Below are 55,180 nucleotides of genomic sequence, written 5' to 3' on the forward strand. Positions count from 1 at the left end.
ACCTTGGTTTAGACCATGTTGTCCATCGATGCGTTGTAAGAAGACTTGAGCAGTCAAATCAGGATTGCTAAATTGGATATGCAAGGCTCGTTTTTGCGCAGTCAATCCAAGGTGTTGCAGAGCCGAAAATATATTGGCAAAATTCATTTTCTTATCAAACTTAAAATAATATTAATATTTATGAATATTTAATCAAAAAAAACGATTGAATCCTAGTTTATTGATCGGTTAATTTTTTAAAATTTGTAAAAAAACCTCAATATTCACGTTTTAATATTGAGGTTTATGTCTTTAATTCAATCAGTTAAATAAACTTAACTTTATTCGCTATCCATCATCGACTGGCTCATACCGACCGTATTAAAACCAGCATCGACATACAGAATTTCACCAGTGATCCCATTTGCCCAAGGTGAGCATAGGAATAAGGCTGCATTACCAACGTCTTCAATCGTCACATTACGTTTTAACGGTGCAATTTTTTCATTGGCATCTAACATTTTACGGAAAGATTTAATCCCAGATGCCGCTAAAGTACGGATTGGACCTGCTGAAATTGCATTTACACGGATACCCTCAGCACCTAAGCTTGATGCTAAATAACGTACCCCTGCTTCCAAAGATGCTTTCGCCATACCCATAACATTATAGTTTGGCATAACAGACTCTGAACCTTGGTAAGTTAAAGTCAATAAACAGCCTTGGCGAGCCAACAATAAAGGTTTTGCTGCACGAGCCATAGCAACAAAACTATAAGCACTGATGTCATGAGCAATTTTAAAACCTTCACGATCTGTAACGTCCGTGAAATCACCATCAAGTGTATGCGCAGGTGCAAAGCCGATTGAATGTACAACACCATCCAAACCATCCCAATGCTTTGCTAATTCAGCAAATGCGTGGTCAATCTCAGCATCCACAGCAACATCACAAGGGAAAACTAAAGTAGAACCGAATTGTTCTGCAAAATCATCTACACGTTTTTTTAGTTTATCGTTTGGATAAGTAAATGCGAGTTCTGCACCTTCACGATGTAATGCCTGAGCAATACCAAATGCAATGGATAATTTACTTGCAATACCCGCGATTAAAAAGCGTTTACCTGCCAATAGTCCTTGTGCCATGAAATTCTCACCTGATCAATTTTGTAAGCATAATGCCAAGTCTTGACCCATAACTAAATTGCATAATGCATCTTTTTTTAAAAGTTTACTAAAAACATAAAAAAAGGCGCACTCAATCGAGTGCGCCTTTTTAAATCTATCAATCTATATAAAGGGAATAATTAATCATCACCTTGCAACAAGCTCAATAAACGTAAGAATGAATAGTACATCCAGACCAATGTTGCCAATAAAGCGATACCACATAACCATTCATAAGCTTTCGGCGCACGTTGTGCAGCAGCAGATTCAATCAAATCAAAATCAAGAATCAAGTTCAATGATGCGATCACCGCAACAAATGCAGCAAAACCAATACCTAAAATGCTACTTTCAAATAAGAATGGAATGCTTGAACCAAAAGCCAAACGCATAATGAACTGCACCACAAAAACCAATGCAATTGCGATAGATGCTGAAATCACAATAGATTTAAATTTTTCAGTTGCACGAATAATTTGGAATTTATATAAACCAAACATCACTAAAGTTGTGATAAAGGTAGCTAAAAGTGCTTGTAATGGTACGCCCGGAAACTTCAGCTGGAAGATCACTGAAACACCACCCAAAAATGCACCTTCAAAGAATGCATAAGGAATAGCTAAAACACGTGCGGTATTCGGTTTAAATGTAGCAACCAATCCAAGAATCAAACCACCAATTGCACCGACCATTGCGGCAGCATAGGCAATTCCAACATTCATTGTGGTAAAGCTATAGAAAAAAATTCCAACACCGAGTATGGCCGCAATAACAGTCAATAAAACTGATTTTTGAATTGCGCCTTGTACAGTCATTGGCTGTTCATAATCTGCATACGTTTCCGCACGCGTTAAAATTGGGTTATTACTTTGCATAGTCAATCTCTTTGTAATAATTCAAATATATATAAGGATATTAAAACGTTTTTTATGCAAACAATTTGAACTGCTTGCTATTTTTTGTAACGAGTTGTCAGAGGACATCAGCTTTAGTATAGCTTAAAAAACCAAAATGCATAGCAAAAAAAGAGGCTAAAAAGCCTCTTGTTTCAATCTGATATGTAATGAGATTTAACCACTCAGATGATTAATCTTGATTGGCGATAAAGAAATACTGACGATAATATTTAAGTTCAGCAATCGAATCGCGGATATCATCCATTGCCAAATGTGAAGCATTTTTCTTTAAACCGCTCATAATTTCAGGTCTCCAGCGTTTTGCTAACTCTTTCACTGAAGACACGTCCAAATTACGATAATGGAAGAATTGTTCAAGCTCAGGCATTAAACGGTGCATAAAACGGCGATCTTGGCAAATTGAATTACCACACATTGGCGAAGTTTTAGGATTAATCCATTTCTTCAAAAATTCTAAGGTTTGCTGCTCTGCATCTTGCGCTGTGAGTTTACTACGACGTACTCGTTCAATCAGCCCTGACTGACCATGTTGTTTGGTGTTCCACTCATCCATTGCATTGAGGATAACATCTGATTGATGCACTGCGAGTACAGGCCCTTCCGCCAAAATGTTCAAATGATCATCTGTTACAATTGTCGCAATTTCAATGATCTTGTCATTATCTGTATCTAAACCTGTCATCTCTAGGTCGATCCAAATTAAGCGGGTATCCGGAGTGCTGCTCATATAGTGCAATCTTATTAGGCCAATAAAAAATGAATAGTAGCAAATTTCTTACATCTTCGCTGTAATTCATTCGCCTGTCATGGTATTTTTGCCTTCTCATTTTTAAGGTTTTTAGGATATGAATGGCTTTAATTCGTAAACGTCGTTTAACTGAACAGCAGCAACGCCGCATTCAGAAACAACATAAAACACGTCAAGAAGAAATCGACACTTCCAATGACCTTGAAGGTCTTGTTGTTCAGCATTATGGACGACAACTCGAAGTACAAGCCCTTTCTGTTCCTACTCAACATCCGCAAAAACCCATCGTCAATGAAGGTGATCCAGAGCCCTTTTGGAAACCGATTGAATTAGGCAGTGTTTGGCGCTGTCATACACGAACCAATTTAGAGCTGTTAGTGACGGGCGACAAAGTTCAATGGCAAGCAGATCCCAATACAGGTTTAGGCATCATCACCGCCATTCATCCAAGGACTTCATTGTTAACACGTCCCGATCGTTATCATAAAGTTAAACCTGTGGCAGCCAATATCAGTTTAATTGTCATCGTCTTTGCAACTCTGCCTGAGCCAGCACCCACGCTGATTGATCGCTATTTAGTAGCATGTGCGGATGCAGATATTCCAGTCCTTTTGGTATTAAACAAATCAGATTTACTCAAAGAAAATGACCCTATTTTAGATCTGATTAAAGAATATCAAGACTTAGGCTATGAAGTACTGATTACTCAGTCTGAAGGTGATATTAGCGAATTAAAGCAACGACTCGACAACGAAACTGTTGCTTTCGTTGGGCAATCAGGTGTCGGCAAAAGTACCTTGATTAATGTCATCGTTCCTGATGCAGAGCAGAAGACCAATATTATTTCTGAAAACTCGGCGCTCGGACAACATACAACGACCTCTACCCGTTTGATTCGTTTTGGTGAAAATGGTGCCTTGATCGACTCGCCCGGCATCCGTGAATTTGGGCTTTGGCATTTGAGCCTAGAAAAGATTGATGCAGGCTTTCCTGAAATTTCGAACTTGATTGGGCATTGCCAATATCGTAATTGCACGCACACGCATGAGAAACAGTGCGCCATTAAAAAAGCGGTAGAAAATGGTGAAATTCTAGCCAGACGACATGAAAGTTATTTACGCTTAATTGAAGAAATCACTGATGCGCAACAAAAAAATTAAATTTCTTCTTTGAGAACCTTGAAGCGGTGATTTTGATCACCATATATATACGCTATACTCGACGCAATTTTTGATTGTAATTAGGTGACTTGTGGAACGTTGGTTTGAGTTTATGGGGAATCACCCCTTCTTATTTGGTATTTTAGGGGTACTGGCGATCTTGTTCTTTATTTTTGAAGGACAACGCAGTGGTCGTAAAATTTCACCACAATCACTTGGTATTTTAGTAAAAGCTAAAAATGCGATGTTGATTGATTTACGCGATGCTAAAGATTTCCGTGAAGGTCATGTGAGTGGCAGCCGCAACATTCCATACAGTCAAATTGCCAGTCACATTGAAGAGTTAAAAACTGCTGACCGTCCTTTAGTATTTATCTGTAACTTAGGTCAAGTTGCAGGAAGTGCTTTGCAACAAGTCGGCCATGCAGACAGCTATCGTCTTGATGGTGGTATCAGTAACTGGAAAGCCCAAGGCTTGCCATTAGTTAAAGCTAAAAAATAAGCTTAAGGAGCTCAACATGACTGCTGAAGTAAAAGTATATTCAACAACTTTTTGCCCATACTGTGTACGTGCGAAATCTCTACTTGAGCGTAAAGGTGTTGCTTTTACCGAAATCAATCTCGATGAAGAAGCACCTGAAGTTAAGACTGAGCTGATCCAGAAAACTCGACACCGTACAGTGCCACAAATTTTTATTAATAATGAATTTATCGGTGGTTTTGACCAGCTTTATGCTTTAGAAAAAGCCGGCAAACTCGATGAGTTACTTGGTTAATCCACAACTTAATTAATGAATCACTTCTTAAAATTTAAGGAATAAAGAATGAGTGAAGAACAACAAGCTCAACCACAACTTGCTTTAGAACGTATTTATACAAAAGACATTTCTTTTGAAGTACCTGGGGCTCAAGTTTTTACCAAAGAATGGCAACCTGTATTAAACATCAACTTGTCTTCTGCTGCTGAAAAAGTGGATGCAACCCACTTTGAAGTGTCTTTAAAAGTTGTTGTTCAAGCGAACAATGCTGGCGATACAGCATTTATCGTCGATGTAACGCAATCAGGTATTTTCTTGATTGATGGTATTGAAGAAGACCGCCTTCCATACATCTTAGGCGCTTACTGCCCGAACATTTTGTTCCCATTCTTGCGTGAAGCAGTTAATGATCTTGTAACGAAAGGTAGCTTCCCTCAATTACTTCTTACGCCAATCAATTTTGATGCAGAGTTTGAAGCAAATATGGAACGTGCCCAAGGCGCTGCTGCTGAAGGCCAAGCTTAATTTCTCAGTAATTAAGTTTAAAAGACCGCGCTATGCGGTCTTTTTTATGTTTGATCAGATAAAATCACTCAAACTTCACAAACGTGGGTGATGCAATTTTTTATATTTTAAACATCACAATAAGCATGAAAAATAACAATGCCATTTACCCCCTTACATTTGGGCTTAGGCGCAAGTTGTAAAGCCATTGCAAATAAAAAATTTAGCTTGTTAATCTTCTTTGGTGTCCAGGTTTTGATGGATATCGAACCTCTAGTTGGTATTATTCAAGGCTGGACCACACTCCATTTATATACTCATAATTTACTTGGTGCTTTGTTGATTGCTTTGCTTGCAGTCCCCATAGGTAAAGTGATGAGTGAGTTTTGCTTACGCAACTTATTTAAACAAGCAAACTGGCAGATCACATGGCAAGTGGCGACAGTCAGTGCCTTGGTCGGTAGTTTTAGCCATGTTTTTTTAGATGCTTTGATGCATGCAGATATGTATCCCTTTTATCCGCTGAGTTATTCTCAAGTTTTACTCAACATGATTCCCTACAATTTTATTTTTTATGGGAGTTTAATCAATTTTATTTTTGCCACAATTGTTTGGCTTATCCGTGAGGAAAAATCATGATTCATCGATTGTTCTAAAGGTTAGATTAATCCGAGCCGTATGCACTTTCTTTGTTGGGGCTAAGCGGTGTAACCAATATGTTTGAGTGGTGTCTTTCATGACCAGCAAACTGCCATTTTCGAGAAAAATCTCAATCTTTTCTTGGCTATTTTTATGTTTAAAGGCAAATTTTCGAACCGCACCTAGGCTTAAAGATGCAATTGCGCCATTCTTTTTTAGATCTGTTTCACCATCACTGTGCCATGCCATACCCTCTTCACCCGTATGGTAAAGATTCAGTAAACAAGAATTAAATGTTTCACCCGTAATTAATTCAATCTGTTTTTTCAGTTCGAGTAATTCTTCAGTCCATGGCAAGGCATATTTGGAACTATTTGAATAAGTGTATTCAAAAGCGCGACCTCCATACCAAGCCACTTTCCGTTTGGTGATGATCTTTTTGCCAAAAATAATCGCTTGGTCATTTTGCCATTCAATATGTGCGAGCAATTTCTCAAAATAATCATTGGCGATGGCTTCATCCATAATTTTTCCGAAATAATTCACTATTCCATCTTGTGGAAGCAAATTCTCATGGGGATCGGTTAGAAACTTAAGTTGTTGCATTTTTCCATTTCACATAGGCTGATTTCATACAATGTCCACACGGGCGAAATTTCAATGCCAAGGCTTCAGCTTCACTACTAAAGAACACCCGATTGGTTTTTAACATCCGCTTGCCCGAACCACAGTTTAAACGTCCATAAATTTTTAGCTTTTGATTGCCTGCAAATAAAATTTCAGCATTCCTGATTTTTCGATATAACGCCAAGCGCTCAATATCATCATGCTTAATCATCATTTAACTCACAGCATCATGAAAAATAATCCCCAATGTATAACGCTCCCCTGTATGCACCTGACTGACAGCATGCTTCATATTAACTCGATAATAGCCATAAGTGCTTTTCTTGGGTCTAAACTGTGTGGTAAAAATTAACACATCCCCTTGATCAGGTTGTAAAACAATGGCTTTCGACTGTGCTCGTGGTACTTGCTCAGTCAACACCAACTCACCACCGGTAAAATCGGTATTGACTTGACTCAGTACAAATACCATTTGGATCGGAAAATAGACCTCGCCATATAGATCTTGATGTAAGGTATTAAAACCATCTTGCTGATAGTGCAAAATCAAAACAGTGGCTTTATTTTGACCCGCTTGTTGGCATTGTTGTAAAAATTCAAGATATGAATCTGGATAGTGTCGCTCCAACTTTAAAGCATCAGACCAAGCATTGGCGATAGGAACTAGATAGGGATAAAACTGAGTTCGAAGCTGTTGAAGCAAGTTTGGTAATGGATAATTAAAATATTTATACTCGCCATATCCAAAACGATGTTGCTGCATATTGACGGTTTTTCGATACAGTTGTTGATGGTTGTAATGACTTTTAATCAACTCACACAATTCATCAGATAAAAAGTCTTTAAGGATTGAGTAGCCTTGCGTATGCATCTGAGCACGGATTGTCTCCCAATCTAAACCCTCAATTTTATTGAGCAATGCTGTTGCTTGTTGTGGATTAAACACTGTCATGTACTTGTACACCTTCCCAACCAATCATTGCGGCTTTACGTGTTTTACCCCAATGGTATTCACCTAAAACACCTGTCGCTTGGATCACACGATGACAGGGAATTAAAAAAGCCACTGGGTTATTGCCAATCGCAGTACCAACCGCACGGAAAGCTTTGGGATTTCCAATCTGTTCAGCAAGGTTCGCATAGGTCGCCACTTGCCCCATCGGGATTTTAAGCAAACTTTCCCAAACTTTAAGCTGAAAATCAGTACCTTTTAGATGTAGCTTAATTTGGTTCCATGGTTTTTGTTCAGATGAGAAAATGGCCAAAGCATGTTCATGCAACGCATCTGCTTGCTGATAAAATCTTGCTTTAGGAAATTTTTCAACGAGTGCGCTATAAGCATCTTGCTCATGCTCCACAAAAGACATAAAGCAAATCCCTTTGGCTGTTGATGCCACTAAAACGGTTCCAAAACGTGTTTCAGCATACTGGTAGTGGATGGTTAAGTTTTCTCCGCCACTTTTGTATTCAGCAGGTGTCATCCCTTCAATTTGTATAAATAGATCATGCAAACGACTGGTGCTTGATAGTCCTGTGTCATACGTTGCATCAAATACCGAATGCTCTTGTTTTAACAAGTTTTTTGCATGTTCTATGCTGATATATTGCAAGAACTTCTTCGGACTGGTTCCAGCCCATTCAGTGAATAAACGTTGAAAATGTGCAGGGCTTAAATGAATATGCGCAGCCACTTCATCTAAATTCGGTTGTGCTTTAAAATTGTGTTTAATGTATTCAATGGCTTTTGCAATACGTTCAAACTGATTGTGCTGTTGCATCACATTTCTCCTCACTTTTCTACATCTAACTTAACAGTTGTTATGCAATGAGCAAATCCGAATCATGCTGAGTTTTTTGATTCAATATCTTTTAAAAATCTCCTCACAATAAAAAACCGTTAGTCATTAAAACTAACGGTTTTGTGCTTTCAAATGAATCGATTACTGATAGATCTTATGCCCTTGATCACGTATTTCAGCAATTTTCTTGCCTTCCATTTTTGCATGATCTAAATGACCACCTTTGACTAGCGCTTGAGTCTTATCAATTTGCGCAATCAATTGATCATATAACTGAGTCGAAGTTGGTGCACTAGCATCACCACGACCTTTAAGTTTGACTTTTTTAGCGTCCGTTGCAGCAGCACGCATATTATCTAAAGCTTTATTTGCTTCAGCGGCATTATTGGTTTGATTAAATGCTTTATAGTTTTTACCTAATGCCTGCATATTTTGTTGTAGCGTTGCAGCAAAAGTCATTGAGCTGAAACCTAAAGCAGAAATCATCATGACGGTGGCTAAAGTTTTTTTGATCATTATGATCTTCCTTAAAACTGTGGCTATTGTTGGGGGTAAAAAAGCCCATTGTGGCTATTGTCCATTTCCAAGATTAAACATAGTTTAAAAGCACAAAAAATAGCAAATAAAAATGCAACGAATTCGTTGCATTTTTATATTCAAACATAACCTGAAAAACTCTTAAATTGGTTCAATCTCATGGTGTAAAGCATCGTGGATCGCTTCAACCAACTGTTGTGCAATTTCTTGTTTCGAAGCTTTCTCTAAATCACGCTTTTCCATCTGGTACTGTTCTGCAAAAAACACGGTCATCGCATTTTGATCAGAAGCAAAACCAATATCAGCCCGCGAGACATCATTGCAGGCAATCATATCGAGTTTTTTTGCAACGAGTTTTCCTGCTGCATATTCCTCTACATTACGAGTTTCAGCCGCAAAACCCACCATAAATGGGCGCTTTGACTGTTGCGCAATGGTCGCCACAATATCAGGGTTTTTCACCAACGAAACATTCAGCTCATCACCAGCTTTCTTGATCTTATGTTCCGAAACTTCTGCCACACGATAGTCAGCGACAGCCGCGGTTGCAATAAACACGTCACAACCATCCTCAAGCTGATGCATGCTTTCATCAAGCATTTTTATCGCAGAAGAAACATTGATACGACGCACACCATTCGGGGTATCCAAACTGACTGGACCCGCCAGCAACGTCACTTTTGCCCCTGCTGAGTAACAGGCTGCTGCAATAGCAAAGCCCATTTTCCCTGTACTGTGATTGGAAATATAACGTACAGGATCAATCGCTTCACGTGTTGGCCCTGCAGTAATCACCACACGCTTTCCAGCAAGCAAGCCAAACTTTTCAGCAATCGCACGTTGTGCTTGATGGAAGTAATTTTTAACTTGTTCTGCTAAATCTTCAGGTTCAGGCATACGCCCTAAACCGACATCCCCACACGCTTGCGAACCCGCTTCAGGCATAATCACATGTACGCCATCTTCAACTAAAGTATTCAGATTCCGTTGTGTCGGCTTAGCTGCCCACATTTGTTGATTCATTGCAGGTGCAACCCAAACTGGTGCTTTGGTTGCCAAATACAAGGTACTCAGTAAATCATCAGCTAAACCTGCAGCAAATTTCGCAATGCTGTCGCAACTTGCAGGTGCAACTAAAATTAAATCAGCCCAACGTGCCAATTCAATATGCCCCATTCCCGCTTCTGCTTCAGGATCTAATAATTCAGTATGAACTGGATTTCCCGATAGCGCCTGAAAAGTTAAAGGGGCAATAAATGCCTGTGCACCTTTAGTCATTACCACGCGTACATTAAAGCCATAATCCTTTAAACGACGTACCAGGATTGCACTTTTATAGGCGGCTATACCACCTGTTACAGCGAGGATAATATTTTTATTAGAAAATACGCTGAGATCAAAACTCACTATCAAGCTACCTTTCAGTTGCAGTGGCGCTCACAATATCATTAAATAGTCTATCTCCCAAGTTATTCAAGGGAGAAAAACCAGAACTAAAATAAGTTTAAAATGTGAAAAATAATGAATCAGTCAATCAAACAATGGCCTAAACAAGAACGTCCACGTGAAAGATTACTCTTACAAGGGGCGCACAGTTTATCTGATGCAGAACTACTCGCAATCTTTCTCCGCTCAGGCTCAAAACAACACTCTGCTGTTGAATTAGCACGCTTGCTCATTCAACATTTTGGTCATTTAAATGCTGTATTTGATTCGTCTTTAGATGATTTAAAACAATTTCATGGCATTGGCGAAAGCAAGTATTCACAACTGATGGCAGTGAAAGAACTGGGACGGCGTTACTTGAAACATCAACTGAACCAAGGTTTAGACTTGAGTCGTTCTGATTTAATCCGAGATTATTTACGTTATGAATTGATTGGAGAATTTCAAGAAGTCTTTGCTGTACTCTGCTTAGATAGCCAGTTACGTAAATTGAGTTTTAAAAAACTATTTTATGGATCAGTCAATTACTGCAATATTTCCATCAATCAATTATTACGATATGTCATACAAAAACATGCGACTTTTATCGTTGTTGCCCATAATCACCCTAAAGGTTTTGCCAAGCCTTCACGCGAAGATTACGATTTAACTCAAGAAATATTAAAAGCCTGTCAACTACTTGAAATAGAATTATTGGATCATATGATCATTGCTGCTGAGCAAAGCTACTCCTTTGCTGAACACGGACTCATCAAATCCCAAACTTTCCCTACAAATGTGATTGACAAGCACCTTTGAAGCGGTGAAGATCACTAAAAAATATAGATTTAAAAAGTATGATTGTCCGCGATCAAAACGATACCCTTAAAATATTACTCTCTTGGCGTGGTACGATTTTACCTAAAGTGCTACCACCGCTTGGTTTTGTGATGCTCATTTCTGCAATTGTCGGTGGCATTGAGTATACCAATTTATATCGTTTTCCAGAATTACCCTTGGTTGGCTTTACCCTGATTGGTGTGGTGCTCTCTATTTTTCTCGGCTTTAAAAATACTGCCTGTTATGACCGTTGGTGGGAAGCCCGTAAACTTTGGGGGATGCTGATCGCCAACGCACGACACTTTGACCGTGATTGCCGTATTTTTCCTCAAGGGCGCCGTGAACGGATCATCCAACATGTAATTGTATTTGCAAACTTATTAAGAGATCGCCTAAGACATCAAACTGCAAATCCAGATGCGTTGGTGGAAACCAGTGGTATGAGTCAACAGGCACTGACACAATTGTATCAACAAACAAATGCGCCTCAATACACGCTGAGTTTGATCCAATGGGAATTGATGCAAGCGCTCAAAGAAGGCGAAATTTCTGACATTATCTATACCCAATTAAATGAACATGTGAATGAGTTAAGTTTGGTACAAACCGGTTGTGACCGTATTGCAACCACACCTTTACCTTTTGCTTATTCAGTTTTATTGAATCGTACGGTCTATTTTTTCTGCTTTATGTTGCCCTTTAGCTTAGGATCATTACTGGGCTTAGCAACACCTTTGTTGGTGGGTATTTTAGCTTATACTTTTCTAGGGCTAGATGCTTTAAGTACCGAGATAGAAGAACCCTTTGGTACGCAAAGTAATGATTTACCTTTAGATTCGATGGTGCGAATGATTGAAATTGAATTATTGGGAACTCTAGGAAAACCAACTCCCCCACCGATTCAAGCCCATGATCACAATTTGCTTTAACGCATCAGTTTCTGATTTTTATTTTTTATAGAGACATTAAAGGCCGAACACTGAAAATGAAATACGTGGTTATCTTTAAGGCACAGATCAATACGCTTGATCAACGGTATTTTCAAACTGCACAACTTTTACGAGAGAAAGCATTAAGCCAGTTTAACTGTCAAAAATTTGAGTCTCTTTGTGAAAATGACTTTGAAGTTGCGCTTTCTTATTGGAATACTCTTGAAGATATCCATGCTTGGCATAAAGATGCAGAACATCAAGCTGCCCAACGAATTGGCAAACAACAATGGTATAAAAAATTTAGTGTTGAAATTTGTGAAATCACAAGATCATATTAAAGAAAACGACTAAAATTAATCCGCCAAATATAATTATAAAAGGGATTTTGGTATGTCAGAATTATTCCAACTTATTTTGCATGGTGAATGTAAGGCGTTACTAGAAAAAATCACCCCTGATAACATCAATCAACAGCTTGATGGCTCATCTTTACTGATGTACGCCTTGCAACACCAACAAGATGATATCGCACTCAAACTGATTGAACTTGGAATTGATGTCAACTTACAAAATAGCAAAGGACAGACAGCTCTACACTTCATCGCTGTCTATAAAAATAATATTCATGTCGCCCAAGCAATCATTGACCACGGTGGAGATTTAGCATTGCAAGACAGTTCAGGAAATATTTCACTGTGGACTGCGCTTTATAACGCACAACATCATTATGAATTGGTTAAATTATTACTTGAACATGGTGCAAATTTAAACAGTAAAAATCGGACAGCAAAAAGTCCTTATGATTTAGCATTGTTAATGAAGTTTCCTGAAGGCATTGCTTTGGTTGAGCAATATCAAACCCATCATCACTAACCAATATAAAGATCAGTTTTTATTGTTTTTAAAATGAGTCTTTTTAAAAAAAAAGCACAACCATTCATTTCTACACCATTCAATCAGTGGACTTCAAATTCAGATTCAGCTGGGTCAAAACGCCAAGTACGCACAATCCTCAGTTCAGAGATATCTTTCATTTTTGAGTCAAAACGTCCAAAAGGTGCACCTTTACGCACTGAGTTTTTGGCGGCTTCATCGAGGATTGAATGACCTGAGCTTTCAATCAATCGTATAGCACGAATCCCACCTTCATTATTGAGAATGACCATTAAACGGACTTCCCCCGAAAGACGCTGCTGTTTGGCAAGATCTGGGTAATATCGGTTTCCATACATTTCAACTTTTTCACGAAATTTATCTAAATATCCAGCAGATGCATCTTGCTTGGCTTGAATACCATCTAAGGTTTTAATTTTTTGTTGTTTACTAAAATTTTGTTGTTTCTGTAAATATTGAGCTTCTAGACTCGCCACCATTGCCGTTTTAGCTTGCATCTGGCTCTGCAACTCTTCCATGGCCTTTTTGCGATCATTCTGTTCCGCTTGCTTTTGCCAGCTAAGAACCGTCATTAATACTTTTTCTTCGAATTTCAATTCTCTTTTTTGCTGAATTTGTTCTAAAGCTTCGAGTTGCTGATCACCCGCACTCTTATCTTCTGCTTGCGCTGGCATATCACTTGAAATACGATGCTCTTTACGGAATGTTCCTGAACCCTGCTGATTTGATTGCGCTAAAAAGTCTGCATCTTTAACTTCGTCTTCACTTGGACGAATACTGATTGCGATTTCTTTTGTGCTGGTATTATTTTCTTGGGGCATTCCAAATTGAACAGATAAAAAAAGTACATGTGCAATGACAGCTGCAGAAACAGCTCCAACAAATAATGAGTCTTGCCACCAATACTCAGAATGCTCTGTATTGGCAAATAATTTTTTTATCATGACATTAATCCGACAAAATTCCCCAATCGCCAAATTTAAAATTTATTAAAATAAGTTTGACTTTACATTATTCACAAACTTTGTGACTTATTTAGTAAAAGTAAAAACGTAATTTTAAAACACTCAAAATGGTGCAATGTTTTTTGTTAAACTGCAATCGTTAGACTTGTATTTTTTTAATAATCGACAAGTTTATCGCCTTAAAAAATGATGAAGATTTGGGACAATACTTATGCCGACGCTACTTTCTAACATCGTTAAACGTATTCGACAAGTATACCAAAAAGCAGAAGGTTTTATAGAAGAAGAACGCGAGTTTCCGGTATCACAAGTATTTTTAAATGCAACGTTTAAACGTTTTGTCACAGACAATGTCAAAATTTTAGAAGATTTACATGCTGACCTGCATGATGACTGGCTAAAGCTTTATGCCACACTCAATGTTAATGGTATGCATTTGGTTCTTTCGGTGGATCTTAAATTAGTTCAAATGGAACTCAACAAAGATATGCAGTTGATTGTTTTTGAACAAATCAGTAACACACAAGTGATCGAAGCCAGTTATCCCAATGTTTGGTACAAAATGGGCGTAAACGCTGCTTTATTCTTTTACCAAAAAGTATTGAAAAAAGATCCTTTAGGCATGATCTTAGAAAAATTTGAAGTCATTACAGTAAAAGATGAATTACTTCACTTAGATCTCAATCGCTGGTTAGGGAAAAATCGTTCGATTATGGATACACTAAATAAAGTCCATGTGAATCATGCTGAACTACGTGAGACCGAGTTGGTTGTAATTGGCAATGTGAATCTAACAGCTTTATTTAGTAAATTTAGAGAAGATAAAGACCCAGACTGGGACGAAGATGATGATCTAGAAACAGAAGTAACCCCGATTGAGCAAAAGAATTAAATCTCTAATTGGTAAGATAGATTTCAAGTCACAGCAATCAAAATGTATACATAAATTCACAGGATTAGAAATAAAGTGAATATTTTATCTTTAATTACACCGCATAATAGGTGTCATATCCAAAAATACTTTTAAATGTATAGGACATTTAATGATGGCAAAAACGTTATTTAAAACATTAAGTATAGCAACTGGTATTTCAACTGCAGTGTTATTGGTTGGATTTTCTAGCAATGCGCTTGCCATGAGTCCGTTCCAAGCAAGTTACCAGTTTGCCTATAATGGTAAAAACTTAGGTACTGCGACTCGTACACTGAGTCAAAATGGCAATAACTGGACTTATGTATTTGCTGCAAAAGCAGCGGCAATTGCATCTGCAAGCGAAACAAGCCGTTTTACCTTTAGTAATGGTCAAATTAATTCCAGTAGTTTTAGTCGCACCAGTAAAGTGTTGGTACATAATGACACCATGACCATTAACTTTAATCCAAACAACAAAACCATTAATACCAAGAAAAAAGATCAGGCACGTTCTTTCCCATGGAAAGCAGGTGCTTTAGATGAATTAAATGCTGAGTTACAAGTACGTGAAGATTTAAAAGGTGCTGGTCTAAAATCAAGTTATTTGATTGCAGATGCAAAAGGTTTAGATGCGCGCCGCTTTGTTAAACAAGGGACTGAGTCAATTAAAACCCCTGCGGGAACCTATAACACGGTCAAAGTTGTACTCACCCATGACAATGGTGAAAAAAGTTCAATTTTCTGGTTAGCACCTCAATTAGACTATTTACCCGTGAAAATGTCACATGTTGATGGTAAAACGTCTTATAACCTAACCTTGACCAGTTACAAAAAGTAAGACATTTTTCACCTTTTGATCAATTTCAGCTTGCATTTTTTTTAGTGCTTTTTAAAATACGCCTTTGCTTTAAAAAGCACCTTGCCTCTAGAGGATTCTCCCTGTGCACGCACTAGAACAGAAAATCTTAGCTGAAGGTATCGTTCTATCTGATCAAGTTCTGAAAGTCGATTCTTTCTTAAATCACCAAATTGACCCTGTGATGATGCAGCTCATCGGTCAAGAGTTTGCTCGTCTTTTTAAAGATGCAGGCATTACCAAAATCATCACAATTGAAGCATCAGGCATTGCGCCTGCTGTGATGGCTGGTTTGGAACTTGGTGTACCCGTTATTTTTGCACGTAAATATCAGTCTTTAACCCTTAAAGATGATTTATATCGTTCAAAAGTATTTTCTTTTACCAAGCAAATTGAAAGCACCATTGCGATTTCTAAGAAACATATTAGCAAAGACGATAAAGCTTTGGTTATTGATGATTTCTTAGCGAATGGTCAAGCCGCTTTAGGTCTTGCTGACTTGATTCATCAAGCAGACGCAGAAGTTGTGGGTATTGGGATTGTGATTGAAAAATCTTTCCAACCAGGCCGTCAATTGTTATTAGATAAAGGCTACCGTGTTGAATCTTTGGCACGTGTTGAATCTTTGGCAAACGGTACGGTAAGCTTTGTAGAAGAATAAGCTGGTCTTACTTCAAAATTTTTCATTAAAAAAGAGTGCTTTAAGCGCTCTTTTTTATGCTTTTTGATCAGTAGCGTCTTTGTTTTGCCTTTTATTTTGATCAAACCCTCAGCTATATTGTGCAAATAAAGATATCACTCAGGTAAATAATAAATGAGATCAATCACTCAAAAATTAGTTGATCTACTCGACGTACAACAATTGGATGATGGTCTATTTCAAGGGCAAAACACACGATTATTTGGATCACACCTTGTGGGTGGGCAATTGGTGGCACAAGCATTAATTGCCGCATCAAAAACCACCAATCGCCCTGCACATTCATTACATGCTTATTTTATTCGCAGTGGTCGCACAGATATTCCAATTTTGTTTAAAGTTGAAAATTTAAGAGATGGCAAAAGTTTTGCCACTCGCCAAGTCTATGCTTGGCAAAATGGCCATATTATATTTTCAGCCATGGTTTCATTTGCCAATATTGAAGCAGGTTTAGAAAATCAGATTGAACCGCCTCACTACCCTTCGCCAGATGAACTGATCCCAGAACAACAACTGAAACAAATGATTTATGAGGATGTTCCTGAACCTGCACGCGCAATATTTATGCGTCAATTTTTTATCAATATCCATCCAGTGCAGCCATTCAACCCATTTAAACCGATAAAATTAGACACAAATTATGCTGAATATTTTCAAACCTTTGAAACTATTCCTACTCAACAAGATACACTCATGATGCACCAAGCCATTGCTGCATATTATTCTGACTATAACCTGCTGACGGTTTCACTTAGACCACATGGTGTCAGTTATGCGAACGGCAGTGTACGTAGTGCAAGTTTAGACCATAGCATTTATTTTCATACAGATTTTAGAGTAGATGAGTGGCTACTTTATGATATGAATGCAACACTATCTAGCCAAGCTAGAGGGCTTAATTTCGGGCGGATATGGCAAGATGGTAGATTGGTGTGTAGCGTTAATCAGGAAAGCTTAATGCGGCTGAAGCAATAACAAGATGTTTCTATAAGCTTGTATCAATCATTCTACCTATTACATTCACACAAAATATAAAGACTGATCACGGTATTCAGTTACAATCAAAATCATGTCATATCCCTGACATGATTGTAACGATAGCGATAAGCATGACAAAAATGCCAGTAGTGAACGTGAATATAAAGCTTAACCATAACTTAATGAAGACAAATGGACTTTGTTGAGTGAGTAAAAATCAATGACTGATGAACAAACAGTAAAGTGCCCAAAGTGTGGCTCTACAGACTTAGAACGCCGTGACCATGAACAACTTTTAGGCAAAGCAGGCAGTGTATTATTGACTTCTGCGGGTGCAGCAGCAGGAACTGTAGGCGGCGCTGCCTCTGGTGCGTCAATTGGTGCAGCTATTGGAACTGTTGCAGGTCCATTAGGTGTTATTGTCGGTGGAACTGTAGGAACCTTCGTAGGTGCAATCAGTGTTGGAATTACTGGTGGATTTCTAGGAAATCGCTTCGGTAAACGAGCAGGTGTGATTGTTGACCAAAATATCTTTTTTGATTACCAATGTAAAAAATGTAACCATCGCTTTAATTTAAAATAATAAAATTCAAAATATCACTCGCCAAAGAACTTCTCTTCTAATCCGTTAAAAGCGTGATAAAAGAGAAGTCTTTCAATTTTTATGCAGCTACCCACAAAATATCAAAAATTATGGGTTTAACTTTTTAACCGTTTCGCCTAGACGTTTGCCCTGTTCTGCACATAAAGCTTTTTCATCGGAACTTAAGTTTTGGTCATGACGTGGTCCACTGACATGACTAACCCCATACGGCGTACCGCCTGATTTGGTATTGGATAAGGCTGGATTGGCATTGGTCAAACCCATGATCATCATGCCATGATGAAACAATGGCGGTAGCATCGTTAACAAGGTACTTTCCTGCCCACCATGCATTGAACCTGACGCGGTAAATACACAAGCGGGTTTATCGTGTAATGCACCATTTAACCAAAGACTTGTGGTTTGATCCCAAAAGTATTTCATTTCAGATGCCATATTGCCAAAACGTGTTGGTGAACCTAAAGCTAATCCTGAACAATTTTGTAAATCATCCAATGTACAATAAATATCGCCATGTTCTGGAATGCTGGCTTCTGCTTCTTTTACAACAGTGGAAAGGTTAGGCACCGTCCGAATTTTTACTGCCACACCCGCCGCTTCTACACCGTTGGCAATCAAGTGTGCCATCTCTTTGGTAGATCCATATTTACTGTAATAGAGTACGAGAACATAAGCTTGCATAGAGATTTCTTGATTTCAACATAAGAAAATAAAACTATACGGTATTTTTCTGCTTTTTTGGGTAAGCTAGACAATGAAAATGTAAGACATACTGAAAAATAATTGAGATCAAAGATATATATGCTTGAATTACTTAAAAAACTACCCTTCTATGAAAAAACTTGGTTTCAATTCATTCTTTTTGTAATTGGTCGTTTTGAAGCAGATCGTTGTCGTGAACAGGCGGGTTCACTCACTTATACGACATTATTTGCTGTTGTTCCAATGTTGACTGTTTTCTTGGTTATTATCTCATCAATCAAAGCCTTAGAGCCTGCTAGACAACAACTCCAGCAGATGATTTACAGTAATTTCTTGCCGAAAACCAGCATTGCTTTCGATAAGGCTTTTAATGTCTTTACTGAGAATTCAAGTAATTTAACTGTTATTGGTGTGTTGTTTTTATTCATTACCACAGTACTGATGCTTACCAGTATCGAAACGGTTTTTAATCGGATTTGGCGTGTTCAAGAAACGCGTAATGGCATCATTGGCTTTATGCGTTATTGGACCATTATTTCTTTAGGTCCGATTTTATTGGGAAGTGCCTTTGTCATTTCATCAACATTGGCCTCTATGAATGTTTTAAGTAATAACTTTGCTGGTTATGAAGTTGATGGTACGGCGTTACTTGGAGTCATTTCTTTTGCACTGACCACTTTAGGCTTTTTCATTTTATATTGGACCATTCCAAATCGTAGTATTCCTGTTCGAGCGGCTGCGATTGCAGGTCTTTTCGGTGCGATTGCATTTGAGCTACTTAAAAACCTATTTGGTTTTGTTATGGCAAATTTCACCAGCTATACCCTTGTCTATGGTGCTTTTGCTGCTGTACCAATTTTCCTATTATGGATCTTTTTATCGTGGAATATCGTCTTATTGGGTGTGGAAATCAGCTATGCCCTTACTGCATTTCATACAGGTAAAATCCAGACCCGCCATCCTGTGTTGATGATGCTCGATATTCTAGAATTATTTTATAAAAAACAAAAAACGGGCGAAGTGGTAACTGATGCAGAAGCACTCAATATTTTAGGTCGCGGTGAAATTGGACGCTGGCCAGTTTATATCCAACTTCTAGAAAAACAGAATTTGGTTAAATGTACTGACAATAATGAATATGTGCTGGTCAGAAATTTAGATGAAATTGATTTCTGGTCATTCTATACATCATTACCTTATACCCTCCCTCGTCGTCATGATGTTGAACATGTACATGATGATGATGTTTGGATGAAACATATCGGTCCAACCTTAATCGAATCCGATGAATATTTGGCAGCCAAATTATCGATTCCGCTTTCAACCATTTTGGATGATAAGTAATTTTAATCAAGATAGATAAACAACTTCCCTTTCCAAGCAATGCCCATTGGAAATGGGAAGTTATATAACTTTTTGATGAATCATTATAATTTCGCAATAGCCAAATCCACTGCATAAAGCGGATAAAAGACACCACAATGGTATGAACCTGTCTTTTTTATAGGATATAATTCAAAGTGGACAACAGATCTTTTTTATTCAGGCAATCTTTGCATGACAATAACAAAAACAAGCGAGAAAAATATACTGACTCAACTCAGTACCAATGATGAGATTATTGCACCATTATGGCTTATTTTTCGACATGATCCCGCACTGTCTGTTTATCCTAAACATGGGCATGCTTGGGGCGAATTTATTTATGCCTTTAATGGGGTAATGGAAGTCAATATTGGTCAAATTAATTATATTACGCCCCCTCCATATGGAGTTTGGTTACCACCAAATACGCAACACAGTGGTTTAAATCGGACTCCTGTTTCCCATGCAACTTTGTATGTTCATCAGTCCTTATGTAGAGCCTTACCCCAACAAGCAGGAATTCTTTTAACCTCACCCTTGGTTTCAGCAATTTTACAGCACATCAAACAGCACCCAATGCAAGCATCTGAGCCTGAATATTTGCGGCTATTACAGGTGTTACTTGATCAATTACAACATGCTGAGTTAATCGGTAGTTATTTACCCCATACCAATCATGCTGCCTTAAAACAAGTTTTGGATTTTTTACATGCCCACCCTGCTGATCACAGTACGCTAGAGGCTTTAGCCCAACGGATTAATATGACTGAACGTACCTTGGCAAGACTGAGTCAAAAAGAGTTGGCAATGTCACTCAATGAATGGCGACAACGCCTTAAAGTCATGAAAGCGATGTCTATGCTCAATGAGGGAAAAACGGTTGAAAGCATTGCACTGGATTTAGGTTATGCCAATGCTTCTGCTTTTATCAATATGTTTAAACGTTGGATGATGTGTACCCCAGATCAGTTTAGAAAATTGTTGCATCGCTAAATCAACTTTTTAAATTTTGAGTAGATGAAGTGGAGTGATCTAAATACAGATAATCAATAATCTTCGCGACCAATCTATACGCCGATCTAAAAATGCGTGGGCTGCCTTTAACTTTGGGTTATGTAGTAATTTACCAAAGTCATCCAGCTTTTCTGCTTCTTCGCTATCAAAGCGTTTCGTCCAAGCTTCTGCACGATAGCTAAAAAATAGCGATGCTGTAAATTTCAACTGATAAATAAAGCGGGATATATCCCAAAAGTTAGTGATGAATTATTGTTTTATAAAACTGTAGAGAATAAAAAACCCAATGCGTATTGATTATAAATAAACACTGGGTTACTTGAATTTTAAATGCTTATTTTACAAAAGTTTTCCAAACAAAATCTTGGCTTTGACCATGTAAAGTCATACTCAATTGATCACCAGAAGCCAATGCTGCAACACCTGCAGGTGTCCCTGTCATCACCACATCCCCTGGTTCTAAAGAGAATACTTGGCAGATGTCTGCGAGTAAGCAAGCAATATCAAAAATCAATAAAGCCGTATCGCCTTTTTGTCGAACTTCATCATTGACTGCAAATTCAAATGTAACAGCCGACCAATCTTTAATTTCATCCACACTGACCCAATCTGCCAGTACACATGAGCCATCAAAAGCTTTTGAACGCTCCCAAGGCTGGCCTTTGCCCTTTAAGTCATCTTGGAGATCACGTAAAGTTAAATCTAAGCCTAAAGTCACCGCACCAATCGCATCCAATACTTTATCTAAATTGGTTTCGCCCTTAAGTGGCTTGTCGATACGTAACGTCAGTTCACACTCATGGTGGCAATTTCCCCACGCCTCATTCCAAGAGATACCGTCTTGCAATGAAATCAAACTACTGGGCGGCTTGATAAATAAGACTGGACGATCTGGAATTGCGTTACCTAATTCTGCTGCATGCGCTGCATAACTACGACCGACACATACAATTTTAGATGGACGTGTACTCATATTGTTCCCTTCTTATTGCTCAGCGTTAAAAACTTTATAATTCCAAATTACTTTTTAAAAGTATTGATAAAAATCGTTTGATCTGCGGGTGTAGCAAATGCTCGTTTAGGCACAATCACCACAGTACGATTTTTTAATTCGATCATATAGGTAAGCTTGCCTTCTGCAAATTTATCTACATCTGAATAATGATGAACTTGTTTTGGACGGCCACTACTGAATAATTCCATATAGTCTTGAAATAATTCAATACCTTGTTCGCTTTTACCAAATTGATATTTAACGAATTGGCGTTTAAACATCATCGGTAAAAACCAATACCGCATCAGCATTTGCAGAATTAAGAAAAAAGCACCTAAGCAAACATAATATTTACCCACACCCTCTAAACCGAGGTAAATCCCCCAAACCATGATTCCGATGCTGACCAAAGGCGTGAGAAATTGGCTAATTTGCTTTTTACCAAAAGTTGCTAGTTTAAAACCATCTTGAGATTCTTCTAAATTAAGATAATAACGTGCAGATAATGCAGGCTGGGTGTCTGACATAGTTGCTTCAATACAAATGTTTTACGATACCAAGATATTACACTAGATTTTTCCAGCGAGATGCGGATTTTCATCTTGTTTTACAGAACACCTCTATTTTTTAAAAGTGAATCCTTTTAGGGTCTTTCATACAAATGATTTTTATAAAAACAAAAGATTGCCGCTTATCAAGGTACAAAAGGAATTGAGATGAAAGCTTTTTATTTAAATATCGGTCTCGTGCTCTTAATCGGTATCAGTCAAATCAGTTTCGCGAAATTGGTCACTTGGACCGATAATATTCCCAGCGCGTTAAAGCCATTTGACAATAATGCTCAGCAAATCGCAGCAATTGCACAAGACAATATTTTAATTTATGCCCATCCAGCGACCAAGACGTCGCTACCGACATTCAGCAAACAGCCTCAACCTATCGCTAAATTTTCAACAGCAGCCATTGTTGTGCCTGTAAGTAGCCAAGAAGTGGCTAAAACCTTAAGCCATTACACCCAATATGTTGGGTTATTCCCGACTTTAAAATCAGCAAAAGTCATAGAAACAGCAGGACCTGTCAGTCAATTGAAATATCGTATTTCCATCCCGACACCAATACCAGTATTGAATTTTAATGAAGATGTGGTGATGCAGCATCAAATTGGACAAAATAGCATTTCAACCATGGTGATTGATGGCCCAATTCCTTATGCATTAGGGAAATTTGAATGGTTCAATTTAGCTGACAACAAAACCTTAGTGACCCTGACGCAATGGGGCGATTCAAACCAACCGCAGGGTTTCCTATTTAAGAAAATTTTAAATGCTTTCCCTGAAGTAAAACTGGCGATTCCAAATGGTTCGAGCGCCTTTGTTTTAGAAGCACTCAAAAATAAATATACGGCTAAAAAAGTGACGGCATTAAATGCAGGGCAACTGCCTAGCCCACAATTAAATACAGCTCAAATCAATAAAATTGTTCAGGTCAGTGCCAACGCGTAACAGCCCGTCAGTATTGTACTTAATCCTGTCACTGTACCTTATACCCATGGTCGAGAGGTTTTACGCTTTACCACAAGCTATCAATACTTAAATGCCACCCCGCAACAATTACAACGTTGGACACAACCCTTATCCTATAAAGAGATTTTTCCAAAACAAATCAAAAGTATTAAAACCACAGTGCTCAACACACAAGCACAAGATGCAGACTTTAAAGTCAGTGTTGGATTAGGGGTTATTAGTATTCCTTTTGATTTTAAAATGCATTTTAGCTATCCCAAAGCCACCGAAAATAACTTCTATGCCAATGGCGGTGATCTACGTTATCTCAAAGGTCAAATTCAATTTTTACCCCAAGGCAATAACACCTTACTCAAAATGACCACTACCATCAAAATTGATGAAAAAGCACCATTCTTACTCAAAGCAGCACGTAGTTTACCCTACCATGAAATGTTACCGGCACTGGGTGCAAACGCAATTTTTGCTCAAAAAGTAAAATAGTGCAGATTGAACTTTTAAACTCAATTAATCAGCAAGATGTTTGATTGTTGTGCCAATATTAAACAGAAAATATAACGGGATTGCGATCAGATCACCGACTAAAGTGACGGGGGTTAAGGCTATTTTCTGCAACAGTGTTTTAGAATGTAATGAGTATTTGGTTTTTCCTTGTGTATACATCGCAATTGTATAGTTCTGACTAAAGTTCTGAAATTTCATATTTTTAATTTCAGCGTTTAACCCCACTACACGTCCAACCAATCCAATTTTTCTTTGATAAAATTCAGAGTTTTCCCGGCCATATTCGTATTGACTCAGTCCAAGTCGAGATAACTTATTTTCTTCCTGTCCAGTTAAATTCTTTTTTGCATAATACAGTTCAATATCACTACTAAATTGAGCTGCTTGTGGATTTTTTTGATCATCGCTTTCCGGCATTAAAGACAAGCTAAAATAATTGTCACTCGGACGGACTGGTTTGATTCGCCAATACTTGGCGTCTAAATCAGATCGAATGGTTTCTAAAATTTCCTTATTTCCAATATCAATCATATACGCATATTTTTGCCCAACCACGATTAAGGAGATATCTACATTGTTTATATCATGGCTATTTTTTGAGGAAGCATTTTCTTTTAAATAGGCAAAACCGACAATTTGATCCTGATCTACAATTACTCGATCTGCATGGGTTGAAACCACTTTACCCGTCGCCAACCTACCAGAATCACTGTTATTCCACAGAATGGCGGTACATCCAGTCATTTGACTGATGACCAACACGATAAAGAATGAGAGATATTTATTCATTAATGATTGGCCTTATTTTTATTATCTTGCTCATTGTGCCATCATTTAGGCACAAAAAAACCGCAATAAAGCGGTTTTTTTAATATTTTATCAAGTTGGTGCGCTCAGAGAGATTCGAACTCCCGACCCCTTAGTTCGTAGCCAAGTGCTCTATCCAGCTGAGCTATGAGCGCGACGTCTTGATGGGACGCATTATACGCCTTTTCATTTTTTTGTTAAGGATTATTTCAATACTTAAGCACCAAGTGTTTAGTATTTGGGCTATTTATCTTTAAATCGACAAAAACCTAGAATCTACGTATTTATACACTGCTTGCATGCTGTTTCATTTGAAATTGAATTAAATATTTTTCAGTAAACAACCAAAATAAATAGCCAACTATACTCAATAGGATTCCAGCAGCACACACGGCATACCATCCCCAATGACCATAGAGTGTTGTTGCCAGTAATGAGCCCACTGCACTACCCAATGCATAAAATAACATATAAGCACCCACCAATCGCCCATGTAGTCGAATATCCGCTTGGAAGATCAGACTTTGATTAATCACATGGATTGATTGAATAGCTACATCTAATAAAATAATCGCTAAAATAAAAATCCAAATTGAAAAATATAAGCAGTTTAAAATAACCCAAGCTCCGATCAGTAGTAGAAACGCATATTGTGTAACACGCTGCGCATAGCCTCGATCAGCTAACCCACCAACACGGATTGCCATAACTGCACCGATGGCACCAATGATGCCTAAAAAACCAATCAAGCTATGTGAATATTCAAAAGGCTGAACAGATAAAGGAAACACCAGAGCATTCCAAAACAGATTTAAATTGACGAAAATGATGAAAGCAAGTACACCTCTAATCTGTAACACTCTATTTTTAAACAATTGTTCAAACAATGAAAAGATTATCTGGGAATAAGTGAATTGCTGAGTAGGATCTTTTTCGATGCAGATAACAGCTAAGTATTTCCATAAAAACACACTGATCATACTCATACATAATACTGAGAATATATATACCCCTTGCCATCCAAACCAATCGGCTAAACTACCAGACAGTACCCGAGATAAAAGTATACCAATCAACACACCTGCTTGGACTGTACCCACGATTTTGCCGCGTTCATCAGCAGCCGCCAAAACTGATGCATAAACAATTAAGCCTTGGGTCATCGCTGTGCCCAACATGCCCACAATCAGCATACTCAATAACAACGTGAAAATATGATCTGAAAAAACCAACAAGATTAAAGCTAGGCATAAAATGATGGACTGAAACAACATCAAAGATTTTCGTGGTATAAAATCGCCTAAAGGCACAATAAAAATTAATGCAATGATTGATCCCACTTGAGTTAATGAAACAACTAACCCCACCCACGAATAATCTAATTTAAAATCTTGAGCAATAAGATCCAGCAATGGCTGTGCATAATAAACATTTGCAACACTCAATCCAGCAGCACACGCCAACAACATGACCAAGATTGGAGAAAGATGGGATTGTTGTTGCTCTCTTGTTTTATTGCGCTGATGATGATCTGTTTTGTTCATTTTGCACCAATCTGGTTTTAATTTGCAACCAGATTAAATTACGCAATCTTGTTTTAAATTGCAACTAGATTTATAGTCTATTTTTAAGATGAAATATGGACAACTGATGAATCAAGATAAATATGAAGCTTGCCCAGTTGCGCGGTCAGTGCAATTGATTGGAGATCGTTGGGCTTTATTGATCATTCGCGAAGCTTTTGATGGGGTAAAACGATTTAGTGATTTTCAGAAAAATTTACATGTCGCCAAAAATATTTTGTCTGATCGATTGGCAAAACTTGTTGATGCTCAAATTCTAAAGAACCAACCGGCATCTAATGGTTCAGCCTATTTGGAATATGTGCTCACTGCACAAGGTTATGCACTGTTTCCAATCATCGTGGCATTACGTCAATGGGGTGAGCAATTTTTATTTGCTGAGGATCAACCACATTCTATTTTGCTTGAGAAAAATACAGGTGATGAATTGGCACTTATGCAGCCAATGACAAAAAAAGGAAAACATCTACTTGCACAAGAGACCTTTGTGAAAAAGATCAATTAAATGCAAATCATGTTTTCCCAGTTAAAGTGGATACTCGTTTTAAAGAGCAAACTTAAGTTTTAATGGTTTTACTCAACCAATAAATCTTTTGGATTAATGCTATCACCGTAGACAGGTTTTAACGTCTTTTCATATGCTTGCTGGATAACCCCTGCTTTAGATAATTTTTCTAAGTCTTGATTCAACCAATCCAATAATTCTTTATCACCCTTCTTGACTGCAGGTGCAATCAAATCATGCTGACCCAAGCTGGTAATACCCACTGTATAATTTGGGTTCTCTTTTGCCCAAGCAAGTACCAATAAATTATCATGTGCCAAAGCCACACCACGTCCATCTTTCAAAGCATCAAAGGTCTCTGTATTCTGCTCGTACTTTTGTAATTTAATTTCAGGATGTGATTTGCTAAAGAATGAGTCTGCTGTCGTGCCTTTATTGACCAATAAAGTCTGGTCTTTAAGTTGTGCAATATCTGTAATTGGCTTGGCTTTAGGCGATACAACACCCAAAGAAACTTTTAAATAAGGCTGAGCAAAATCTACAACTTCCTTGCGTTCAGGTGTCACGGTGAAATTAGCAAAAATAATATCGACCTTATTGGCTTTAAGGTACTCCACACGATTGGCAGCCTCCGTTAAAACAAATTGAACTTTGTTTTCATCTCCTAATAGGTCTTTGGCAACATGCTTAGCAATTTCCACATCAAATCCTTGGTTTTTACCTTGTGAATCCAAGTAACCAAAAGGTGGCTTATCACTAAACACCCCGATACGAACCACACCATTTTTCTTAATTTGTTCAATACTTGAGCTTGTTTTTTCAGTTTCAGCAGTTTTTTCAGTTGTTGAAGCATTTTTATTACACGCCGCCAACCCTAAGCTAAGCACAGAGGCTGCAAGTAGATGAGTCAGCTGTTTTATTGATATGTTCATTTAATTTTCCTCTAATCTATTTTCATACTTAAACGATGATTTCTTTTCGTATTTAAACGCTTTGATGCAATTTTTATTTCGGTTTCACATCCAAAAAGACTTGAGCGTCCACAGTTCCACCGTAAACTGGCTTTAAGGTCTGATCATAAATCTTCTGAATTTCACCTGTTCTTTGTAAGCTTGAAATTTCAGTATTGAGCCAATTTAGAAGTTGGGTATTGCCCTTTTTCACTGCAGGTGCAATAAAGTCTTGATTACCAATTTGCTGAATTCCCGCCGTAAATGTTGGATTCTCAGCTGCCCATGCCAAGGCATAAGTACTGTCTTGAGAAATTGCATCACCACGACCATCTTTCAGTGCATTAAAAGCATCAGTATTTTGTTCAAACTTTAATAAATTAATTTTTGGGTAATTCTTAGTGAAATAAATATCTGATGTCGAGCCTTTATTGACGATCAAGGTTTTGCCTTCGAGCTGCTGAATATTGGTAATCGTCTTGGCTTTAGGCGATACAATGCCTAAAGCAGCCTTTAAATACGGTTGGGCAAAATCAACCACTTGTTTACGTTCAGGAGTGACTGAAAAACTGGCAAATACCGCATCTGCTTTACCCGATTTTAAAAACTCCACACGGTTAGCAGCCTCAGTCACCACAAATTCAACTTTATTTTCATCCCCAAGCAAATCTTTGGTCACTCTTTTTGCTAAAGCGATATCAAAACCTTGTGGTTTACCTGCACTGTCCACATAACCAAATGGTGGATTATCTGCAAAAACAGCCACACGAAACACGCCCTGCTTTTTAATCTGATCTAATGATTGATCATTCTGGGTATTTTGCTCCGCTGATGCAATTGGTTCAGTTGGCTGACTACATGCGCTCAACATTCCCATACATAAGGCCACACTCAATGTTCGAACAACGTTGGAAATATTAAAAAAATTCGATGGTTGAGTTAAATAAGATAAAGCCATACATCCTCATTTTTATAGATCATTATGTGTTGCTATTAGGGTGAATATTGATGTCTAAATTACTGTTAATAATTCAACATATTTAAAAAGGCTTTTGCCCGTTCAGTCTGTGGATGCTCAAAAAATTGTTCAGGTGTGGCTTGCTCAATAATTTTGCCTTTATCCATAAAAATAATTCTGTCGGCGACTTTTCTGGCAAAAGACATTTCATGAGTCACGATCAACATGGTCATTCCTTCATGTGCAAGTTTTAAAACCACATCTAATACTTCACGGACCATTTCAGGGTCTAAAGCAGCGGTGATTTCATCTAGCAGAATCACTTGAGGCTGCATCACCAATGAACGCACAATTGCGATACGTTGCTTTTGCCCACCCGATAACTGTCGCGGATAATCTCGCTTACGATCGTATAAACCGACACGTTTCAATAATTCGTCTGCAACTTTCTCAGCTTCAGCTCTTGTTCGTTTTTGAACTTTTAAAGGGCCTAATAAAATGTTATCAATCACATTCATATGCCCAAAAAGTTCATAGTTTTGAAACACCATGCCAATTTTTTGACGTACATCCACCCACGCTAAATCTTTGCCCAATACACCTGAGCCAGCTAAATTGATTGTGCCCCCCTGTATTTTTTCCAAGCCATTGATACAACGCAACAATGTGCTTTTTCCACATCCCGATGGACCAAGGATCACCACGACTTCACCCTGTTTTACGTCCAAATCTATGCCTTGTAAAATATGACTTTCTGCAAATGATTTCTGTAAATGTTGTATAGATAACAAAGTCATGATTACTCCCAAACTTTTTCTAAATGCGTCGCTAAACGGGATAAGGGATAGCAAATGATAAAATATAAAATAAAGATCAAACCATAAATCCAAAGAGATGCATTCGGAACAATTAACAGCGAATTTTCAATAATTTGCTGTCCAACTTTAATTACTTCGACCACGCCAATCAGCACTGCCAAAGAGCTGGTTTTAATCATACGCGTGAATAAATTGATTGCGCCTGGTGTGACTCTTTTTAAACTCTGTGGGAAAATCACATAGCTCAAAGTTTGCATAGGACTCAGGCCAAGTGCATGTGCAGAATCGTGTTGATGTTGATCTATCGATGTGATGGCAGCACGAACTAGATCGCCCATTTCAGCTGTGCCCCATAATACAAAGACCACAATACATACCAGTACCGCTGAGAGCTGCCAGTTAAACCATGTTGCAAAGCCAAAATAGAAAACAAACAATAAAACCAGAATTGGAATAATCCGAATCGCTTCTAAATACAATCGACACAAACTTTTAATCAGTAAATTTTTTGACGTCATTATGACACCGAAAATCGTGCCAAAAATTGCTGAAAAAAATACTGATATAAAGGCAATTTTTGCAGTAACCCACAGCCCTTCCAGTAATCGTGCAAGATGACTGGGTTGAAACAGATAATCAAATTCCATGGCTCACCTTCCGACTGCGGTATTCCAGATAACTGGTGAGAATAGACACAGGCAATAAAATAATCAGATAAGACATGATCAAGAGAAATAATGCTTCTGTGGTTTTATAATCCATACCAATTAAGTCTTTGGTGACAAACAATAGTTCCACCACTGCAATGGCACTCACCACAGAACTTTCTTTAATCAGAAATAAACAATTTGCACCAATTGCAGGAATTGAAATTGCTAGAGCTTGAGGGAAGATCACATATTGAAAAACTTGCAGTGGATTCAGTCCTATACTTTCACCTGAATCAATTTGCCCTTTGGCCACAGCTTGTAAACCTGCACGAAAGGCTTCAGCCATATAGCTTCCACCTAGAAAAGTTAGACCAATGACCCCACAGCTAAATCCATCAATTTTAATCCCCAGTTTTGGTAAACCGTAATAGAGAAAAAATAACTGAATCAATAAGGGCGTATTGCGTGATAATTCAATGTAAATTTTGACAATTTTGTCAAAGACCCGTACCCGATAGGTAATGAGAATACTGCAAATTAAACCAACCAATATTGCGAGAATAATACTGATGATTGAGATTTTGAGTGTGGTCACCATTGCTGAAGCAAACTGTGGCATCACACTGTAGATATATTGCCAATTCAAAGAAATCGTCCAAAATAATTATTTTATTGTTACGCTCTAAAGCAGAAAAAATGATTTGGAACCATCTTACAGTGAGAATTTTTTCTAAATAAATATGATTATCAGATAAGCTTTTCTATAAAAATAATGCTGGATAATGCTTACTTTTTTGTGAGAAAAAATCAGCGAAGTTAAAATTGAATATTCATCAACCCCAAGCAATTATTCGACATTCACTACGTCTAACAATTCCATACATTCAGCACAGAAGATGACAGATTCATTCTCTAAACTTTGGATTTGCAGTTCATAAACAAACCCTGTCAACGTGCGATTACAGCCATCACACTGTTGCAGGTTGAAATGACAAATAAAATCAACATGCTGGTAAATATAATATCCATCTGTATATTTCTTCATGTTCTTCTTTCTAAAGCTTCGGTTATTTTAATTATTTTAATGTTTTTAGCCCTAGAATAGATGTTCTAATCCTTGCGCTGCGACAAGAATAGACGTGTAAAAAAGGATAAAACTCATTTTATTTAAATTCCAACTCAATCAATCGTGTACTATTATTTCATCAATATTTCTATAAAAATTCAGATAATAAAAGGAAAAAAAATGGGACATTACTCAACACTTTTGATTTCATCCGATCTCGATAGAACTATTGGGCAAATGGATGAAAATGAAACCTATCAAGAAGTTAAATACTCTATTCCGTTATTTTGGTTGGCCTTATTTAAAGTTGAAGACATTACCGCTATTCAAGATGAAGATGACTTAACCTATTACGTCTTTCGTGCAACGATCTTAAAAAGCTGTGAAACGTTTAAATCCAGACTCAACATATGGTCAGCACTCTATAATGATGAAAAAGTAGCAATTTTAGCTCAATCATTTTTACAATATTTACAACGTACTCCAACATTTTCAGTCGAGTTAAACATTACTGATATTATGGGAATGATGATTGATCCATTTAGCATAGAAACTAGAAATGAAATGGTGGATATGATCCATTTCATCGAACAAAAACATCGAGATCCCAAAAGTCCATCACCTTCAAAATATTGGCTGCCAAAATCTTTCGAACTTAATACACCCCAAAATCGATATTTAGATATCGATGGTTTTGGAGAGTCTTTACTCCCCTGTTTTGAGGTCGATAAATGGTTAAGTAACAATGAAAAGACACAACAGCCTGTTAAAAACAAATTCAATGCGTCTTTTGATGAGGTCCATTTTTATCGAATGCTGCTATCCAAAGCTGAAATCTCACCAAACAGTTCATTCGGTTTTAAACATCGGTTTTTAATTCTGATGCGAATTAAAAATAAGGAATTACGCAAAAGGCTCTTTCAAATATTTTTCTTTAATGAAATCCTATTTTTCTGTTTATTATGGCTTAGTCTAAGTTTAATTAGCATCTTTTTTCTTTTTAAAATTAGCACTTTTTCCTATTTAGAGATAACTGGCATTATTATTGGGCTTATTGCATTTAGCTATTTTATTTTTCGTAAAATAGCCAAGAGAATCAATATATTCAACCAACTAAAATCATCAATCTAAATTTCAGGTACAAAAAAACCGCAACGTATGCGGTTAATTCTTCAAGTTGGTGCGCTCAGAGAGATTCGAACTCCCGACCCCTTAGTTCGTAGCCAAGTGCTCTATCCAGCTGAGCTATGAGCGCAATACTTGTGTTGCCAAAAGGCATTCGTTACATCATGATTAACTTATTGGTGCGCTCAGAGAGATTCGAACTCCCGACCCCTTAGTTCGTAGCCAAGTGCTCTATCCAGCTGAGCTATGAGCGCGTCATAAGTAATCGTTGGCGGTGAGAGAGGGATTCGAACCCTCGATACAGTTACCCGTATGCATCCTTAGCAGGGATGTGGTTTCAGCCACTCACCCATCTCACCGTAACGAGCCGCCATAATACAAACTAAAACCCGATTCGGCAAGTGATGACATTAAAAAAAATAGAGAAATTTACTCAATTAAATACTTTTTAAGCGATTTTCATCATTTTGTTGTTTTTTTATGCTGCAAAACAATCACAATCTACAAATACAAAGAAAATTTCTCTAAAAATTAAATTAAAAACACAATATTGCAATCAATTACGTGCAGTATTCCACTGTATGTCTTATGCTAATCCTATCTTCTGACTAGAAACCAAATACATCATGAAAAATTGGGTCGATCCTGAAGCCAAAGCTGAAGCTGAGCGTTACGACAATCCCATTCCAAGTCGTACCCTTATCCTAGAAATCATTGAACGAAAACAAGAAGCATTGTCACATGCAGATCTTGTTGAACTGCTTGAAATTGTCGATCAAAAAAGTATAGATGCGCTCAGCCATCGTTTAAGTGCAATGGTCCGTGATGGTCAATTGATGAAAGATGGTTTTAAATATCAGCTGATGGCCGATCAACCTACCCTAGACGCTACTGTTTATGTCAACGCTAAAGGTTTAGGCGTTGCAAGCTTAGATGGGAAGAAAGATGAGTTCCTTCTGCCTGAGCGCGAATTACGTCAAGTCTTCCATGGTGACCGCGTTAAAGTCCAACAAACTTCTGTAGACCGTAAAGGTAAAGCTTGGGGCTATATTACTGAAGTGACTCAACGTCGAGTTAAACAACTGATCGGTAAAGTTGCAGAATTTGAAGGTGAATACTTTATTCAACCTGCACCGCCCAATGCGCATCAACCCATAACTTTAGAAAAAGAACTGATTGAACATGCCAAAGCCAAAGTCGGCGATGCATTACGTGTTGAAATTGATGACTATCCAACACGAGATGAATTTGCGACAGGTCATGTGATTCAATCAATGGCGGATAAAGCCGATACCGAAATCATTATCCCGCAAACCATTTTAGAATATGGTTTACCTTATGAGTTCCCAGAAGAAGTCATCAAAGAAGCTGAAGCATTTAAAGAACCCTCTGCAAAGGATCGTCAAGGTCGTATAGATTTACGAGATTTGCCTTTAGTTACCATTGATGGTGAAGACGCACGTGACTTCGATGATGCAGTCTATGCTGAAAAACGCCCTGGTGGTGGCTATCGTGTCGTTGTCGCAATTGCAGATGTCAGTCATTACGTCCGTGTTGGTAAACCTTTAGATGATGAAGCGCAAGAACGTGGTACATCCGTGTATTTCCCACACTATGTATTACCCATGTTGCCTGAAGCACTTTCAAATGGCTTATGTTCTTTAAATCCACATGTTGACCGTTTATGTATGGTGTGTGATTTGAATTTAAGTCGCGCGGGTAAAGTGACTAAATTTGAATTTTATCCGTCAGTGATGCATTCAAAAGCACGTTTAACCTATACCCAAGTTGCACAATATTTAGATGGCGACAGCAATGCGATTCCTGAAGATCGTGATGTCCGTAAATCGGTCAATACGCTCTACCAATTGTATGAAACCTTAAAAGGTTTACGTGCACAACGTCATGCAATGGAATTTGAAACCGTTGAAACCTACATGACTTTTGATGAATTGGGTGGAATTAAAGAAATTTTACCGCGTTCACGTAATGTTGCACATAAGCTTATTGAAGAATGCATGTTGCTTGCTAACGTTGCAGCAGCGGAATATTGCTTAAAAAATGAAGTTCCAATGTTGTACCGTGTGCATGAAGCACCAGAGTTTTCACGCATTCAAAAAGTAAAAGACTTTGTGAAATTATTGGGCTTTAAATTCCCTGACCAACCAACACAAGCCGATTATCAAGCGGTGATTGAAGCAACCAAAGATCGTATTGATGCACCAAGTATTCATGCAGTGTTATTACGTTCAATGATGCAAGCCTACTATGGTCCAAAAAATGTGGGGCACTATGGCTTGGCTTATGAAGCATATACCCATTTCACTTCACCAATTCGTCGCTACCCTGACCTGCTATTACATCGTGCGATTAAAGCCAGTTTAACCAACAAAAAGTATCCTCTTTCAGGTGCGGCTTTAGAAGATGCGGGTGAACATTTCTCTGCAACTGAACGTCGTGCAGATGAAGCTTCGCGTTCGGTTACTTCATGGTTGAAATGTCACTATATGCAGCAACATTTAGGCGAAGAATTTGTTGGTGTGATCAGTGCAACCGCTGAATTTGGCTTATTCGTAACCCTAAAAGATTTATATGTGGATGGTATGATTCACGTGAGTCAATTGGGCGATGACTACTTTGTTTATGACCAAGTTAGTCAAAATTTAGTTGGTCAAAATCGTGGTCAAGCCTTTGGCTTGGGTGACGAAGTCAAGATCAAAGTTGCTGGGGTTAACCTAGAAGAACGTAAGATTGATTTTGAATTGTTACAACAACTGTCGCATGCGGGCCGTGTCATCCGTAGTCGTGCACCACGTGTTGCAAAACCCGTTGCCAAAGAAGAAGTTTTTTCTGAACGTCCTGTCAAAGTTAAATCTGAATCTGACAGTGGGAACGCCAGCGAAGATGGGGAACGTCCCATTCGAAAGAAAAAGCCCAAAGGAAAACCCAGCTCTTACAATAAAAAACCTGGAAAAAGTACTGCAACTCAGCCTGAAACAAAGGCTAAAGATAAAGTGAAGAAAAAGGCTAAAGCAAAAAAGAAGAAGTCGAACGCAAAAGCAAAGACTGAGTAATTTTACTTAGTACAAAATCAGAGAGCTTCGGCTCTCTTTTTTATCATTAAAATTTTAAATTTGAATATTTAAAATGGCATCCTCTTTGAGTAGCTCAACCAAATAATTTAAATCATCAAGGCAATTAAAATTCAGCTCGGAACTTTTAAAATTCTTCCAAGTAATATTTAATGGCCTACAAATGGGTCTTAAATTTTCTTCTGTTAAACAATTGCTTAAAGCTGAGGTGTTATATCCCATATAACCCAAAATGCCACAAACTTGTTCCCCAATATAACAATAAAGATCACTTTCCGAATGTATGTAGTTTCCATCTAAAATAATATGGCTAACTTTTGAGATACTTTCATTTATGTGTTGATTGAAATTAACCTTATAAGCAACATTTAACCAACATTCCTTTTCAAACTCATTTAACTCAAACCATTGTTTTAGAGAAATTTTATTTTCAGAATATTTTTTTAAAAATTGATTTTGTTTTAAGAAAAATGTAGTTTTTTCACTTAATGATGGCTCCTGGTATTCTTCATCTCCATCATAAGTAAAGTCATAAACGATCAGATCAGCATTCTTATAATTAAACTCATAAGAAAAATCTAAATCGTTAGAAAATTCTTTGTCCCCCACCCTCAATTCATACGTCAAAACAAAGTAGAGATGGTCTATTTTTCTACGTCTTTTCAGTAAATGCAGCTTATCCATTTCATCTAAAATTTTAGAATTTATGCAATTTTTAAAATTAATTTGATTTGCCGTTAATTCAAAGTCATAAACCTCTATCAAATAAATATGTTGCTCTTCTGGTTCTTGTTCAGGATCAAAACTTACTACTTTTAATAAATACTTTTCTTGTACCCTCATAGAGTCTTCCTTGTTTTATAATGCATGCATAGCGACTCTAATAACTCTAGAAATAACAGCATGAAAATTAAAAATATACTATCACTCTCAATACTGCTACTCAGCTGTGTAGCTTCTGCTGAAACCATCACCTTTAAAACCCAAACTATTCCCCCCCAATATACGAATTTTTCAGGAAATATTCCCTTTATCCAAGGCAAAGGTTTTGAAAAAATCAACCAACAGATCACACACGAACTTTTGGCAGATGATGCTACACGTATCGACTTTAGTTCAGGAAAGATCTATCAGGATCAAAACTTTTTAAGTGTTTATACTCATTTAGAAATTGAAGGCGGACGCAGCTATTATCGTGAAAAGTATTATGTGATCGATTTAAAAAATAAACAGTTCGCAACATTGTCACAAATACTGCAAAAATATCAATTGTCCGCAGCGCAAATCTCAAATGAAATTGCTCAGCAACTTGACCCGTGTATTGAAAATAAAACCGCAACGCTTTCTAAAACGGCTAATGACTGCGATAGCGCAGATCTGCAATACCTATACCGATACTATGCTGAAGATCGAAATTTTATTGCGCTAAAAAATACAAATGGCTTTTATCTTAAAAAAGATATTTTAGGCATCAGTTTTGATGCGGGCGCATACTCTATCCCTTTTGAATACAATTTGAAAACCAAACAAGTCCATTAACATCTGTGTTAATTTTATTGTCACACCTTGATTTCCCCTGCCAGAAGCCCTACATCTATCTATAACTTAAGAAATGATTTGGCATAAAGCTCATGACACTAGAACAGGCAACGTTGCCAGTACCGCAATTTGATCAAATTAGTTTAGATCAACTCAAACAAAATATTGAAAAAGCCATCCAAGACGGTCAAAACTTTTTAAATGACTTGGTACAAGTCCCTGAAAGTATTCAACAACAACTTGCAGTGATCGAAAATGTAGATTCACTTGAAAATAACATGAGTGAATCTTGGGGAATTTTGTCACACCTCAACGCAGTGATGAATAACACTGAAACGCGTGAAGTCTATCAAGACTTATTACCAAGTTTAAGTGAATACTACACTCAGATCGGTCAACACGTTGCTTTGTTCCAAACTTATCAAAATGTTTATGATCATGCGATTTTTAGCGACTTGCCAACGGCGCAACAAAGTGCAATTAAACTGGCTTTACGTGATTTTAAACTTTCAGGTGTTGCCCTTGAAGGTGAAGCTAAAAAACGCTATGCAGAAATTTCAGCACGATTATCACAACTGTCTTCTGATTTTTCTAATCATGTTTTGGATTCAACCCAAGCCTATAGCAAAACTTTAACCACGGATCAGCTTAAAGGTCTACCGCAAGGCAGTATTGAATTACTCAAACAATACGGTCAACAACGCGAACTAGATCAGCCTGTTGCTACCTTAGATATTCCATCTTATTTGGCCATCATGACCTATGCAGAAGATCGTGCGCTCCGTGAAGAAATCTATCACGCTTATGTTACACGCGCCTCAGATCAAGCCAGCGATACGCAATTTGACAATGCACCCGTAATGGTTGAAATCCTCAGCTTACGTCAGGAAATGGCCAAGCTTTTAGGTTTTGACAATTTTGCAGAATATTCGCTTGCTTCAAAAATGGCACCCGATGTGGCCACTGTTGATCAATTTCTGGTTGATTTAGCAGAACATGCACGTACACCTGCATTAAATGAAATCGAAGAACTCAAAACTATTGCCAAACAAGATGGCATAGATGAGCTAAAACCTTGGGACAGCAGTTATTATTCTGAAAAACTAAAAGTTCAACAGTTCAACCTTTCTCAGGAAGATTTAAAACCATACTTCCCTGCACCTAAAGTGATTCAAGGCTTATTTAATGTGGTCAATCGTTTATATGGAATTCAAGTTATTGAACGCCAAGCACCACTTTGGCATACAGATGCCCATTATTATGAACTAGAAGATCAAGGTACTGTGATTGGTGGCTTTTACTTTGATCTCTATGCGCGTAACGGTAAACGTGGTGGTGCATGGATGAGTGGTTTCCGCTCGCGTATGCAAACCGAAAAGGGGTTACAAAAACCAATCTGTTATATGGTTGGGAACTTTACCCCACCTGTCGGTGATCAGCCTGCCCTATTAACGCATGATGAAGTGAATACCTTATTCCATGAGTTTGGTCATGGCTTACACCATATGTTGACAGAAGTGGACAATATTGCAGTTGCTGGAACACATGGTGTTGCATGGGATGCAGTAGAGTTACCTAGCCAGTTTATGGAATTTTGGACATGGGATACTGAAAGCTTGGCTTTAATCAGTGAACATATTGAATCTAAAAACACACTTCCTGAGCATCTTTTAAAAGCATTACTCGATGCTCGTTTCTTCCAGTCAGGTATGCAAACTTTACGACAAATTGAATTTGCACTGTTCGATTTAACCATTCATAAACTTACACCTGCCCTAAATGCTGAACAAATCCAAGCAACTTTAGATGATATTCGCCAGAAGTATGCGGTTTTAGCAACAGCACCTTATAACCGCTTCCAGAATGGCTTTAGCCATATTTTTGCGGGCGGTTATGCTGCCGGTTATTATTCTTATAAATGGGCAGAAGTTTTAGCAAGCGATGCTTTTGACCGCTTTGAACATGAGGGTGTGTTTAATACCCAAACTGGACAAGAGTTCCGTAAGGCAATCCTTGCAGTTGGCGGAAAAGATACAGCACTTGATGCATTTATCAATTTCCGTGGTCGTGAACCTAAAATAGATGCATTATTACGTCATCAAGGTTGGACGAATAGCTAAAAAAACGCTTAAACTAACGGCCAAAATTGTTTAAAGTGTGGTGGGTGTATGAATATTAGACGTCGTTTCATTGCTGGTGCAAAATGTCCAAAATGTGAAGCGATGGATCGTATTGTTATGCTCACCCAAGACGATGCGGAATGGATTGAATGCATCGAGTGTGGATATTCTGAAAATCGCCCTACTCATGTAGATGCGCCTGAAGAACCTGCTATACCTGATGAAATTGGGGTCATTCAATTCAAGCCTCGCTCTTCAAAATAGATCGGACCGAATAAAATGCATATAGAACAAAGAAACAATTCAAAATTAATGTGGATTATTGCTGGTGGTTTGGGGGCAGTTATCGTTTTAATTGCTATTTTTTTCTGGTTAAATAACACCTCTGAAAGCACCCAAATCAATGAGCAATTGAATCAACCAACACCTACTACGAAGAAAGTGGAAGCAACGGCTCCGCCTGTGGCAACGCCTGTTGAACAAAGTGCTGCTTCAGAGACTGCCAATGTAGAATTGGTCAAAGAATCCATTTTAAAAGATAAAATCCCTGAAAATACCAGTTTAGCTAAAGAAGAAGTGGCTAAACTAGAAGATATCCAAAAACAACTCGATGATCAGCAACAAAACCTCAAGTCTCAACATGCCGATGCAGATCAATTGATTAAACTTAAGGAAGAGCAAATCAAGCTACTTCAACAACAAATAGCTGCACAAAATCAATAATTTTTGCCCATACGCAAAAATGACGATCTGATACCAGAAAAGCCTTAACCTATTTATAAGTTAAGGCTTTTTTCAATTTCAACTATAGATCCTCCAATATTTTAAAGTGAGTCAAATGATTGCTGTGTTGATTTTTTCCATTGGATTGGCTTTTGGATAATTTGCGCCAATAAAATTCCACAGAGTGTTAAACCACCACCAACCAAATGAAAAACTTGTAAATGTTCACCCAATAGCACAACGGCAATTAAAGCTGTAAACACTGGCAATAAATTCATAAAAATACTATTTTTATTGGGTCCCAAATGTCTTACACCTTCAATCCATAAATAAGACAATAAAATCGATGAGAAAATACTGGCATACAAAATCAAAGGAACGGTCTGTTGATTCAGTTGCATTTGTGATGCGGGTAAAAAGATAAAAAACGGCAAAACATATAAGATGGCAAAGGTCGACATGACAAAATTCGATTGCCATGCTGGGATCGGCATTTTCCAACGTTTTAACAGCACACCATATAAAGCGTAGCCGATTGCGGCAAGCAACATCAAGCCATCTCCAAGATGCATACCTTGGCTAAAAACTTGGGCAATATGCCCATGACTCAATAAATACAAAATGCCATAGAATGATAAGAAGCCTCCGATTACTAAGCCGTAGCTAATCTGATCTTTTAAAATCCATGTACTTAAAATAATCGTCAATAATGGAATCAATGCCGTCACAATCGCCATATTGGTTGCTGTCGTGGTTGTCGCTGCTTGATAAGACAAAAATTGGAATAAGGATACAGAAAGAAATCCACCTAAAGCCAAATGTTTCCAATACTGGCGAATAATATGGCGATTTTTCCAACTGGGAATCAATACAAAAGTACTCATCACCGCAAGCGCAAAAACCAAACGATAAAATGTAATCGCTATAGGTGAAATTGCATGGCTTGCCATTTTAGATACAATTACATTTCCAGCCCAAAATAAAATGGCGAACAATGGGTAGAAATAAGCTTTTTGAAACATGCTGCTCTGCCTATACAGAAAGATTCAACCATGTTAAAAAATAATCATTTTGAACTTGTACGATAAAATGACAATAACTATCGCATAAAGGACATTATGATTGAGAACTAAGCAATTCCACGAAGGTGTGATTGGCAGTGCCATATTGATTGAGGACTAAATCATGGGAAATAATTATGATCATGGATTTTTAGATTATCCAATTTATGCTTTTACTGAAAATTATTCCCATGGACATATCGAAGATTGGCATAGCCATGAACGTATCCAACTGATTCATACGCTTTCTGGTGTTCTCCGTATTCAAACGGCAGAAGGAACATGGGTCACGCCACCGGGACGCGGTGTATGGATTCCAGCATATAAGGCCCATGCTCTTCTGATCAGTGGTGATGTACAAGCTTATGGTGTATTTATTGAGCCAGACGCACGTTCAAAATTAGTCAATGAGTGCCGTGTCGTCACGATCTCTCCCCTTTTAAAAGAACTTATCCGCTCAGCAATGCAGATACAATCGACGATTCACCCACAAAGCCGTGAAGCACGATTGCTTGAATTGATTTTAGATGAGATGGAACTTCTTCCTGTTCTACCATTTAGCTTACCTGAGCCACAAAATATTAAATTGCAAAAGCTTTGTGCTGAAATCAAACTTGATCTCAGCCATACATGGACACTCGAACATGCCGCCCAATTTTTACATGTTAGTTCGAAAACCCTCACTCGGCATTTTCAGAAAGAAACCAATATGCATTTTAGTCATTGGGTACGGCAGGCAAGGCTAATGCAGGCCATGACTGATTTGGCAATGAATAAATCTATTTTCAATGTTGCACTTGATTTGGGCTATGACAGTGCCAGTGCATTTAGTGCCATGTTTAAACGTGAAACCAGTTTAACGCCGAGTGAGTACATTCAGCAGTTTCAATTTAAAGATCACTAAATCTATTCAAAGCCACAGACAGAAAAAAAGCGCCCGAAGGCGCTTTTTAGACATTCAATTATTTACTGGCATACCAGTCAAACAAGTTAAACATGTACGGCGCATAGGTCACAATCACCAATGCGGAGAACAGCACCACGATTGGCAAGATCCAACGCTCATAACGATAGTAGAAGCTTGTATATTTGGCTTTTGCCTCAGCATCGGCGGCGGCAACTTCTGCATCACCGACCGAGAGCCTGGTCAGTAAATGGTTGAGCGCAACTGGTGGCGTAACATAACCAAACTCAAATGCAACCAGTACAATCATCCAGAAGTGAATCGGATGGATACCATTTTCAAATGCAACTGGCGCAATCGTCGCAGCAACAAGAATCACCGCACCAAATGGATCTGTTGTCATACCAATTAATGCAAGTAACAATGCCATAAAGCCAAGTGTCACCAAGATACTACCCAAATGCGTTGGCACCATGGTCACGATCTCACTGCGTTCAATCAGACCACCAACACTTGCAGACAATGCCATTAGAATAATTAACGCACCAATATGACCAACACTTTCAGATGTTGCAAAACGAATTGCGCTACGGAAGCCACGTTTCGTTTCAGCGGTATCACCATGCTCACGTAAGTATTCAGAATTTTTTTCATGCTCTAGAGCAAGTGCTTTATTTGGGTTTTCTGGTATCGGTAATTTATTACCAAATAACTTATCAAATAAAATAAATGCCAATAACATGATTGGAAGAATTACAGGGGCGGTAAATTCATCCATTTTCGTGTCCAGACCAAACTGATAGAAGCCAATTACGACAGCAACAATCAAGATATATGGAAGCACAGGAACGAAAGCACGCAACATACCAGGGACAGCAGTTTTCGGTGAGTTAATACGGAACTTATTCTCAGCAAGGAATAACGACACCCCTAAGAAAATAAATGCGGTTAACCAGAATACATAAATACCATGATCAAATAGCTCGTCTGAAGTTACATGACGGCTATCCAACATGGAAATTAAGATCACCAATAGACACGGACGTAATACAACACCCAGTGAACCTGACATTGCCGAAACAGCAAGTGCATATTGACGACGAGCACCTGAATTCCACACTTCTTTGTAGATAATTGCACCAGCAGCAACAACGAAGATTCCCGAAGCGCCTGTATATGCTGTTGGAATTGCAGCACCGATCAAAATGATCCACGTCAATGTTTCAGGCGCTAAGTTCCAAGGACGAAGAATCGCCAAGAAAAGATCCATCACACGTGTTTGGGTCAATAACATACCCGCCCAAATAAACAGTGCTAAATTAAGGAAGATATTTGAAAATTCAGTCAACAAGCCAAGGTAAATACCTTGCCCCATTGGGTAGTCCATAAAGAAAGTAAATGCAATACCTGTCACAATTGCCATAAAGGCATATAAAGGTATGCTCAGCAGCGCAAGGCCAAATTTACCGCCTTCTTCAGCATTTTCTGGGGTACGGAATAATTTAAACAGGCTGATGACTGTCAAGACAACGAACAGGATCATCCATAACCAATAGACCCCAATCGTTTCAAGGGTAGATTCAACACCAGAATTGAGTACTGAACGATATTGGCTAATGACCGAGAAGCTCAGTAAGGCATTCCCCAGTACCATCGCAATATTATAAACTTTAAAATCAAGCTTAGTACGCGCTGGACGTAGCCCAATATGATGCATCTTCAATGATGCTGTAATTGCAGCAATCACCACCATCAAAATCAGAATGAGTACACGATGTTCAGAGCCCCATTTTAATATCCAGAAGAAACCCGTTTCCATCGAACGATATGAACGAAGGGATGGATGATCTTCCATATGTTTGATCGATTTATCATAGAACGCATATTTCTGTTCACAATCCGTTTGAGCTGAAACGAATGAAGCGCGAACATCTGCTTCTGGCGTTAAACCAAAAAATGCCGCATCAGGATCACTGGCTTCCTGTTGCATTTTTTCTTTGACAAGCTTATCGATATCTACATTGCGGTCACATGAAGGTTTGTTGGGCTCAGCACGTAAAAAGGAATATTGCATTCCTATTTTTTCGTCTCCATATAGGCGTTCACCTAAACGAAGCATTTGCCCATGAATCATATCCCCTGTCCCAATGATCAAGGTCAGGAGAAGCAGAATAAGGATGGAAAAGGTTGAGAACCACTCATTCCAGAGATAACTGAGTAGACCTAATCCCGATCTATTATTTACAGGTTCTTGCATTGTTATTCCAGTTTTTATAACCAGTGTACAATCGCTTGCACAGCTTATCTTTTATTATTAGGTGAGAGGTAAAATCCTTTACCAATACCCATTCCTATCATCACCACTCAAATTTGCCCTAATTTTCCTAAGAAAAACATGACAAAGATTAATTTTTTTGGCGAGCTTTTTGTCAACTCATCTATAGTCTTATCATTAAATGTGAAAAAACAACTAAGTACTTATATTTTTTACAACTAAAATTGATGTAACATTCACATAATTAACCACAAATGAGAATCAGCATCCATTCATTACAAAGCATTCATTCAAATTTTTTTTAAATATATTTACGCTTCTATGTGCTTAACCTCATCAAAATAATAAAATTTTATAAAATAATACTTCATGCAAATAATATTCTTGATTCATTTTCTATTTCATAACATTAAGTCGAAAAATTAAGCTCAAGATGGCACAAATACTTCCAAAAATCACCCCAAGCAAATGCGCTTGTATTAAAACAGGATGACCAATCAATTGTTCAGTTTGTAGTGCACCAAAAAAATGTTCCCATGCGATTTTGCCTAAGATGCATAACAATACGATGAAGGCAAAATTTCGTTCTGGCTTTTCTTTTAAACTGACGATTGCACAAAATACAAACAGACCATGAAGAATGCCAGACAAACCTGCATAAGCAAAAATATGAGGATAAATCAGATAAAAACAGAGACTGAGTAAAGGCGGTAAAATAAGCAATAAAGCAATAAAAACTTTCTTTTTAATGTTTGGAAATAAAAAGGGTAAACAAGCCAAAGCCAAAACATTTAAAACATAATGAATCCATCCCACATGAACCCAATGCCCTGTCCACCAGCGCCAAGGCTGGCTTAAAAAAACATCGTGCTGATAAATGAAATGAGTTTGAAAAAGCTGAAGAATTGCAAAGAAAATGATACTGGTTGCAATAAACAATATATTTTTATCTAACTTGTGTTGTTCCATGCTACACCATAAAAAAAGAAGAGCTGTCGCTCTTCCTCAATTCTAACCAATTCATGCAATTGAATACTATGGATTTGCTGCAGGTTCGTCAGCTGAAGCACTTGGCTCTTCAGTCGGTGCAGGTAAATCATTAAATAATTCATCATCACCCGTAGATGCTTGTTCATCCCAGAATGTGGTCATTCCATCATCTGCTGCACGAACACCGGTATGTTCAGTCCAATAACGATCTGCAATGCCTTGAACCATTTGACCCGCCATACCATCTAACAATCTAAATTCAGGGTTTACTGGCTTATCATCTGCTCGCGATGCGGCATAAGCTTTTAACGCCGCTCTTAATTTAGCATCATCACCACTAGCTTGTGCTGCAACAGCATTCATTGCAAATGCTAAACGAACACCTTTCTGTTCTGCGATTTGCATTGATTGTTGTAAGGTCTGTGTTGGATCAGGCTTACCATCTCCTGCACCTGGTAACAATATCCAAATCACTGCACGGGTCGCCATTGGGGCACCCCAGAATTTGTTATTGTCTAAACATGTCATACCACGTTCAACAATCGCAGCAATATCTTTCGGTACATTGACTGCACCACCAGAGTTAATGTCATTGGTCATCGATTGCAAACCACTGAGCATACCGATTAAATAGATGGTTTGATCCAAGTCCTTACGCATGGTTGGACAAGAATCACCTAAAGTATATTTATATTTTGCCTGCCAACGTTCTGCAAATAGTTGATAGCCCGTGTATTGACGTTCTGCGGCAAGAGCTGCCCAACGTTTTTGTTCTATACGAGCATCTTGAGCTTCAGTCACTTTACCGTCTTTTGAAGCCCGTAAATATCTGAGTTCTGCATCCAAAGCACGATTTTCTGCACACATTCCCGCAGCTGAATATAATAATACTGCCATACGGGTTGGGTCAGCCCCCATATCTTTTGTTGCCATAATTGCTGGTGTTAAGGCGTTGCCTGAGTTGCACGCCATATCTGTATCATTACCTGCCAAAATGGGTGGGACGATATGTTTCTCACTAAATCCAAGCGCAACATTGGCACCTGATTTTACAACATATGAACAACCTGATAACACAGATGAGGCAACGACAGCGGTCAGCATCAATTGACCAAGCTTGTGGACCTTAGACATACTTCCTGTCCTCTATATAATTGTGTTTATATCCCTTTTAAAATAACAATATCAGATGCAATCTCTGAATAACAGAGTAATAGCTCTAATTTCATCTGAAGAATTTGCCACAATATAGAAAGTATTCAATTGACCTGATCTAGTTTTTATACAAATTTTAAGCAAAAAAAAGTAGCATTGCGACGGTTCAGCACATGCTACTTGTTAAAAGGTAAACTCTTTAAGAGAGTTTATTCGTTTTAAGTCTTTTAAATTTGCTACCGTTAACACTGTTAGCGTTAGCTTTCTCGATCTGTTCCCTCAGCATAGTTCCTAGTCTTCCAAATATAATTGCAAAAACAATTGCAACCACTAAGAACCAAAACGTATGAATTTCACCCATTTGGAAATTCCTCCTCGCTGTTGGTGATTTTAATTTACATGCAAAATCAGATTTTCACAGATAGAATTGTCGGACAATCTCATAATTGCGCTATTTTCTATATATTTGGTCTAACAATGAATATTCAATAAGAAAAAATACAAATAAACTACTGTTTTATTTAAATTAAATTAAAATTATATTTTTTATATTTGTCAGACAATTAACTTAGCGTGACCCGAGATTTCAAAGATTTCCACTGTATTGTGCTTAGTTGATCTTGCCAAATAATTAGACTTTTATTGCTTTCCTCACAAAAATACACCGCAATATAAAATTGATGATCAATCATTTTCTGAATTTGTATATGATGAATTTGATTGGAATCCTCATATTGTAAGCTCCAATGCTCTAAATCAAAATGTTCCAAACTTCGGACTTCTGGACGCATTCTAAATATTTTTAGACTAAAGCATGCCAGCAACAGCAATAATACACTTGTCCATACAGTTATAATGGAGCACAGCACAATAAAAATAACTGTTAAACACAAAAGCTGAAAACCCAGTGCAATACGACTGGGTTTGAATTGATATCGTTGGTGAGTTTTTACCTCATCCGTGGACATAATCTTTAAGTTTATTAATCAAACCTCTAAGTTCAGGTCGAGGCGGTTCTGAAACTTCCATAAACCAATCCAATAAATCTGGGTCTTCCTGATCAACTAACTCTTTAAACAAGGCTTTTTCTTGCGCACTTGCTTCTAAGTAATATTGTTTTACATATGGGTCAAAATATACATCAATTTCTTTTAAACCGCGACGAGCACGATAAATCACTTTACGTTCTTCTAAAGTAAGTTCTTCTGACATCATTTTCCCCCAATGGTTAATTCTGACTTAGTTTACCTGATTCCCGATCAATTTCTCGCTAAATTCTTTTAAATGACCAAATTCATCATTTAAAAGTGAGTTTTGAGCATTCATCTCATTGCGACAAATAAGCAATTCACATAATTTCAACTCACTAAAACTCATATGGATATTATAAAAATGCAATCAGGTGCTATCCGACCTTTAACCAATATGTTGCCTCGTAAATTGTTTGATTCCGATCACGAAGCTTTTCGTGAAACAGTACGTAAATTTTATGAAAAAGAAGTTGTCCCAAATATTGCTAAATATGAAGAACAACAACATGTAGATCGGGATTTATGGAACAAAGCAGGTGAAATGGGTCTGCTCTGTGCAACCATGCCTGAAGAATATGGTGGTTATGGGGTAGATCGCCTCTACAGTATGATTCTGATTGAAGAGCAAGCTTATGCAATGGATTCTTCTACAGGTTTTTCTTTGCACTCGGATATTGTTGCCAACTACATCAACAACTTTGGTAATGAAGAACAGAAAAAACATTGGATTCCTAAAATGGCTTCTGGAGAAACAGTCACAGCCATCGCGATGACAGAACCAGGAACAGGCTCAGACCTACAAGGCGTTCGCACTACTGCTGTTTTAGACGGGGATGAATATGTAATCAATGGTTCTAAAATTTTTATTACCAATGGTTATCTGTGCGATATGGCAATTGTCGTATGTAAAACAGGCAGTTCAGAGAAAGGTTCTGCCAACCTATCTTTGATTATCGTTGAAGCTGACCGTGCTGGCTTTAGCAAAGGAAAACCACTCAATAAAATTGGTATGAAAGGACAAGATACTTGCGAATTGTTCTTTGAAGATGTTCGTGTACCAAAAGAAAATTTATTAGGAATGGAAGGCATGGGGTTTATCATGCTGATGAAAGAGTTGGCGTGGGAACGTATGCTGGTTGCGATTATCTGCCAAGCAGGCGCAGAAGCAGCGCTAGCACATACGGTTCAATATACCAAAGACCGTAAAGCGTTTGGTAAACCAATCAGTGCTTTTCAAAATACACGCTTTAAGCTTGCTGAAATGCGCACAGAAATTGATTTCTGTCGTGCTTATCTCGATCGTTGTATGGAATTACAACTTGAAGGCACTTTAGGTGTTGATGCCGCAGCTGCCGCAAAATACAAAATTTCAGAAGTATTCTCCAATGTCGTTGATGAATGCCTCCAATTACATGGCGGGTATGGTTATATGCTGGAATATCCAATTGCGCGCGCTTATATTGATAATCGGGCAAATCGTATTTATGCAGGTACAAACGAGATTATGAAAGAACTGATTTCCCGTTCTTTATAATTTATTTGAACACGGTTAAAGGAGCTTTGGCTCCTTTTTCTATCACTAACCATTCTTTTAAATCAATTTCCATGTCGCAATAAAATAAGGAGCTTTCGCTCCTTATTTATTTCATAGTTTCTTTATTTTGCTATTGCTTAGTTTAGTGATTTCTAGGCTTGATTAAGAAACCAGTTTAGGCTTTTTTTCAAGTTGTGCTTCACGCTTATGAAATTTTAAAACTCCATCTTCAAACTTAGCATTTTTGAGTTCTTTGCGATCTGCTAAATAGTTATTCGACACTTTCCAAGGTGCATGCTTACCTTGTTTAGGCATCACATCTGCCGCACGGGCAATATAACCTGAGCTTAAACTGCCCATCACCGTATCTTCCATCAATTCAGTTGCATCACCTTGAGGAATAACTTCATCATAGCCTTTCTTGTCCATATAGTTTACAAGACGGCAAATATACTCACCTGCGATATCAACTTTTAATGTCCATGATGCGTTGATATAACCAATGATCATTGCCATATTTGGCACATCGCTAACCATCACACCTTGATACAACATATGCTGTGAAGTATTCATTGGCTTATTATCAATTGTAGCTTTGATACCACCCAAGATTTGGATTTCTAACCCTGTTGCTGAAACGATGATATCCGCATCTAAATGTTTACCAGATTTTAATTGAATACCCGTGGCAGTAATTTTCTCAATTTGATCTGTTTCAACACTGGCTTTACCAGAACGTAAAATTTTAAATAAGTCACCATCTGGCACAACACATAAACGCTGATCCCACGGATTATATGTTGGGGTAAAGTGTTTCATATCCACTTTACCTTTTAATTGCATTTCAATCGATTTGAGTAAGAACTTACGTAGTAACTTCGGTTGTTTTTGTGCAAGCGCATAAATCCCGCGTTGCATGCCAATATTACGTGCGCGGGTTAACTTATATGCCACATCTTCAGGTAAAACCTTACGCATTTTGTCATAAACAAAATCAATAGATGGAATTGAAGCAATATATGTTGGTGAACGTTGCAACATGGTCACATGCCCTGCCCCTCCTTTTGACATAGCAGGAACCAAGGTAATAGCTGTTGCACCACTACCAATAATCACCACTTTTTTACCCGAATAATCTAAGTTTTCAGGCCAAAATTGTGGATTAATAAATTCGCCTTTAAAATCATTTTTACCAGGGTAGTCAGGCTGATAACCTTGATCATAATTATAATAACCAGTACATCCAATGACAAAATTTGCAACCCACGTATTGAGTTTTTTATTTTCATCTTCAATTTGTACCACCCATTTTTTAATTGAAGAATCATAATTTGCAGTACGTACACGCTGATTAAAATGAATTTTATTTTTTAATTTAAATTCGTCGACAACTTCAGCAACGTAGCCTTTGATTGAAGCACCATCTGCTAATACATTGGCTTTTTGCCATGGTTTAAAATTAAACCCAAAAGTAGACATATCTGAATCGGAACGAATATCCGGATATTTAAATAGATCCCAAGTACCACCAAAGCTCTCGCGACGCTCAATAATTTCAAATGAACGTTGTGGTGAGTGTTTTGAAAGATGTGCAGCTACACCAATACCAGAGATACCTGCGCCAACGATAAGAATATCAACTTGCTTTTCCATGTTGTTTTTATAACCTTTTTAAGAGTACTTTTTTATTAAAGCACAAATCTGACAATACGCAATGTCAAGTTTGCATTTTTCTGACGAAATTTAAGTCAATTTGGGACAAAACCATAAATTGTCCAACAAAAAGGCACAAAAAAAGGCCGGTGAAACACCGACCTTTTTCGAACAACCGATTGTTCTGTGACGTGAGTAATTAGTTTACTTCACGATCCACAAGTTCTACATAAGCCATCGGTGCAGCATCACCTGCACGGAAACCAGCTTTAAGAACACGTAGATAACCGCCGTTACGTTCTTTGTAACGAGGGCCAAGAACGGTAAATAATTTACCAACTGTTGCTGCTGAACGAGTACGAGCAAACGCCAAACGACGGTTTGCTACAGTATCGTTTTTAGCTAAAGTGATTAAAGGCTCAGCTACACGACGTAACTCTTTTGCTTTAGGCACAGTTGTTTTAATTAACTCATGCTCAAACAAAGAATTAGCCATGTTTTGGAACATCGCTTTACGATGGCTGCTGGTACGGCCTAATTTCACACCACTATTACGATGACGCATGGTGATAGTCCTACTTAATTAACGGCTACGATAGGCGAAACGATCGTCCATACGGAGACTAGCTGGTGGCCAGTTCTCTAAACGCATGCCGAGCTGTAAGCCCTTAGAAGCCAGAACATCTTTGATCTCAGTAAGCGATTTTTTACCAAGGTTAGGAGTTTTAAGTAACTCAACCTCAGTACGCTGTACTAGATCACCAATGTAGTAAATATTTTCTGCTTTCAAACAGTTAGCAGAACGAACAGTAAGCTCTAGATCATCAACTGGACGAAGCAAGATTGGATCAACTTCTTCACGTGGCTCTTGAGCAACTGGAGCTTGATCTTTCTGAAGATCAACAAAAATTGCAATTTGTTGTTGCAAGATTGTTGCCGCTTTACGGATAGCTTCTTCAGGATCTACAGTTCCATTCGTTTCAAGATCAATGACGAGCTTATCAAGGTCAGTACGTTGTTCTACACGAGCATTTTCAACTGTGTAAGAAACACGTTTAATCGGGCTATAAGAAGCATCTAACTGTAGACGACCTACAGGACGCGTTTCGCCTTCAGGGAAACGTGAGTCAGAAGTTTCATAACCACGACCTTGAGAAACTTTCAAGCGCATTTTTAATGAGCCTGAAGCACTTAAAGTACCAATCAAATGTTCAGGGTTAACCACTTCAACATTATGTGGTAAACGAAGGTCAGCAGCAGTAATATCGCCAGGACCTTGTTTTTCCAATGTCAAATATGCTTCGTTTTGATCGAACAGCTTAATAGACAATCCTTTTAGGTTCAGCAAGAGCTCGACGATGTCCTGCTGCAAGCCTTCTAAAGTACTGTACTCGTGCTCGACACCCTCTATCTCTACTTCAACCACGGCTGCGCCAGGCAAAGAAGATAATAGGATGCGACGTAAAGCATTACCAAGAGTATGACCAAAGCCACGCTCTAATGGTTCAAGAATCACTTTTGCCGAGGTCCCGCTTGCCGCTTCGACTTTGATCGCTTGCGGGGTTAGAAACTCGTTTGCAGTACGCGTCATTATTGCTACCTCAAGGATTATTTAGAATACAATTCTACAATCAAGCTTTCGTTGATTTCAGCAGGTAAATCAGAACGATCTGGTGCAGCTTTAAATGTACCTTCAAGTTTTGAATGATCTACTTCAATCCAAGCAGCTGTGCCACGTTGAGCAGCTAATTCAATCGCGTTTTTGATACGTAATTGTTGTTTAGCGCTTTCGTGAACTGCAATCACGTCGCCCGCTTTAACTTGGATAGACGCGATGTTAACACGACGACCATTTAAAGTGATTGAACGATGAGATACTAGCTGACGAGCTTCTGCACGTGTAGAACCAAAACCCATGCGATAAACAACGTTATCGAGGCGGCTTTCAAGCAATTTCAACAAGTTTTCACCTGTTGCGCCTTTAACACGAGCAGCTTCTTTGTAGTAATTACTAAATTGACGCTCTAAAACACCGTACATACGACGTACTTTTTGTTTTTCACGTAATTGTAGTGAATACTCTGATTGTTTAGCACGGCTTTGGCCATGTTGACCAGGAGCTTTAGCAGATTTTTTTGTTTTGACGTCAAATGGTTTAACGCCAGATTTTAATTGCAGGTCTGTCCCTTCGCGGCGAGAGAGTTTGCATTTTGGACCAATATAACGAGCCATGAATGTTTCTCCTTACACGCGACGTTTTTTAGGTGGACGGCAACCGTTGTGCGGAATCGGTGTCACGTCGGTAATGCTGTTAATTTTATAACCCACTGCACCTAATGCACGAACCGCAGATTCACGACCTGGACCAGGACCTTTAACAAGGACGTCCAAGTTTTTCAAACCGTAATCTAAAGCAGCTTTACCAGCAACTTCAGCAGCTACCTGAGCAGCAAACGGAGTTGATTTACGTGATCCACGGAAGCCTTGTCCACCTGAAGTAGCCCAAGCCAATGCATTACCTTGACGATCAGTAATCGTAACAATGGTGTTATTAAAAGAAGCGTGAATGTGTGCAACACCTTCAGAGACGGTACGAGTGACCTTCTTGCGTGCGCGAGTATCTTTAGCCATCTTTTAGCTTCCAGAAATCTTATTTCTTAATAGGTTTGCGCGGACCTTTACGGGTACGTGCGTTAGTTTTGGTGCGTTGTCCGCGAACAGGCAAGCTGCGACGATGACGAAGACCGCGGTAGCAGCCTAAATCCATTAAACGTTTAATGTTCATGGAAATTTCGCGACGTAAATCACCTTCGGTCGGAACCTTAGCAATTTCTGCACGAATCGCATCAAGCTGAGCATCATCTAATTCACGAATTTTCGTAGTAGTCGTAATACCTGCAGCAGCTAAAATGTTCTTAGCTGTGTGGCGACCAATACCAAAAATATACGTAAGAGAGATAACAGCATGCTTGTTATCCGGAATGTTTACACCGGCAATACGAGCCATTCAAATTTCTCCAAAAAGGCAGTAGAGATAATCAACCGCCCCACAAAAATCTTGAGGGGCGGATAATAACCTAATTAGCCTACTGAAATCAACAGGTCTTAATTAAATTAACCTTGACGCTGCTTATGACGAGGTTCTGCGCTGCAAATTACGCGAATAACCCCATTACGACGGATAACTTTACAGCTACCACAAATTTTCTTTACAGAAGCTTGTACTTTCATGATGAAACCTTCTAAGTGCGCTTATCCCTTAGGATGAGCAGTCGTTTTTCTCATTAACGATTGATCGTCATATTGATGTGATGTTAAGTGGGCTTGAAGCTGAGCCATAAAGTCCATAACAACTACAACTACGATGAGTAATGATGTACCACCCAAATGGAATGGAATACCAAAAGAACTCTGTAAAATCATCGGCATTAAACAGATGACTGTAATGTAGATTGCACCAATAAACGTCAAACGATTAAGAATATGATCTAAGTAACGAGCAGTTTGCTCACCTGGGCGAATACCAGGTACATAAGCTCCACTGCGTTTCAAGTTCTCTGATACTTCTTTCGGGCTAAAAACTAGCGCCGTATAGAAATAACAGAAAAAGATAATTAACGCACCGAAGAGCACTAAATATAACGGTTGTCCAGGCGATAATACCAATGCCAAATCTTGTAGGCTACGTTTTACAATTCCTGCATTTGGATCAGCACTGCCTAACCATTGACCTAAACTTGCAGGGAACAACAATAACGAACTAGCGAAAATTGCTGGAATAACCCCTGCCATGTTGATTTTCAATGGCAAATGCGTTTGCTGTGCAGTGAATACACGACGACCTTGCTGTTTTTGAGCATAGTTCACAGGTATACGACGTTGAGCTTTTTCAATAAACACAATTGCTGCTAAAACAGCAACTGATAGCAATCCAAAGATAGCCAAACCAATTAAACTTGATTGACCATTATCTACCGAAGTAAATGCCTGAATCACTAAATTTGGTAAACCAGCAACAATACCTGCAAAGATAATCATTGAGATACCATTACCAACACCACGTTCAGTAATTTGCTCGCCTAACCACATTAAGAACATGGTACCTGCAACTAATGATGTTAGCGCAGGAATGTAAAAAGCTAATCCTGAAGTCAAAGTAATACCTTGACTGATTAGACCAGCACACATTCCAATACCTTGGACTAATGCAAGTAATAGGGTGCCATAACGCGTATATTGATTAATCTTACGCTTACCTTGCTCGCCTTCTTTCTTCAATGCTTCTAACGAAGGAACCACTGTCGACATCAACTGCACAATAATTGATGCAGAAATATACGGCATGATCCCTAACGCAAGAATGGACATTCGTTCTAATGCTCCACCCGAGAACATATTAAACAAACCTAAAAAAGTACCTTCATTAGCTTTGAAAAAACGTTCTAGAGCAACATTATCAATACCCGGCAGCGGAATATGCGCTCCTAGTCGAAAGACTACCAATGCACCAATCAAGAACATTAATCGGCGAATAATTTCACGATATTTCACGTGAAATGGTTGACCTTTCATCATGTTGACATGACCTGAAGAACTAG

The 55,180-nt window shown here is 38.2% G+C and carries 61 protein-coding genes, 4 tRNA genes and 1 pseudogene; 26 read left to right on the forward strand and 40 right to left on the reverse strand.

Translation table 11 applies throughout. The features are described from left to right. The 4 genes from AC4CVF_RS21705 to orn form a co-directional block, all read right to left on the reverse strand. The coding region (locus tag AC4CVF_RS21705; RefSeq protein ID WP_490789978.1) for a hypothetical protein at positions 1-147 on the reverse strand (147 nt) is incomplete at its 3' end. Between the two features lie 173 nt (positions 148-320). After that, positions 321-1,124 carry an enoyl-ACP reductase FabI gene (locus AC4CVF_RS21710; protein ID WP_004725837.1) on the reverse strand — a complete coding sequence of 268 codons (804 nt, stop codon included), beginning with the start codon at positions 1,122-1,124 and terminating at the stop codon, positions 321-323. Between the two features lie 161 nt (positions 1,125-1,285). Then, entirely contained in the window at positions 1,286-2,020 is a 735-nt protein-coding gene (locus tag AC4CVF_RS21715; protein ID WP_004816949.1) for a Bax inhibitor-1/YccA family protein, read from the reverse strand. A 211-nt stretch (positions 2,021-2,231) separates the two neighbouring features. Further along, positions 2,232-2,789 (reverse strand): oligoribonuclease, encoded by a 558-nt coding sequence (gene orn, locus AC4CVF_RS21720; protein WP_004725833.1) that lies wholly within the window; start codon positions 2,787-2,789, stop codon positions 2,232-2,234. 122 nt (positions 2,790-2,911) lie between these two features. Between orn and rsgA the strand changes: the two genes are divergently transcribed. The 5 genes from rsgA to AC4CVF_RS21745 all read left to right on the forward strand — a co-directional run bounded on the left by rsgA (position 2,912) and on the right by AC4CVF_RS21745 (position 5,871). Next, positions 2,912-3,970 carry a small ribosomal subunit biogenesis GTPase RsgA gene (gene rsgA / locus AC4CVF_RS21725; RefSeq protein WP_004725830.1) on the forward strand — a complete coding sequence of 353 codons (1,059 nt, stop codon included), beginning with the start codon at positions 2,912-2,914 and terminating at the stop codon, positions 3,968-3,970. 91 nt (positions 3,971-4,061) lie between these two features. Continuing rightward, a complete protein-coding gene (locus AC4CVF_RS21730) occupies positions 4,062-4,472 on the forward strand; it encodes a rhodanese-like domain-containing protein (RefSeq protein ID WP_004725828.1) in 411 nt (136 codons plus the stop codon). A gap of 16 nt (positions 4,473-4,488) precedes the next feature. Next, entirely contained in the window at positions 4,489-4,746 is a 258-nt protein-coding gene (grxC, locus tag AC4CVF_RS21735; protein ID WP_004725827.1) for a glutaredoxin 3, read from the forward strand. 48 nt (positions 4,747-4,794) lie between these two features. Next, the gene (gene secB / locus AC4CVF_RS21740) at positions 4,795-5,253 is read left to right on the forward strand and encodes a protein-export chaperone SecB (RefSeq protein WP_490789969.1); all 459 of its coding nucleotides are present in this window, start codon (positions 4,795-4,797) and stop codon (positions 5,251-5,253) included. A 138-nt stretch (positions 5,254-5,391) separates the two neighbouring features. Then, entirely contained in the window at positions 5,392-5,871 is a 480-nt protein-coding gene (locus tag AC4CVF_RS21745; protein WP_419358810.1) for a DUF4184 family protein, read from the forward strand. Here the strand turns inward: AC4CVF_RS21745 and AC4CVF_RS21750 are convergent. From AC4CVF_RS21750 to coaBC, 6 genes are all read right to left on the reverse strand, one after another. Beyond that, complete coding sequence (locus AC4CVF_RS21750) at positions 5,866-6,477, reverse strand: alpha-ketoglutarate-dependent dioxygenase AlkB family protein (RefSeq protein WP_490789970.1); 612 nt, start codon at positions 6,475-6,477, stop codon at positions 5,866-5,868. The two genes, AC4CVF_RS21745 and AC4CVF_RS21750, sit on opposite strands and share 6 nt — an antisense overlap. Beyond that, the gene (locus AC4CVF_RS21755; protein WP_490789979.1) at positions 6,464-6,709 is read right to left on the reverse strand and encodes an Ada metal-binding domain-containing protein; all 246 of its coding nucleotides are present in this window, start codon (positions 6,707-6,709) and stop codon (positions 6,464-6,466) included. The genes AC4CVF_RS21750 and AC4CVF_RS21755 overlap by 14 nt, the downstream gene beginning before the upstream one ends. A 3-nt stretch (positions 6,710-6,712) precedes the next feature. Continuing rightward, complete coding sequence (locus AC4CVF_RS21760) at positions 6,713-7,450, reverse strand: 2OG-Fe(II) oxygenase (RefSeq protein WP_419358806.1); 738 nt, start codon at positions 7,448-7,450, stop codon at positions 6,713-6,715. Continuing rightward, a complete protein-coding gene (locus tag AC4CVF_RS21765; RefSeq protein ID WP_419358805.1) occupies positions 7,437-8,276 on the reverse strand; it encodes a methylated-DNA--[protein]-cysteine S-methyltransferase in 840 nt (279 codons plus the stop codon). Before AC4CVF_RS21765 ends, AC4CVF_RS21760 begins: the two co-directional genes overlap by 14 nt. A 162-nt stretch (positions 8,277-8,438) precedes the next feature. Continuing rightward, positions 8,439-8,813, reverse strand: coding sequence for a cytochrome b562 (locus AC4CVF_RS21770; RefSeq protein ID WP_004725812.1), 375 nt, complete (start codon positions 8,811-8,813; stop codon positions 8,439-8,441). 162 nt (positions 8,814-8,975) lie between these two features. Continuing rightward, entirely contained in the window at positions 8,976-10,241 is a 1,266-nt protein-coding gene (coaBC, locus tag AC4CVF_RS21775) for a bifunctional phosphopantothenoylcysteine decarboxylase/phosphopantothenate--cysteine ligase CoaBC (protein ID WP_336953532.1), read from the reverse strand. A 114-nt stretch (positions 10,242-10,355) separates the two neighbouring features. On the opposite strand from coaBC, the gene radC reads away from it, so the two are divergent. From radC to AC4CVF_RS21795, 4 genes are read left to right on the forward strand one after another with little or no spacing between them, the layout of a single operon-like run. Further along, positions 10,356-11,078: a RadC family protein gene (gene radC, locus AC4CVF_RS21780; RefSeq protein WP_336953531.1), complete on the forward strand. Its 723-nt coding sequence runs from the start codon at positions 10,356-10,358 to the stop codon at positions 11,076-11,078. Positions 11,079-11,116: 38 nt separating this feature from the next. Further along, positions 11,117-12,028, forward strand: a complete 912-nt coding sequence (locus AC4CVF_RS21785) for a bestrophin family protein (RefSeq protein ID WP_004725806.1) — start codon at positions 11,117-11,119, stop codon at positions 12,026-12,028. A gap of 56 nt (positions 12,029-12,084) precedes the next feature. Next, positions 12,085-12,369 carry an antibiotic biosynthesis monooxygenase family protein gene (locus AC4CVF_RS21790; protein WP_336953530.1) on the forward strand — a complete coding sequence of 95 codons (285 nt, stop codon included), beginning with the start codon at positions 12,085-12,087 and terminating at the stop codon, positions 12,367-12,369. A gap of 52 nt (positions 12,370-12,421) precedes the next feature. Further along, entirely contained in the window at positions 12,422-12,904 is a 483-nt protein-coding gene (locus tag AC4CVF_RS21795) for an ankyrin repeat domain-containing protein (protein ID WP_490789971.1), read from the forward strand. 83 nt (positions 12,905-12,987) lie between these two features. Here AC4CVF_RS21795 and AC4CVF_RS21800 read toward each other — a convergent pair whose 3' ends face one another. Continuing rightward, complete coding sequence (locus AC4CVF_RS21800; protein WP_336953528.1) at positions 12,988-13,869, reverse strand: energy transducer TonB; 882 nt, start codon at positions 13,867-13,869, stop codon at positions 12,988-12,990. Positions 13,870-14,101: 232 nt separating this feature from the next. Between AC4CVF_RS21800 and AC4CVF_RS21805 the strand changes: the two genes are divergently transcribed. From AC4CVF_RS21805 to AC4CVF_RS21825, 5 genes are all read left to right on the forward strand, one after another. Further along, positions 14,102-14,782, forward strand: a complete 681-nt coding sequence (locus tag AC4CVF_RS21805) for a hypothetical protein (RefSeq protein WP_336953527.1) — start codon at positions 14,102-14,104, stop codon at positions 14,780-14,782. A 154-nt stretch (positions 14,783-14,936) separates the two neighbouring features. After that, positions 14,937-15,641 (forward strand): DUF3108 domain-containing protein, encoded by a 705-nt coding sequence (locus AC4CVF_RS21810; protein WP_336953526.1) that lies wholly within the window; start codon positions 14,937-14,939, stop codon positions 15,639-15,641. Between the two features lie 103 nt (positions 15,642-15,744). After that, positions 15,745-16,320: a xanthine phosphoribosyltransferase gene (locus tag AC4CVF_RS21815; protein ID WP_336953525.1), complete on the forward strand. Its 576-nt coding sequence runs from the start codon at positions 15,745-15,747 to the stop codon at positions 16,318-16,320. 153 nt (positions 16,321-16,473) lie between these two features. Beyond that, positions 16,474-17,334 (forward strand): acyl-CoA thioesterase, encoded by an 861-nt coding sequence (locus tag AC4CVF_RS21820; RefSeq protein ID WP_419327690.1) that lies wholly within the window; start codon positions 16,474-16,476, stop codon positions 17,332-17,334. 223 nt (positions 17,335-17,557) lie between these two features. After that, positions 17,558-17,920, forward strand: coding sequence for an FmdB family zinc ribbon protein (locus AC4CVF_RS21825; protein WP_209827964.1), 363 nt, complete (start codon positions 17,558-17,560; stop codon positions 17,918-17,920). A 108-nt stretch (positions 17,921-18,028) separates the two neighbouring features. Here the strand turns inward: AC4CVF_RS21825 and wrbA are convergent, their stop codons facing one another. Beyond that, the gene (gene wrbA / locus AC4CVF_RS21830) at positions 18,029-18,622 is read right to left on the reverse strand and encodes an NAD(P)H:quinone oxidoreductase (RefSeq protein WP_336953523.1); all 594 of its coding nucleotides are present in this window, start codon (positions 18,620-18,622) and stop codon (positions 18,029-18,031) included. Between the two features lie 120 nt (positions 18,623-18,742). Here wrbA and AC4CVF_RS21835 point away from each other — a divergent pair, with 120 nt between their 5' ends. Both AC4CVF_RS21835 and AC4CVF_RS21840 read left to right on the forward strand, forming a co-directional pair. Continuing rightward, positions 18,743-19,987 (forward strand): YihY family inner membrane protein, encoded by a 1,245-nt coding sequence (locus tag AC4CVF_RS21835; protein ID WP_336953522.1) that lies wholly within the window; start codon positions 18,743-18,745, stop codon positions 19,985-19,987. Between the two features lie 213 nt (positions 19,988-20,200). Next, a complete protein-coding gene (locus AC4CVF_RS21840; protein WP_490789972.1) occupies positions 20,201-21,001 on the forward strand; it encodes an AraC family transcriptional regulator in 801 nt (266 codons plus the stop codon). Between the two features lie 355 nt (positions 21,002-21,356). Here the strand turns inward: AC4CVF_RS21840 and AC4CVF_RS21845 are convergent, their stop codons facing one another. Further along, complete coding sequence (locus AC4CVF_RS21845; protein ID WP_234624066.1) at positions 21,357-21,995, reverse strand: fumarylacetoacetate hydrolase family protein; 639 nt, start codon at positions 21,993-21,995, stop codon at positions 21,357-21,359. Positions 21,996-22,042: 47 nt separating this feature from the next. Further along, entirely contained in the window at positions 22,043-22,543 is a 501-nt protein-coding gene (locus AC4CVF_RS21850) for a YcxB family protein (RefSeq protein ID WP_004816919.1), read from the reverse strand. Between the two features lie 189 nt (positions 22,544-22,732). On the opposite strand from AC4CVF_RS21850, the pseudogene AC4CVF_RS21855 reads away from it, so the two are divergent. After that, positions 22,733-24,022: pseudogene (locus AC4CVF_RS21855) on the forward strand (SRPBCC family protein). A gap of 24 nt (positions 24,023-24,046) precedes the next feature. On the opposite strand, the gene AC4CVF_RS21860 reads toward AC4CVF_RS21855, so the two are convergent. From AC4CVF_RS21860 to AC4CVF_RS21870, 3 genes are all read right to left on the reverse strand, one after another. Further along, positions 24,047-24,832, reverse strand: a complete 786-nt coding sequence (locus AC4CVF_RS21860) for a hypothetical protein (protein ID WP_490789973.1) — start codon at positions 24,830-24,832, stop codon at positions 24,047-24,049. Between the two features lie 96 nt (positions 24,833-24,928). Then, positions 24,929-25,005: transfer RNA gene (locus AC4CVF_RS21865), tRNA-Arg, on the reverse strand. A 129-nt stretch (positions 25,006-25,134) separates the two neighbouring features. Further along, on the reverse strand, positions 25,135-26,394 hold the full coding sequence (locus AC4CVF_RS21870) for an MFS transporter (RefSeq protein WP_490789974.1): 1,260 nt from the start codon (positions 26,392-26,394) through the stop codon (positions 25,135-25,137). 106 nt (positions 26,395-26,500) lie between these two features. On the opposite strand from AC4CVF_RS21870, the gene AC4CVF_RS21875 reads away from it, so the two are divergent. Further along, complete coding sequence (locus AC4CVF_RS21875; protein WP_336953517.1) at positions 26,501-26,938, forward strand: winged helix-turn-helix transcriptional regulator; 438 nt, start codon at positions 26,501-26,503, stop codon at positions 26,936-26,938. 68 nt (positions 26,939-27,006) lie between these two features. Here the strand turns inward: AC4CVF_RS21875 and AC4CVF_RS21880 are convergent, their stop codons facing one another. The 6 genes from AC4CVF_RS21880 to AC4CVF_RS21905 form a co-directional block, all read right to left on the reverse strand. Further along, a complete protein-coding gene (locus AC4CVF_RS21880; protein ID WP_336953516.1) occupies positions 27,007-27,870 on the reverse strand; it encodes a cysteine ABC transporter substrate-binding protein in 864 nt (287 codons plus the stop codon). A gap of 73 nt (positions 27,871-27,943) precedes the next feature. After that, on the reverse strand, positions 27,944-28,765 hold the full coding sequence (locus tag AC4CVF_RS21885) for a transporter substrate-binding domain-containing protein (RefSeq protein ID WP_419327728.1): 822 nt from the start codon (positions 28,763-28,765) through the stop codon (positions 27,944-27,946). Positions 28,766-28,911: 146 nt separating this feature from the next. Then, on the reverse strand, positions 28,912-29,643 hold the full coding sequence (locus AC4CVF_RS21890) for an amino acid ABC transporter ATP-binding protein (RefSeq protein WP_004725765.1): 732 nt from the start codon (positions 29,641-29,643) through the stop codon (positions 28,912-28,914). A 2-nt stretch (positions 29,644-29,645) separates the two neighbouring features. Further along, the gene (locus AC4CVF_RS21895) at positions 29,646-30,311 is read right to left on the reverse strand and encodes an amino acid ABC transporter permease (RefSeq protein WP_336953513.1); all 666 of its coding nucleotides are present in this window, start codon (positions 30,309-30,311) and stop codon (positions 29,646-29,648) included. Beyond that, a complete protein-coding gene (locus tag AC4CVF_RS21900) occupies positions 30,301-30,960 on the reverse strand; it encodes an amino acid ABC transporter permease (protein ID WP_419327695.1) in 660 nt (219 codons plus the stop codon). The genes AC4CVF_RS21895 and AC4CVF_RS21900 overlap by 11 nt, the downstream gene beginning before the upstream one ends. 201 nt (positions 30,961-31,161) lie before the next feature. Beyond that, positions 31,162-31,359 (reverse strand): hypothetical protein, encoded by a 198-nt coding sequence (locus AC4CVF_RS21905; protein ID WP_336953511.1) that lies wholly within the window; start codon positions 31,357-31,359, stop codon positions 31,162-31,164. A gap of 258 nt (positions 31,360-31,617) precedes the next feature. On the opposite strand from AC4CVF_RS21905, the gene AC4CVF_RS21910 reads away from it, so the two are divergent. Next, on the forward strand, positions 31,618-32,511 hold the full coding sequence (locus AC4CVF_RS21910) for a hypothetical protein (protein WP_419819948.1): 894 nt from the start codon (positions 31,618-31,620) through the stop codon (positions 32,509-32,511). Positions 32,512-32,558: 47 nt separating this feature from the next. Here AC4CVF_RS21910 and AC4CVF_RS21915 read toward each other — a convergent pair. The 3 genes from AC4CVF_RS21915 to AC4CVF_RS21925 form a co-directional block, all read right to left on the reverse strand. Then, a tRNA-Arg gene (locus AC4CVF_RS21915) sits at positions 32,559-32,635 on the reverse strand. 47 nt (positions 32,636-32,682) lie between these two features. Continuing rightward, a tRNA-Arg gene (locus AC4CVF_RS21920) sits at positions 32,683-32,759 on the reverse strand. A gap of 15 nt (positions 32,760-32,774) precedes the next feature. Then, positions 32,775-32,864 (reverse strand) — tRNA-Ser (locus tag AC4CVF_RS21925). Positions 32,865-33,128: 264 nt separating this feature from the next. Between AC4CVF_RS21925 and rnr the strand changes: the two genes are divergently transcribed. Continuing rightward, positions 33,129-35,579 carry a ribonuclease R gene (gene rnr, locus AC4CVF_RS21930; RefSeq protein WP_490789980.1) on the forward strand — a complete coding sequence of 817 codons (2,451 nt, stop codon included), beginning with the start codon at positions 33,129-33,131 and terminating at the stop codon, positions 35,577-35,579. Between the two features lie 54 nt (positions 35,580-35,633). Here rnr and AC4CVF_RS21935 read toward each other — a convergent pair whose 3' ends face one another. Beyond that, the gene (locus AC4CVF_RS21935; protein ID WP_336953509.1) at positions 35,634-36,440 is read right to left on the reverse strand and encodes a barstar family protein; all 807 of its coding nucleotides are present in this window, start codon (positions 36,438-36,440) and stop codon (positions 35,634-35,636) included. A gap of 60 nt (positions 36,441-36,500) precedes the next feature. Here AC4CVF_RS21935 and AC4CVF_RS21940 point away from each other — a divergent pair, with 60 nt between their 5' ends. The 4 genes from AC4CVF_RS21940 to AC4CVF_RS21955 all read left to right on the forward strand — a co-directional run bounded on the left by AC4CVF_RS21940 (position 36,501) and on the right by AC4CVF_RS21955 (position 39,979). Then, positions 36,501-37,136 carry a hypothetical protein gene (locus tag AC4CVF_RS21940; RefSeq protein WP_490789975.1) on the forward strand — a complete coding sequence of 212 codons (636 nt, stop codon included), beginning with the start codon at positions 36,501-36,503 and terminating at the stop codon, positions 37,134-37,136. A 92-nt stretch (positions 37,137-37,228) separates the two neighbouring features. Next, positions 37,229-39,256, forward strand: coding sequence for a M3 family metallopeptidase (locus tag AC4CVF_RS21945; protein WP_490789976.1), 2,028 nt, complete (start codon positions 37,229-37,231; stop codon positions 39,254-39,256). Positions 39,257-39,310: 54 nt separating this feature from the next. Next, positions 39,311-39,520 carry a YheV family putative zinc ribbon protein gene (locus AC4CVF_RS21950; protein WP_419327730.1) on the forward strand — a complete coding sequence of 70 codons (210 nt, stop codon included), beginning with the start codon at positions 39,311-39,313 and terminating at the stop codon, positions 39,518-39,520. 15 nt (positions 39,521-39,535) lie between these two features. Then, positions 39,536-39,979, forward strand: coding sequence for a hypothetical protein (locus tag AC4CVF_RS21955; RefSeq protein ID WP_336953506.1), 444 nt, complete (start codon positions 39,536-39,538; stop codon positions 39,977-39,979). Positions 39,980-40,080: 101 nt separating this feature from the next. On the opposite strand, the gene AC4CVF_RS21960 is transcribed toward AC4CVF_RS21955, so the two are convergent. Continuing rightward, positions 40,081-41,001, reverse strand: a complete 921-nt coding sequence (locus AC4CVF_RS21960) for a DMT family transporter (protein WP_336953505.1) — start codon at positions 40,999-41,001, stop codon at positions 40,081-40,083. A gap of 163 nt (positions 41,002-41,164) precedes the next feature. On the opposite strand from AC4CVF_RS21960, the gene AC4CVF_RS21965 reads away from it, so the two are divergent. Beyond that, positions 41,165-41,944 carry an AraC family transcriptional regulator gene (locus AC4CVF_RS21965; protein WP_419327701.1) on the forward strand — a complete coding sequence of 260 codons (780 nt, stop codon included), beginning with the start codon at positions 41,165-41,167 and terminating at the stop codon, positions 41,942-41,944. Between the two features lie 58 nt (positions 41,945-42,002). Here the strand turns inward: AC4CVF_RS21965 and AC4CVF_RS21970 are convergent, their stop codons facing one another. The 4 genes from AC4CVF_RS21970 to AC4CVF_RS21985 all read right to left on the reverse strand — a co-directional run bounded on the left by AC4CVF_RS21970 (position 42,003) and on the right by AC4CVF_RS21985 (position 47,576). After that, the gene (locus tag AC4CVF_RS21970) at positions 42,003-44,201 is read right to left on the reverse strand and encodes a TRAP transporter large permease subunit (protein WP_151956994.1); all 2,199 of its coding nucleotides are present in this window, start codon (positions 44,199-44,201) and stop codon (positions 42,003-42,005) included. Between the two features lie 414 nt (positions 44,202-44,615). Then, entirely contained in the window at positions 44,616-45,188 is a 573-nt protein-coding gene (gene rrtA / locus AC4CVF_RS21975) for a rhombosortase (protein WP_336953503.1), read from the reverse strand. A 66-nt stretch (positions 45,189-45,254) separates the two neighbouring features. Then, a complete protein-coding gene (locus AC4CVF_RS21980; protein ID WP_336953502.1) occupies positions 45,255-46,343 on the reverse strand; it encodes a hypothetical protein in 1,089 nt (362 codons plus the stop codon). Positions 46,344-47,318: 975 nt separating this feature from the next. After that, complete coding sequence (locus AC4CVF_RS21985; protein WP_336953501.1) at positions 47,319-47,576, reverse strand: FAD assembly factor SdhE; 258 nt, start codon at positions 47,574-47,576, stop codon at positions 47,319-47,321. 180 nt (positions 47,577-47,756) lie between these two features. Here AC4CVF_RS21985 and AC4CVF_RS21990 point away from each other — a divergent pair, with 180 nt between their 5' ends. After that, on the forward strand, positions 47,757-48,929 hold the full coding sequence (locus AC4CVF_RS21990) for an acyl-CoA dehydrogenase family protein (RefSeq protein WP_336953500.1): 1,173 nt from the start codon (positions 47,757-47,759) through the stop codon (positions 48,927-48,929). Between the two features lie 162 nt (positions 48,930-49,091). On the opposite strand, the gene AC4CVF_RS21995 is transcribed toward AC4CVF_RS21990, so the two are convergent. From AC4CVF_RS21995 to secY, 8 genes are all read right to left on the reverse strand, one after another. Continuing rightward, positions 49,092-50,582: a flavin-containing monooxygenase gene (locus AC4CVF_RS21995; RefSeq protein ID WP_490789977.1), complete on the reverse strand. Its 1,491-nt coding sequence runs from the start codon at positions 50,580-50,582 to the stop codon at positions 49,092-49,094. A gap of 199 nt (positions 50,583-50,781) precedes the next feature. Then, the gene (gene rplQ / locus AC4CVF_RS22000) at positions 50,782-51,147 is read right to left on the reverse strand and encodes a 50S ribosomal protein L17 (protein ID WP_004281488.1); all 366 of its coding nucleotides are present in this window, start codon (positions 51,145-51,147) and stop codon (positions 50,782-50,784) included. An 18-nt stretch (positions 51,148-51,165) separates the two neighbouring features. Then, on the reverse strand, positions 51,166-52,173 hold the full coding sequence (locus AC4CVF_RS22005; protein WP_336953498.1) for a DNA-directed RNA polymerase subunit alpha: 1,008 nt from the start codon (positions 52,171-52,173) through the stop codon (positions 51,166-51,168). 17 nt (positions 52,174-52,190) lie between these two features. Further along, positions 52,191-52,814: a 30S ribosomal protein S4 gene (gene rpsD / locus AC4CVF_RS22010; protein ID WP_004725725.1), complete on the reverse strand. Its 624-nt coding sequence runs from the start codon at positions 52,812-52,814 to the stop codon at positions 52,191-52,193. 12 nt (positions 52,815-52,826) lie between these two features. Then, entirely contained in the window at positions 52,827-53,213 is a 387-nt protein-coding gene (rpsK, locus tag AC4CVF_RS22015; RefSeq protein ID WP_004281491.1) for a 30S ribosomal protein S11, read from the reverse strand. Between the two features lie 19 nt (positions 53,214-53,232). Then, entirely contained in the window at positions 53,233-53,589 is a 357-nt protein-coding gene (rpsM, locus tag AC4CVF_RS22020; RefSeq protein ID WP_336953497.1) for a 30S ribosomal protein S13, read from the reverse strand. A 107-nt stretch (positions 53,590-53,696) separates the two neighbouring features. Beyond that, complete coding sequence (gene rpmJ / locus AC4CVF_RS22025) at positions 53,697-53,813, reverse strand: 50S ribosomal protein L36 (protein WP_000867907.1); 117 nt, start codon at positions 53,811-53,813, stop codon at positions 53,697-53,699. A 21-nt stretch (positions 53,814-53,834) separates the two neighbouring features. Beyond that, complete coding sequence (secY, locus tag AC4CVF_RS22030; protein WP_171066869.1) at positions 53,835-55,154, reverse strand: preprotein translocase subunit SecY; 1,320 nt, start codon at positions 55,152-55,154, stop codon at positions 53,835-53,837. Positions 55,155-55,180 lie beyond the last annotated feature (26 nt).

Source organism: Acinetobacter sp. LipI_19 (genome assembly GCF_058242925.1).

Bases quoted from the DNA above. Each gene is read 5' to 3' on its own strand.
- AC4CVF_RS21710 (WP_004725837.1), bottom strand. From the start codon at position 1,124: ATGGCACAAGGACTATTGGCAGGTAAACGCTTTTTAATCGCGGGTATT.
- AC4CVF_RS21715 (WP_004816949.1), bottom strand. From the start codon at position 2,020: ATGCAAAGTAATAACCCAATTTTAACGCGTGCGGAAACGTATGCAGAT.
- orn (WP_004725833.1), bottom strand. From the start codon at position 2,789: ATGAGCAGCACTCCGGATACCCGCTTAATTTGGATCGACCTAGAGATG.
- rsgA (WP_004725830.1), top strand. From the start codon at position 2,912: ATGGCTTTAATTCGTAAACGTCGTTTAACTGAACAGCAGCAACGCCGC.
- grxC (WP_004725827.1), top strand. From the start codon at position 4,489: ATGACTGCTGAAGTAAAAGTATATTCAACAACTTTTTGCCCATACTGT.
- secB (WP_490789969.1), top strand. From the start codon at position 4,795: ATGAGTGAAGAACAACAAGCTCAACCACAACTTGCTTTAGAACGTATT.
- AC4CVF_RS21745 (WP_419358810.1), top strand. From the start codon at position 5,392: ATGCCATTTACCCCCTTACATTTGGGCTTAGGCGCAAGTTGTAAAGCC.
- AC4CVF_RS21750 (WP_490789970.1), bottom strand. From the start codon at position 6,477: ATGCAACAACTTAAGTTTCTAACCGATCCCCATGAGAATTTGCTTCCA.
- AC4CVF_RS21755 (WP_490789979.1), bottom strand. From the start codon at position 6,709: ATGATTAAGCATGATGATATTGAGCGCTTGGCGTTATATCGAAAAATC.
- AC4CVF_RS21760 (WP_419358806.1), bottom strand. From the start codon at position 7,450: ATGACAGTGTTTAATCCACAACAAGCAACAGCATTGCTCAATAAAATT.
- AC4CVF_RS21765 (WP_419358805.1), bottom strand. From the start codon at position 8,276: ATGCAACAGCACAATCAGTTTGAACGTATTGCAAAAGCCATTGAATAC.
- AC4CVF_RS21770 (WP_004725812.1), bottom strand. From the start codon at position 8,813: ATGATCAAAAAAACTTTAGCCACCGTCATGATGATTTCTGCTTTAGGT.
- radC (WP_336953531.1), top strand. From the start codon at position 10,356: ATGAATCAGTCAATCAAACAATGGCCTAAACAAGAACGTCCACGTGAA.
- AC4CVF_RS21785 (WP_004725806.1), top strand. From the start codon at position 11,117: ATGATTGTCCGCGATCAAAACGATACCCTTAAAATATTACTCTCTTGG.
- AC4CVF_RS21790 (WP_336953530.1), top strand. From the start codon at position 12,085: ATGAAATACGTGGTTATCTTTAAGGCACAGATCAATACGCTTGATCAA.
- AC4CVF_RS21795 (WP_490789971.1), top strand. From the start codon at position 12,422: ATGTCAGAATTATTCCAACTTATTTTGCATGGTGAATGTAAGGCGTTA.
- AC4CVF_RS21800 (WP_336953528.1), bottom strand. From the start codon at position 13,869: ATGATAAAAAAATTATTTGCCAATACAGAGCATTCTGAGTATTGGTGG.
- AC4CVF_RS21805 (WP_336953527.1), top strand. From the start codon at position 14,102: ATGCCGACGCTACTTTCTAACATCGTTAAACGTATTCGACAAGTATAC.
- AC4CVF_RS21810 (WP_336953526.1), top strand. From the start codon at position 14,937: ATGGCAAAAACGTTATTTAAAACATTAAGTATAGCAACTGGTATTTCA.
- AC4CVF_RS21820 (WP_419327690.1), top strand. From the start codon at position 16,474: ATGAGATCAATCACTCAAAAATTAGTTGATCTACTCGACGTACAACAA.
- AC4CVF_RS21825 (WP_209827964.1), top strand. From the start codon at position 17,558: ATGACTGATGAACAAACAGTAAAGTGCCCAAAGTGTGGCTCTACAGAC.
- wrbA (WP_336953523.1), bottom strand. From the start codon at position 18,622: ATGCAAGCTTATGTTCTCGTACTCTATTACAGTAAATATGGATCTACC.
- AC4CVF_RS21835 (WP_336953522.1), top strand. From the start codon at position 18,743: ATGCTTGAATTACTTAAAAAACTACCCTTCTATGAAAAAACTTGGTTT.
- AC4CVF_RS21840 (WP_490789972.1), top strand. From the start codon at position 20,201: ATGACAATAACAAAAACAAGCGAGAAAAATATACTGACTCAACTCAGT.
- AC4CVF_RS21845 (WP_234624066.1), bottom strand. From the start codon at position 21,995: ATGAGTACACGTCCATCTAAAATTGTATGTGTCGGTCGTAGTTATGCA.
- AC4CVF_RS21850 (WP_004816919.1), bottom strand. From the start codon at position 22,543: ATGTCAGACACCCAGCCTGCATTATCTGCACGTTATTATCTTAATTTA.
- AC4CVF_RS21860 (WP_490789973.1), bottom strand. From the start codon at position 24,832: ATGAATAAATATCTCTCATTCTTTATCGTGTTGGTCATCAGTCAAATG.
- AC4CVF_RS21870 (WP_490789974.1), bottom strand. From the start codon at position 26,394: ATGAACAAAACAGATCATCATCAGCGCAATAAAACAAGAGAGCAACAA.
- AC4CVF_RS21875 (WP_336953517.1), top strand. From the start codon at position 26,501: ATGAATCAAGATAAATATGAAGCTTGCCCAGTTGCGCGGTCAGTGCAA.
- AC4CVF_RS21880 (WP_336953516.1), bottom strand. From the start codon at position 27,870: ATGAACATATCAATAAAACAGCTGACTCATCTACTTGCAGCCTCTGTG.
- AC4CVF_RS21885 (WP_419327728.1), bottom strand. From the start codon at position 28,765: ATGGGAATGTTGAGCGCATGTAGTCAGCCAACTGAACCAATTGCATCA.
- AC4CVF_RS21890 (WP_004725765.1), bottom strand. From the start codon at position 29,643: ATGACTTTGTTATCTATACAACATTTACAGAAATCATTTGCAGAAAGT.
- AC4CVF_RS21895 (WP_336953513.1), bottom strand. From the start codon at position 30,311: ATGGAATTTGATTATCTGTTTCAACCCAGTCATCTTGCACGATTACTG.
- AC4CVF_RS21905 (WP_336953511.1), bottom strand. From the start codon at position 31,359: ATGAAGAAATATACAGATGGATATTATATTTACCAGCATGTTGATTTT.
- AC4CVF_RS21910 (WP_419819948.1), top strand. From the start codon at position 31,618: ATGGATGAAAATGAAACCTATCAAGAAGTTAAATACTCTATTCCGTTA.
- AC4CVF_RS21935 (WP_336953509.1), bottom strand. From the start codon at position 36,440: ATGAGGGTACAAGAAAAGTATTTATTAAAAGTAGTAAGTTTTGATCCT.
- AC4CVF_RS21940 (WP_490789975.1), top strand. From the start codon at position 36,501: ATGAAAATTAAAAATATACTATCACTCTCAATACTGCTACTCAGCTGT.
- AC4CVF_RS21945 (WP_490789976.1), top strand. From the start codon at position 37,229: ATGACACTAGAACAGGCAACGTTGCCAGTACCGCAATTTGATCAAATT.
- AC4CVF_RS21955 (WP_336953506.1), top strand. From the start codon at position 39,536: ATGCATATAGAACAAAGAAACAATTCAAAATTAATGTGGATTATTGCT.
- AC4CVF_RS21960 (WP_336953505.1), bottom strand. From the start codon at position 41,001: ATGTTTCAAAAAGCTTATTTCTACCCATTGTTCGCCATTTTATTTTGG.
- AC4CVF_RS21965 (WP_419327701.1), top strand. From the start codon at position 41,165: ATGGGAAATAATTATGATCATGGATTTTTAGATTATCCAATTTATGCT.
- AC4CVF_RS21970 (WP_151956994.1), bottom strand. From the start codon at position 44,201: ATGCAAGAACCTGTAAATAATAGATCGGGATTAGGTCTACTCAGTTAT.
- rrtA (WP_336953503.1), bottom strand. From the start codon at position 45,188: ATGGAACAACACAAGTTAGATAAAAATATATTGTTTATTGCAACCAGT.
- AC4CVF_RS21980 (WP_336953502.1), bottom strand. From the start codon at position 46,343: ATGTCTAAGGTCCACAAGCTTGGTCAATTGATGCTGACCGCTGTCGTT.
- AC4CVF_RS21985 (WP_336953501.1), bottom strand. From the start codon at position 47,576: ATGTCAGAAGAACTTACTTTAGAAGAACGTAAAGTGATTTATCGTGCT.
- AC4CVF_RS21990 (WP_336953500.1), top strand. From the start codon at position 47,757: ATGCAATCAGGTGCTATCCGACCTTTAACCAATATGTTGCCTCGTAAA.
- AC4CVF_RS21995 (WP_490789977.1), bottom strand. From the start codon at position 50,582: ATGGAAAAGCAAGTTGATATTCTTATCGTTGGCGCAGGTATCTCTGGT.
- rplQ (WP_004281488.1), bottom strand. From the start codon at position 51,147: ATGCGTCATCGTAATAGTGGTGTGAAATTAGGCCGTACCAGCAGCCAT.
- AC4CVF_RS22005 (WP_336953498.1), bottom strand. From the start codon at position 52,173: ATGACGCGTACTGCAAACGAGTTTCTAACCCCGCAAGCGATCAAAGTC.
- rpsD (WP_004725725.1), bottom strand. From the start codon at position 52,814: ATGGCTCGTTATATTGGTCCAAAATGCAAACTCTCTCGCCGCGAAGGG.
- rpsK (WP_004281491.1), bottom strand. From the start codon at position 53,213: ATGGCTAAAGATACTCGCGCACGCAAGAAGGTCACTCGTACCGTCTCT.
- rpsM (WP_336953497.1), bottom strand. From the start codon at position 53,589: ATGGCTCGTATTGCCGGTGTAAACATTCCGGATAACAAGCATGCTGTT.
- rpmJ (WP_000867907.1), bottom strand. From the start codon at position 53,813: ATGAAAGTACAAGCTTCTGTAAAGAAAATTTGTGGTAGCTGTAAAGTT.
- secY (WP_171066869.1), bottom strand. From the start codon at position 55,154: ATGAAAGGTCAACCATTTCACGTGAAATATCGTGAAATTATTCGCCGA.